Annotated in this window: 57 protein-coding genes (2 of these 57 cut by a window edge); 15 read left to right on the top strand and 42 right to left on the bottom strand. The window is 37.8% G+C overall.

The genetic code is table 11. The features are described 5' to 3' along the window. The 13 genes from rplV to rpsL form a co-directional block, all read right to left on the bottom strand. Positions 1 to 86 carry the beginning of a 50S ribosomal protein L22 gene (rplV, locus tag IGL80_RS00760; RefSeq protein WP_002356206.1) on the bottom strand. Its footprint begins 262 nt before the window's first position, so only the first 86 of its 348 coding nucleotides appear in the window; its start codon is at positions 84 to 86; its stop codon lies off the left edge, out of view. 21 nt (positions 87 to 107) lie between these two features. After that, positions 108 to 386, bottom strand: coding sequence for a 30S ribosomal protein S19 (gene rpsS, locus IGL80_RS00755; RefSeq protein ID WP_002356205.1), 279 nt, complete (start codon positions 384 to 386; stop codon positions 108 to 110). Between the two features lie 42 nt (positions 387 to 428). Continuing rightward, positions 429 to 1259: a 50S ribosomal protein L2 gene (gene rplB / locus IGL80_RS00750; protein ID WP_002356204.1), complete on the bottom strand. Its 831-nt coding sequence runs from the start codon at positions 1257 to 1259 to the stop codon at positions 429 to 431. Positions 1260 to 1298: 39 nt separating this feature from the next. After that, positions 1299 to 1589, bottom strand: a complete 291-nt coding sequence (locus IGL80_RS00745) for a 50S ribosomal protein L23 (RefSeq protein ID WP_002356203.1) — start codon at positions 1587 to 1589, stop codon at positions 1299 to 1301. Next, the gene (gene rplD / locus IGL80_RS00740) at positions 1589 to 2212 is read right to left on the bottom strand and encodes a 50S ribosomal protein L4 (protein ID WP_002356200.1); all 624 of its coding nucleotides are present in this window, start codon (positions 2210 to 2212) and stop codon (positions 1589 to 1591) included. Before rplD ends, IGL80_RS00745 begins: the two co-directional genes overlap by 1 nt. Positions 2213 to 2237: 25 nt before the next feature. Beyond that, positions 2238 to 2867 (bottom strand): 50S ribosomal protein L3, encoded by a 630-nt coding sequence (rplC, locus tag IGL80_RS00735; RefSeq protein WP_002356199.1) that lies wholly within the window; start codon positions 2865 to 2867, stop codon positions 2238 to 2240. 21 nt (positions 2868 to 2888) lie between these two features. Continuing rightward, a complete protein-coding gene (gene rpsJ, locus IGL80_RS00730) occupies positions 2889 to 3197 on the bottom strand; it encodes a 30S ribosomal protein S10 (protein WP_002389727.1) in 309 nt (102 codons plus the stop codon). 348 nt (positions 3198 to 3545) lie between these two features. Continuing rightward, a complete protein-coding gene (locus IGL80_RS00725; RefSeq protein WP_002389616.1) occupies positions 3546 to 4712 on the bottom strand; it encodes an SAM-dependent methyltransferase in 1167 nt (388 codons plus the stop codon). Between the two features lie 271 nt (positions 4713 to 4983). Further along, positions 4984 to 5808, bottom strand: coding sequence for a bifunctional hydroxymethylpyrimidine kinase/phosphomethylpyrimidine kinase (gene thiD, locus IGL80_RS00720; protein WP_002404409.1), 825 nt, complete (start codon positions 5806 to 5808; stop codon positions 4984 to 4986). A 180-nt stretch (positions 5809 to 5988) separates the two neighbouring features. Next, positions 5989 to 7176 (bottom strand): elongation factor Tu, encoded by a 1188-nt coding sequence (gene tuf, locus IGL80_RS00715; RefSeq protein ID WP_002356194.1) that lies wholly within the window; start codon positions 7174 to 7176, stop codon positions 5989 to 5991. A 150-nt stretch (positions 7177 to 7326) separates the two neighbouring features. Then, on the bottom strand, positions 7327 to 9408 hold the full coding sequence (gene fusA / locus IGL80_RS00710) for an elongation factor G (RefSeq protein ID WP_002356192.1): 2082 nt from the start codon (positions 9406 to 9408) through the stop codon (positions 7327 to 7329). A gap of 83 nt (positions 9409 to 9491) precedes the next feature. After that, positions 9492 to 9962: a 30S ribosomal protein S7 gene (rpsG, locus tag IGL80_RS00705; RefSeq protein WP_002356191.1), complete on the bottom strand. Its 471-nt coding sequence runs from the start codon at positions 9960 to 9962 to the stop codon at positions 9492 to 9494. A 55-nt stretch (positions 9963 to 10017) separates the two neighbouring features. Beyond that, positions 10018 to 10431, bottom strand: a complete 414-nt coding sequence (gene rpsL / locus IGL80_RS00700) for a 30S ribosomal protein S12 (RefSeq protein ID WP_002356190.1) — start codon at positions 10429 to 10431, stop codon at positions 10018 to 10020. Positions 10432 to 10774: 343 nt separating this feature from the next. On the opposite strand from rpsL, the gene rpiA reads away from it, so the two are divergent. The 3 genes from rpiA (at position 10775) to gpmA (ending at position 12933) form a co-directional block, all read left to right on the top strand. Further along, complete coding sequence (rpiA, locus tag IGL80_RS00695) at positions 10775 to 11455, top strand: ribose-5-phosphate isomerase RpiA (RefSeq protein ID WP_002404408.1); 681 nt, start codon at positions 10775 to 10777, stop codon at positions 11453 to 11455. Between the two features lie 41 nt (positions 11456 to 11496). After that, positions 11497 to 12072, top strand: coding sequence for a recombinase family protein (locus IGL80_RS00690; protein WP_002356188.1), 576 nt, complete (start codon positions 11497 to 11499; stop codon positions 12070 to 12072). A 174-nt stretch (positions 12073 to 12246) separates the two neighbouring features. After that, positions 12247 to 12933: a 2,3-diphosphoglycerate-dependent phosphoglycerate mutase gene (gene gpmA / locus IGL80_RS00685; protein WP_002359343.1), complete on the top strand. Its 687-nt coding sequence runs from the start codon at positions 12247 to 12249 to the stop codon at positions 12931 to 12933. Positions 12934 to 12989: 56 nt separating this feature from the next. Here gpmA and IGL80_RS00680 read toward each other — a convergent pair whose 3' ends face one another. The 4 genes from IGL80_RS00680 to IGL80_RS00665 form a co-directional block, all read right to left on the bottom strand. Next, positions 12990 to 14192 (bottom strand): iron-containing alcohol dehydrogenase, encoded by a 1203-nt coding sequence (locus IGL80_RS00680; RefSeq protein ID WP_002404407.1) that lies wholly within the window; start codon positions 14190 to 14192, stop codon positions 12990 to 12992. A 113-nt stretch (positions 14193 to 14305) separates the two neighbouring features. Beyond that, complete coding sequence (locus IGL80_RS00675) at positions 14306 to 15310, bottom strand: FecCD family ABC transporter permease (protein WP_002359341.1); 1005 nt, start codon at positions 15308 to 15310, stop codon at positions 14306 to 14308. Continuing rightward, complete coding sequence (locus tag IGL80_RS00670) at positions 15307 to 16317, bottom strand: FecCD family ABC transporter permease (RefSeq protein WP_085366533.1); 1011 nt, start codon at positions 16315 to 16317, stop codon at positions 15307 to 15309. The genes IGL80_RS00675 and IGL80_RS00670 overlap by 4 nt, the downstream gene beginning before the upstream one ends. Continuing rightward, complete coding sequence (locus tag IGL80_RS00665; protein WP_002356183.1) at positions 16314 to 17120, bottom strand: ABC transporter ATP-binding protein; 807 nt, start codon at positions 17118 to 17120, stop codon at positions 16314 to 16316. Before IGL80_RS00665 ends, IGL80_RS00670 begins: the two co-directional genes overlap by 4 nt. A gap of 230 nt (positions 17121 to 17350) precedes the next feature. On the opposite strand from IGL80_RS00665, the gene IGL80_RS00660 reads away from it, so the two are divergent. Then, a complete protein-coding gene (locus IGL80_RS00660; RefSeq protein ID WP_002404406.1) occupies positions 17351 to 18289 on the top strand; it encodes an iron-hydroxamate ABC transporter substrate-binding protein in 939 nt (312 codons plus the stop codon). 39 nt (positions 18290 to 18328) lie between these two features. Here the strand turns inward: IGL80_RS00660 and deoD are convergent, their stop codons facing one another. From deoD to IGL80_RS00595, 13 genes are all read right to left on the bottom strand, one after another. Further along, positions 18329 to 19036, bottom strand: coding sequence for a purine-nucleoside phosphorylase (gene deoD / locus IGL80_RS00655; RefSeq protein WP_002359338.1), 708 nt, complete (start codon positions 19034 to 19036; stop codon positions 18329 to 18331). Positions 19037 to 19053: 17 nt separating this feature from the next. After that, the gene (locus tag IGL80_RS00650; protein ID WP_002356180.1) at positions 19054 to 19872 is read right to left on the bottom strand and encodes a purine-nucleoside phosphorylase; all 819 of its coding nucleotides are present in this window, start codon (positions 19870 to 19872) and stop codon (positions 19054 to 19056) included. 16 nt (positions 19873 to 19888) lie between these two features. Then, the gene (gene deoB, locus IGL80_RS00645) at positions 19889 to 21055 is read right to left on the bottom strand and encodes a phosphopentomutase (RefSeq protein ID WP_002359337.1); all 1167 of its coding nucleotides are present in this window, start codon (positions 21053 to 21055) and stop codon (positions 19889 to 19891) included. 301 nt (positions 21056 to 21356) lie between these two features. Further along, complete coding sequence (locus IGL80_RS00640; RefSeq protein WP_002359336.1) at positions 21357 to 21950, bottom strand: TMEM175 family protein; 594 nt, start codon at positions 21948 to 21950, stop codon at positions 21357 to 21359. Positions 21951 to 22223: 273 nt separating this feature from the next. Next, positions 22224 to 23177 carry an ABC transporter permease gene (locus tag IGL80_RS00635; protein ID WP_002356172.1) on the bottom strand — a complete coding sequence of 318 codons (954 nt, stop codon included), beginning with the start codon at positions 23175 to 23177 and terminating at the stop codon, positions 22224 to 22226. Further along, positions 23177 to 24310, bottom strand: a complete 1134-nt coding sequence (locus tag IGL80_RS00630; protein WP_002356171.1) for an ABC transporter permease — start codon at positions 24308 to 24310, stop codon at positions 23177 to 23179. The genes IGL80_RS00635 and IGL80_RS00630 overlap by 1 nt, the downstream gene beginning before the upstream one ends. Then, a complete protein-coding gene (locus IGL80_RS00625) occupies positions 24303 to 25871 on the bottom strand; it encodes an ABC transporter ATP-binding protein (protein ID WP_002381361.1) in 1569 nt (522 codons plus the stop codon). Before IGL80_RS00625 ends, IGL80_RS00630 begins: the two co-directional genes overlap by 8 nt. 205 nt (positions 25872 to 26076) lie before the next feature. Continuing rightward, positions 26077 to 27162: a BMP family lipoprotein gene (locus IGL80_RS00620; protein ID WP_002356169.1), complete on the bottom strand. Its 1086-nt coding sequence runs from the start codon at positions 27160 to 27162 to the stop codon at positions 26077 to 26079. Between the two features lie 53 nt (positions 27163 to 27215). Then, positions 27216 to 28289: a BMP family lipoprotein gene (locus IGL80_RS00615; RefSeq protein ID WP_002356168.1), complete on the bottom strand. Its 1074-nt coding sequence runs from the start codon at positions 28287 to 28289 to the stop codon at positions 27216 to 27218. Positions 28290 to 28384: 95 nt separating this feature from the next. Beyond that, positions 28385 to 28849, bottom strand: a complete 465-nt coding sequence (locus IGL80_RS00610; protein WP_002404403.1) for a cytidine deaminase — start codon at positions 28847 to 28849, stop codon at positions 28385 to 28387. Beyond that, positions 28818 to 29480 (bottom strand): deoxyribose-phosphate aldolase, encoded by a 663-nt coding sequence (gene deoC / locus IGL80_RS00605; RefSeq protein ID WP_002359333.1) that lies wholly within the window; start codon positions 29478 to 29480, stop codon positions 28818 to 28820. The genes IGL80_RS00610 and deoC overlap by 32 nt, the downstream gene beginning before the upstream one ends. A gap of 27 nt (positions 29481 to 29507) precedes the next feature. Next, positions 29508 to 30809: a pyrimidine-nucleoside phosphorylase gene (locus tag IGL80_RS00600; protein ID WP_002356165.1), complete on the bottom strand. Its 1302-nt coding sequence runs from the start codon at positions 30807 to 30809 to the stop codon at positions 29508 to 29510. Between the two features lie 140 nt (positions 30810 to 30949). Beyond that, entirely contained in the window at positions 30950 to 31957 is a 1008-nt protein-coding gene (locus IGL80_RS00595) for a substrate-binding domain-containing protein (RefSeq protein ID WP_002356164.1), read from the bottom strand. Positions 31958 to 32098: 141 nt separating this feature from the next. Here IGL80_RS00595 and add point away from each other — a divergent pair, with 141 nt between their 5' ends. Then, positions 32099 to 33130, top strand: coding sequence for an adenosine deaminase (add, locus tag IGL80_RS00590; protein WP_002359332.1), 1032 nt, complete (start codon positions 32099 to 32101; stop codon positions 33128 to 33130). A 32-nt stretch (positions 33131 to 33162) separates the two neighbouring features. Here the strand turns inward: add and IGL80_RS00585 are convergent, their stop codons facing one another. Both IGL80_RS00585 and IGL80_RS00580 read right to left on the bottom strand, forming a co-directional pair. Beyond that, the gene (locus tag IGL80_RS00585) at positions 33163 to 33771 is read right to left on the bottom strand and encodes a class I SAM-dependent methyltransferase (RefSeq protein WP_002359331.1); all 609 of its coding nucleotides are present in this window, start codon (positions 33769 to 33771) and stop codon (positions 33163 to 33165) included. Positions 33772 to 33785: 14 nt separating this feature from the next. After that, positions 33786 to 34373, bottom strand: a complete 588-nt coding sequence (locus IGL80_RS00580; RefSeq protein ID WP_002356161.1) for an SGNH/GDSL hydrolase family protein — start codon at positions 34371 to 34373, stop codon at positions 33786 to 33788. A 154-nt stretch (positions 34374 to 34527) separates the two neighbouring features. On the opposite strand from IGL80_RS00580, the gene coaA reads away from it, so the two are divergent. Both coaA and guaA read left to right on the top strand, forming a co-directional pair. Then, entirely contained in the window at positions 34528 to 35451 is a 924-nt protein-coding gene (gene coaA, locus IGL80_RS00575) for a type I pantothenate kinase (protein ID WP_002356160.1), read from the top strand. Between the two features lie 311 nt (positions 35452 to 35762). Next, complete coding sequence (guaA, locus tag IGL80_RS00570; RefSeq protein WP_002356158.1) at positions 35763 to 37325, top strand: glutamine-hydrolyzing GMP synthase; 1563 nt, start codon at positions 35763 to 35765, stop codon at positions 37323 to 37325. A gap of 171 nt (positions 37326 to 37496) precedes the next feature. Here the strand turns inward: guaA and IGL80_RS00565 are convergent, their stop codons facing one another. Together IGL80_RS00565 and IGL80_RS00560 are read right to left on the bottom strand one after the other, a co-directional pair. Continuing rightward, the gene (locus IGL80_RS00565) at positions 37497 to 38594 is read right to left on the bottom strand and encodes a hypothetical protein (protein ID WP_002359281.1); all 1098 of its coding nucleotides are present in this window, start codon (positions 38592 to 38594) and stop codon (positions 37497 to 37499) included. Between the two features lie 634 nt (positions 38595 to 39228). Then, entirely contained in the window at positions 39229 to 40410 is a 1182-nt protein-coding gene (locus IGL80_RS00560) for a GmrSD restriction endonuclease domain-containing protein (RefSeq protein WP_002404398.1), read from the bottom strand. A gap of 181 nt (positions 40411 to 40591) precedes the next feature. Here IGL80_RS00560 and IGL80_RS00555 point away from each other — a divergent pair, with 181 nt between their 5' ends. After that, positions 40592 to 42034: an IS1182-like element ISEnfa2 family transposase gene (locus tag IGL80_RS00555; protein ID WP_002404397.1), complete on the top strand. Its 1443-nt coding sequence runs from the start codon at positions 40592 to 40594 to the stop codon at positions 42032 to 42034. A gap of 197 nt (positions 42035 to 42231) precedes the next feature. On the opposite strand, the gene IGL80_RS00550 is transcribed toward IGL80_RS00555, so the two are convergent. The 3 genes from IGL80_RS00550 to IGL80_RS00540 form a co-directional block, all read right to left on the bottom strand. Continuing rightward, positions 42232 to 42387 carry a hypothetical protein gene (locus IGL80_RS00550; protein ID WP_002404395.1) on the bottom strand — a complete coding sequence of 52 codons (156 nt, stop codon included), beginning with the start codon at positions 42385 to 42387 and terminating at the stop codon, positions 42232 to 42234. 627 nt (positions 42388 to 43014) lie between these two features. Then, positions 43015 to 43224, bottom strand: coding sequence for a JAB domain-containing protein (locus IGL80_RS00545; protein WP_079996726.1), 210 nt, complete (start codon positions 43222 to 43224; stop codon positions 43015 to 43017). 2 nt (positions 43225 to 43226) lie between these two features. Further along, positions 43227 to 43610, bottom strand: coding sequence for a hypothetical protein (locus IGL80_RS00540; protein WP_002359277.1), 384 nt, complete (start codon positions 43608 to 43610; stop codon positions 43227 to 43229). 324 nt (positions 43611 to 43934) lie between these two features. On the opposite strand from IGL80_RS00540, the gene IGL80_RS00535 reads away from it, so the two are divergent. The 4 genes from IGL80_RS00535 to IGL80_RS00520 all read left to right on the top strand — a co-directional run bounded on the left by IGL80_RS00535 (position 43935) and on the right by IGL80_RS00520 (position 48839). Then, a complete protein-coding gene (locus IGL80_RS00535; protein ID WP_002359276.1) occupies positions 43935 to 44897 on the top strand; it encodes a HamA C-terminal domain-containing protein in 963 nt (320 codons plus the stop codon). 4 nt (positions 44898 to 44901) lie between these two features. Then, positions 44902 to 47064, top strand: a complete 2163-nt coding sequence (locus tag IGL80_RS00530) for a DEAD/DEAH box helicase (protein WP_002359274.1) — start codon at positions 44902 to 44904, stop codon at positions 47062 to 47064. 38 nt (positions 47065 to 47102) lie between these two features. Continuing rightward, positions 47103 to 47582 carry a hypothetical protein gene (locus IGL80_RS00525; RefSeq protein WP_002404523.1) on the top strand — a complete coding sequence of 160 codons (480 nt, stop codon included), beginning with the start codon at positions 47103 to 47105 and terminating at the stop codon, positions 47580 to 47582. A gap of 426 nt (positions 47583 to 48008) precedes the next feature. Continuing rightward, a complete protein-coding gene (locus IGL80_RS00520; protein ID WP_002404521.1) occupies positions 48009 to 48839 on the top strand; it encodes a DUF2971 domain-containing protein in 831 nt (276 codons plus the stop codon). A gap of 73 nt (positions 48840 to 48912) precedes the next feature. On the opposite strand, the gene IGL80_RS00515 is transcribed toward IGL80_RS00520, so the two are convergent. After that, positions 48913 to 49212: a hypothetical protein gene (locus IGL80_RS00515; RefSeq protein WP_002359270.1), complete on the bottom strand. Its 300-nt coding sequence runs from the start codon at positions 49210 to 49212 to the stop codon at positions 48913 to 48915. A gap of 1167 nt (positions 49213 to 50379) precedes the next feature. On the opposite strand from IGL80_RS00515, the gene IGL80_RS00510 reads away from it, so the two are divergent. After that, positions 50380 to 50925: an ATP:cob(I)alamin adenosyltransferase gene (locus tag IGL80_RS00510; RefSeq protein ID WP_002385445.1), complete on the top strand. Its 546-nt coding sequence runs from the start codon at positions 50380 to 50382 to the stop codon at positions 50923 to 50925. A 47-nt stretch (positions 50926 to 50972) separates the two neighbouring features. Here the strand turns inward: IGL80_RS00510 and IGL80_RS00505 are convergent, their stop codons facing one another. Continuing rightward, positions 50973 to 51761 carry a PhzF family phenazine biosynthesis protein gene (locus tag IGL80_RS00505; protein WP_002359268.1) on the bottom strand — a complete coding sequence of 263 codons (789 nt, stop codon included), beginning with the start codon at positions 51759 to 51761 and terminating at the stop codon, positions 50973 to 50975. Between the two features lies 1 nt (position 51762). Further along, entirely contained in the window at positions 51763 to 52728 is a 966-nt protein-coding gene (locus tag IGL80_RS00500; RefSeq protein WP_002359267.1) for an ornithine cyclodeaminase family protein, read from the bottom strand. Positions 52729 to 52825: 97 nt separating this feature from the next. Here IGL80_RS00500 and IGL80_RS00495 point away from each other — a divergent pair, with 97 nt between their 5' ends. Together IGL80_RS00495 and IGL80_RS00490 are read left to right on the top strand one after the other, a co-directional pair. Then, positions 52826 to 54238, top strand: a complete 1413-nt coding sequence (locus IGL80_RS00495) for a PLP-dependent aminotransferase family protein (protein ID WP_002359266.1) — start codon at positions 52826 to 52828, stop codon at positions 54236 to 54238. Then, a complete protein-coding gene (locus tag IGL80_RS00490; protein ID WP_002359265.1) occupies positions 54235 to 54678 on the top strand; it encodes a MepB family protein in 444 nt (147 codons plus the stop codon). Before IGL80_RS00495 ends, IGL80_RS00490 begins: the two co-directional genes overlap by 4 nt. Positions 54679 to 54727: 49 nt before the next feature. Here the strand turns inward: IGL80_RS00490 and IGL80_RS00485 are convergent, their stop codons facing one another. Further along, on the bottom strand, positions 54728 to 55996 hold the full coding sequence (locus IGL80_RS00485; RefSeq protein WP_002359264.1) for a RidA family protein: 1269 nt from the start codon (positions 55994 to 55996) through the stop codon (positions 54728 to 54730). A 284-nt stretch (positions 55997 to 56280) separates the two neighbouring features. Continuing rightward, positions 56281 to 57671 carry the 3' portion of an EndoS/ChiA family endoglycosidase gene (locus IGL80_RS00480; protein ID WP_010708465.1) on the bottom strand. 1117 nt of this gene lie beyond the right edge of the window, so the window shows 1391 of its 2508 coding nt (coding positions 1118-2508); its start codon lies off the right edge, out of view — the gene reads right to left on this strand; the stop codon is at positions 56281 to 56283.

The following is a 57671-nucleotide window of genomic DNA, read 5'->3' as shown; positions in this document are numbered from 1 at the left end:
ATAAGATCGATTACTAAACGTGCTTTACGAGGTGAAGTGCGAACTGTTTTTGCAGTTGCTTTAGCTGATGTAATTTGTTCTGACATTTGCATATCCTCCCCTCAAAATTAGCGTTTAGTTTTTTTATCGTCAGCAACGTGGCCACGATAAGTTCTAGTTGGTGCAAATTCACCTAATTTATGTCCTACCATGTCTTCTTGAATGTAAACAGGGACATGTTTCCGTCCATCATATACAGCGATTGTGAAACCTACGAATGATGGAAAAATTGTAGAGCGGCGAGACCAAGTTTTAATTACTTTTTTCTTTTCGGCACCTTGTTGTGCTTCGACCTTTTTCATCAAATGATCATCGACGAAAGGTCCTTTTTTTAAACTACGACCCATGGTGAACCTCCTCTCAAAATGTACGACACATGGTCAAAAAAATTATTTAGTACGACGACGAACGATAAGTTTGTCTGATTTAGCTTTTTTATTACGTGTTTTGTATCCAATTGCTGGTTGACCCCATGGAGATACTGGCGCTTTACGTCCAATTGGTGTTTTACCTTCACCACCACCGTGTGGGTGATCGTTAGGGTTCATTACGCTACCACGAACAGTTGGGCGTTTACGCATCCAACGAGAGCGGCCAGCTTTACCAATGTTGATTAATTCGTGTTGTTCGTTACCAACTGAACCGATTGTTGCACGGCAAGTTGCTAAGATCATACGAACTTCGCCAGAGTTTAAGCGGATTAATACGTATTTGCCTTCTTTACCAAGTACTTGCGCGCTTGTTCCAGCTGAACGGATTAATTGTCCACCTTTACCAGGTTTCATTTCAATGTTGTGGATAACTGTACCAACTGGAATGTTTTCCAATGGTAATGCGTTACCTACTTTAATATCTGCTTCTGGACCAGATACTAGGCGCATGCCTACTTCTAATCCTTTTGGTGCTAAGATGTATGCCTTAACCCCGTCTTCGTAATGAACTAACGCGATGTTAGCAGAACGGTTTGGATCGTACTCGATCGTTTTAACAACCGCTGCGACGTTATCTTTATTACGTTTAAAGTCAATCACACGGTATTGACGTTTGTGACCGCCACCTTGGTGACGAACCGTAATGCGACCGTTGTTGTTACGACCGGCATTGTTTTTTAATGGCTGTAACAATGATTTTTCTGGTGTTGAAGTTGTGATTTCAGCGAAATCAGAACTTGTCATGTTACGACGGCCATTTGTGGTAGGTTTGTACTTTTTAATCGCCACGTCTTATTTCCCTCCTACGTTGATATTGTTCAGGACTGCTTATTCAGCAGCTTCGAATAATTGAATTTCTTTTGAATCTTCAGTTAATGTAACGATCGCTTTGCGACGTTTTTTTGTATAACCTGCATATTTACCCATGCGTTTGAATTTTGGACGCACGTTTAAGATGTTTACGTTTGCTACTTTAACATCGAATGCTGATTCAACAGCTTGTTTTACTAAAGTTTTGTTTGCGCGAGTGTCCACTTCGAAAGTATATTTCTTTTCGTCCATAGCTAACATGGATTTTTCAGTGATCACTGGGCGTTTGATTACGTCTAGTAATTCCATTATGCAAGCACCTCCTCAATTTGAGTAAGAGCTGTTTGTGTTGCCAAGACTTTGTTAGCTGACACAACATCTAACACACTAACGTTATCAGAAGTTACTACAGAAACGTTTGGTAAGTTACGAGCTGATAAAGCTGCAAAGTCGTTACCATTTTCTAAAACAACTAATACTTTAGTATCGATAGACAAGTTAGCAAGAACTTGTTTGAATTCTTTTGTTTTTGGTGCATCGAAGCTTAAACCTTCTACTGCTACCAAGTTATTTTCAGCAACTTTATCTGATAATACAGATTTCATTGCTAAGCGACGAACTTTTTTAGGAAGTTTGTAGCTGTATGAACGCGGTGTTGGTCCAAAGACTACGCCACCTCCACGCCATTGTGGTGAACGGATTGAACCTTGACGAGCACGACCAGTTCCTTTTTGACGCCATGGTTTGCGGCCACCGCCACGAACAGCGCTACGGTTTTTAACTGCGTGTGTTCCTTGTCTTAATGAAGCACGTTGCATGATGATTGCATCATAGACAACACTTTCATTAGGTTCGATTCCGAAGATTTCTTCATTTAAAGTGATTTCACCGTTTTGAGTTCCATCTTGTTTGAATAATGCTACATTCGGCATTCCTTAGTTCCTCCTTTCCCTACACTTATTTAGCTTTCACAGCTGATTTGATTGTGATTAAAGATTTTTTCGCTCCAGGAATGTTTCCTTTGATTAAGATAACATTTCTTTCTACGTCCACTTTAACAACTTCAAGGTTTTGAATTGTTACGCGGTCGCCACCCATACGGCCGGCTAGTCGTTTATTTTTAAATACACGGTTAGGCGCTACTGGACCCATTGACCCAGGACGACGGTGATAACGAGAACCATGAGACATAGGTCCGCGGCTTTGGCCGTGACGTTTGATTGCCCCTTGGAATCCTTTACCTTTCGTAGTACCTGTAACATCAACAACGTCTCCTGCTTGGAAAACATCTACTTTGATTTCTTTACCTACTTCATATTCTCCTAGCTCAACATTCTTGAATTCTTTAATGAAGCGCTTAGGAGCCGTGTTTGCTTTTGCAACATGACCTTTCGCAGGTTTGTTTGATAAAACTTCACGTTTGTCTTGGTAACCAACTTGGATAGCTTCGTATCCGTCAGTTTCAACAGTTTTTACTTGTAAAACTACGTTTGGCGTAGCTTCAACTACTGTTACTGGAATTAATTCACCAGACTCAGTAAAGATTTGTGTCATTCCCACTTTTTTCCCTAAGATTCCTTTGGTCATGAGTACACCTCCATCTTAATTTTATAGTTTGATTTCAATATTAACACCAGACGGTAAGTCAAGCTTCATTAAAGCGTCAACTGTTTTTGGTGTTGGGTTCACAATGTCAATTAGACGTTTGTGAGTACGCATTTCGAATTGTTCGCGAGAATCTTTGTATTTATGAGTCGCACGAATAACTGTGTAAAGTGAGCGTTCTGTTGGTAATGGAATCGGACCTGATACGTCAGCTCCAGTTCTTTTTGCTGTTTCCACAATTTTATCCGCTGATTGATCTAAAATACGGTGTTCATACGCTTTTAAACGGATACGAATTTTTTGTTTTGCCATCTTGTTCCCTCCTTCGCCTATTTTAAAAGTAGACATAGCTCCACGAAAATTTATCCGGCATGCTCGTTCATGGCAAAGCGTCCGAGCGTGTCGCAACCTCTCGCTTCACAGCCGGCAAATCAAATCGTTGATCTACCAATGCTTTTTACACTCCTGTAAACAGCACCTTTTTGATTATACTATGAAAGGATAGTGTTAGCAAGGATTTTCTGCGTTTTTTTGAAAGAATTTTTTCTTGTTTTGAAAAGCATTTGTTTTGTTTTTCAATTCTTTTCATTCTATTTTTATAAAAAAAGAATTTGAGATTCTTTTTTTACCAGAATCTCAAATTCTTTCTTTTTTATTCTATTAACCAATCCGGCGCATTGGAATATCATTGTTATCTGGATGAACCAATAAATATTGAATAACATCAATATTGCTTGCTTGGAATGAGGCTGCACATGCTTGCAAATATAAGTCCCACATTCGATAGAAGCGCTCGCCTTTTTCGTCAACAATTTCTGTTTCTATATTATGGAAGTTTTTTGTCCAATGTTCCAACGTCAATTGATAATCTCTGCGCAAACTTTCCAAGTCAATCACTTGCAAGTCGTTTTCTGTCATATGGCCGACTAGCTCAGTGACACCAGGAATATAGCCACCTGGGAAAATATAACGATTAATCCAAGCATTTTTAGCCCCACCTTGTTGGCGACTGATCCCATGAATCAACGCCGTACCTTTAGGCGCTAAATTTCGCTGAACGACATCAAAATATTCATGTAGATTTTCCGCACCGACATGTTCAAACATCCCAACACTCGTAATATGGTCAAAAGACTCTCCTTTTAAATCACGATAATCCATCAATTTGACAGTCATTCGATCTTGTAGACCTTCTTTTTCTATAATATGGCGAATATGATGAAATTGCTCTTCACTTAATGTAATCCCAGTTGCTTTGGCTCCATATTCTTTCACCGCAGTTAAAATTAACGTGCCCCAGCCGCAGCCAATATCCAGTAAAGTGTCGCCCTCTTTGATAAACAATTTATCTAAAATATGATGAACTTTATTCACTTGCGCTTGTTCTAATGTATCTTCAGGCGTTTTAAAATAAGCACATGAATACGTCATTGTTTGGTCAAGCCATTTTTTGTAAAAATCATTTCCTAGATCGTAATGGCTGTGAATATCCTCTTGCGAACGTTTTTTTGAATGACTTTCTTTAGGAAGCCATTTAATAAATTTAGCATTGTGTAAAAAGCTATCCTTTTGGTTATACACATCATAAATCAGCGCTTGGATATCGCCTTCGATTTCAATTTTGCGATCCATGTAGGCTTCCCCTAAAGTTAACGAAGCGTTATTCAGTAAATCCTTCACAGGAATTTTTTCATTGAATACAATTTTAAAAACCGGATCCCCCGACCCTTGCCCATACTCTTTGACGGTACCATCCCAGTATGTGACTTGTGTCTTTTTTGAAAAAGACCATTTAAACAGTTGACTGTACGTTTCTTTTTCTAACATTGCATTCCCTCCATTAAATACCATTTGAAGCCAAAACAAAAAGAAGTCGCTTTCCGGTAGTTCGTCAAAACAAACACCACAGTCCGTTCTAAACTGAAGCACAGAAAAGTTATCACCCCTTCTATGTTCCGCTTCTTTTTTTGCAATTACAGTTCTATTCTACTCCTCTTTTAAAAATTTGAACATTCTTTTAACGTAATACCTACTATTGTTATTCTTTATCACAAAAAAACTAGAGCCAGTCCTTGACAGACTCCTCTAGTTCTAAATATTATGCTTTCTTACGCATCCGTTGTTCCGCATGAGTGTAAGCGCCATGCCATACGTGCCCCACATAAGGATTAACTTGAATACCGTGTTTAATCGCCGCTGCTACAAATTTTTTTGCTAAAGTTACTGCTTCTAACACCGAATAACCTTTCGCCAAGCCAGCTGTGATTGCCGCTGAAAAAGTACAACCTGCACCATGATTATAATCAGTAGGATATAATTCATTTTCCAAAAGATGCGCGGTGTGACCATCGTAAAACAAGTCCAGTGCTTTTTCACCAGCTAAGCGATGTCCCCCTTTAACCACGACATGCTTGGCTCCCATTTGTACAATTCGTTTTGCCGCTTCTTCCATCTCCGCCACGGAAGAAATTTCGCCTAAACTAGATAAGATGCCCGCTTCAATTAAATTAGGCGTGGCAACTAATGCTAATGGCAGTAAATCGTTTTTTAGGCCTTCCACACTTTTGGGTTGCAGAATTTGTGCCGTTCCCTTACAAGCAATGACTGGGTCAATCACGACTTTTTGAATTTTTTCTTGTTTAATGTACTTACTAGCCATTTTAATATTTTGTTCATTACCCATCATCCCTGTTTTCAAAGCCGCTACTGGACCGCCTGCAAAAACCGAAATCAATTGTTTTTCTAAGAGCGTTTCTGGCAATTCAGTTACTTCATGTGACCAACCTGTCGTAGGATCCATCGTCACAATCGAGGTTAAACTTGAAAATCCAAAAACTCCATACTCTTCAAATGTTTTTAAATCTGCTTGAATCCCTGCCCCTCCAGTTGAATCGGAGCCTGCAATCGTCAATACTTTTTCCATTAAATCACCTAACCTTTTTCTCCAAGTATACGGAAGAAACAAGTCTGCTAAAACAGCCAATTGGCTTATTTTTTAGCCAGCCAATTTCTAAACAAAAAAAGACCAGAGAATAAATTCTCTGGTCTTACGTCCGAATACCCCAGTTTTTCACGCTGGTTAAAACTATAGTTAAAAAGTTAATTATTTAACGATTTCAGTAACAACGCCTGAACCTACAGTACGTCCGCCTTCACGAATAGAGAAACGAGTTCCGTCTTCGATAGCGATTGGGTGAATTAATTCAACGTCCATAGCAACGTTATCACCAGGCATTACCATTTCAGTACCTTCTGGCAATTCTACAACACCAGTAACGTCTGTTGTACGGAAGTAGAATTGAGGACGGTAGTTAGTGAAGAATGGAGTGTGACGTCCGCCTTCTTCTTTTGATAATACGTATACTTCAGCTTTGAATTTTGTGTGTGGAGTGATTGTAGCTGGTTTAGCTAATACTTGTCCACGTTCGATATCTTCACGTGCTACACCACGTAATAAAGCACCGATGTTGTCGCCTGCTTCAGCGTAGTCTAATAATTTACGGAACATTTCAACACCTGTAACAGTTGTTTTAGATGTTTCGTCTTTAATACCAACGATTTCAACTTCGTCACCAACGCGAACTTCACCACGTTCAACACGGCCTGTAGCAACAGTACCACGTCCAGTGATTGAGAATACGTCTTCGACTGGCATCATGAATGGTTTGTCAGTATCACGTTCTGGAGTTGGGATATATTCGTCAACTGCAGCCATTAATTCTAAGATTTTTTCTTCATAAGACTCGTCGCCTTCTAAAGCTTTCAAAGCAGAACCTGCGATAACTGGAACATCATCGCCTGGGAAATCGTATTCTGATAATAAGTCACGAACTTCCATTTCTACTAATTCTAATAATTCTTCGTCATCAACCATATCCATTTTGTTTAAGAATACAACGATGTATGGTACACCAACGTTACGTGATAATAAGATATGTTCACGTGTTTGAGGCATAGGACCATCAGCAGCAGAAACTACTAAGATAGCTCCGTCCATTTGAGCAGCACCAGTGATCATGTTTTTAACGTAGTCCGCGTGTCCTGGGCAGTCAACGTGTGCATAGTGACGAGTTTCAGTTTCATATTCGATATGAGAAGTGTTGATTGTGATTCCACGTTCTTTTTCTTCTGGAGCGTTATCGATAGAATCGTAGCTTTGTGCTTCCCCGCCACCGTGTTTTGATAATACAGTAGCAATTGCAGCTGTTAATGTAGTTTTACCATGGTCAACGTGTCCGATAGTACCAATGTTAACATGGGATTTAGAACGGTCAAATTTTTCTTTTGCCATTTTGAATGTTCCTCCTAAAAATATAAATTTTATTGTTTGTTTTATATGTGATAGACGTTACTAAAAATCGTCTGATCATCATAAGCTATTTTACACGAAATCTTGAAAAAAGGATAGTTCTAAAAACAAACCTTTTATTCTCAAGGAAAATTATGCGTTGCCGCCGTTTTTCTTGATGATTTCTTCTTGAACAGACTTAGGTACGTCTTCATAGTGGTCAAATACCATCATAAATGTACCGCGTCCTTGTGTTGCTGAACGTAATGTTGTAGCATAACCAAACATTTCAGCTAAAGGTACCATCGCATTAACGATTTGAGAGTTACCGTGTGCTTCCATACCTTCAACACGTCCACGACGACTTGTTACGTGTCCCATGATATCACCTAAGTAATCTTCAGGAACAGTAATTGTAACTTTCATCATTGGTTCTAAAATAACTGGGTTTGCATTTTTAGCCGCAGCTTTCAATGCCATAGAAGCAGCTACACGGAAGGCCGTTTCATTTGAATCGACATCGTGGTATGAACCATCGTAAAGTTTTGCTTTGATATCAACTAATGGATAACCAGCAAGAACACCGTTGTTCATAGAGTCTTCTAACCCTTTTTCAACTGCTGGGATGTATTCACGAGGAACCACACCACCGACAATTGCGTTTTCAAACTCGAAGCCTTTACCTTCTTCATTTGGTGTAAATTCAACCCATACGTGACCGTATTGTCCTTTACCACCAGACTGACGAACGAATTTACCTTCTGCTTTAGTCGCAGCACGGAATGTTTCGCGGTAAGATACTTGAGGAGCACCTACGTTAGCTTCAACTTTGAATTCACGTTTCATACGGTCTACTAAAACGTCTAAGTGCAATTCACCCATACCAGAGATAACTGTTTCACCAGTTTCAACGTTTGTTTCAACGCGGAATGATGGATCTTCTTCAGCAAGTTTTTGTAGAGCCACGCCCATTTTATCTTGGTCAGCTTTTGATTTAGGTTCAACAGCGACTTGGATAACTGGGTCAGGGAATTCAATAGATTCAAGAATAACTGGTGCATCTAATGCACATAATGTATCACCAGTTGTTGTGTCTTTTAGACCAACAGCAGCAGCGATATCACCAGAGTACACTTTGTCAATTTCTTGACGAGTGTTGGCGTGCATTTGTAGGATACGACCGATACGTTCTTTTTTGCCTTTTGAAGCGTTCAATACGTATGAACCACTTTCAAGGACACCAGAATAAACACGGAAGAAAGTTAAACGACCTACGAATGGGTCAGTCATAACTTTAAATGCTAATGAAGCGAAAGGTGCTTCGTCATCAGCTGGACGAGTTGTTTCTTCGTCTGTTTTAGTATCGATCCCTTTGATAGCATCGATATCTAATGGAGATGGTAAGTAATCAAGAACAGCGTCCAACATTAATTGAACCCCTTTATTCTTGAATGCTGAACCAGCTAATACAGGGAAGAACTCAACGTTGATTGTTGCTTGACGGATACCAGCGACTAATTCTTCTTCAGTGATTTCTTCACCTTCAAGATATTTCATCATTAAGTCTTCGTCAGTTTCAGCAACAGCTTCAACTAATTTTTCGCGCCATTCTTGCGCTTTTTCTAAATAATCTTCAGGAATATCAGTTTCTTGAATATCTGTTCCCAAATCATTTGTGTAGATTTCAGCTTTCATTTTAATCAAGTCAATGATTCCAGTGAAGTCTTCTTCAGCTCCGATTGGAATTTGAATTGGATGAGCGTTTGCTTGTAAACGATCATGTAATGATTCTACTGAATAGAAGAAGTCCGCACCGATTTTATCCATTTTGTTACAGAATACAATACGAGGAACTTTATATTCAGTCGCTTGACGCCAAACAGTTTCTGTTTGAGGTTCTACACCTGATTGAGAGTCAAGAACTGTTACCGCACCATCTAATACGCGTAGAGAACGTTGTACTTCAATTGTGAAGTCCACGTGTCCTGGAGTATCGATGATATTTACACGGTAGCCTTTCCACTGTGCAGTTGTCGCAGCGGATGTAATCGTGATACCACGTTCTTGTTCTTGTTCCATCCAGTCCATTTGTGAAGCACCTTCATGGGTTTCACCGATTTTATGGATTTTACCAGTGTAGTACAAGATACGCTCAGTTGTTGTTGTTTTACCAGCATCAACGTGGGCCATGATACCAATGTTACGAGTTTTTTCAAGTGAAAATTCTCTTGCCATTTTGTATGTTTACTCCTCTCTTTATTTAAATCGATTGTAAATTGACTTTCTGCTGCCACTTTACGCGACAGACAGAGAGGATCTTACCAACGATAATGAGCAAATGCGCGGTTTGCGTCTGCCATTTTGTGTGTGTCTTCGCGTTTTTTAACAGAAGCGCCAGTGTTGTTAGCAGCATCCATGATTTCTTTCGCTAGACGTTCTTCCATTGTGTGTTCACCACGTAGACGTGCGTAGTTAACTACCCAACGTAAACCTAAAGTTGTACGACGTTCTGGACGAACTTCAACTGGTACTTGGTAGTTAGAACCCCCAACACGACGTGCTTTAACTTCAAGAACAGGCATAACGTTTTTCATTGCTTGTTCAAAAACTTCCAATGGATCGTTACCTGTAGATTCTTTGATGATATCAAATGAATTATAGATAATGTTAGCAGCAATCCCGCGTTTACCGTCAACCATTACACGGTTGATTAAGCGAGTTACTAATTTTGAGTTATAAATTGGATCTGGTAAAACATCACGTTTTGCAACAGGACCTTTACGAGGCATCCGTAACTCCTCCTTCCGAAATATGATTTTTCAAGTTGTTATTGTCTTATTATAATTAAGCTTTAGGACGTTTTGTACCGTATTTAGAGCGGCTTTGTTTACGGTCGTTAACACCGGCAGTATCAAGCGCACCACGAACGATATGGTAACGTACCCCTGGTAAGTCTTTTACACGTCCACCACGTAATAATACCACGCTGTGTTCTTGTAAGTTGTGACCGATACCTGGGATATAAGCTGTAACTTCGATTAAGTTTGACAAACGAACACGGGCATATTTACGTAAAGCTGAGTTCGGTTTTTTAGGTGTCATCGTACCCACACGTGTACAAACTCCACGTTTTTGCGGAGAGTTAACGTTTGTTTGAGTTTTCTTAAAACTGTTATATCCTTTGTTTAAGGCTGGTGAATCAGATTTTTCTACTTTAGATTTACGAGGTTTACGTACTAATTGGTTAATTGTAGGCATTCCTTGTTCTCCTCCTTCCTTACTTCGCTTCTAGTTCCACACATCCAGGTGGTTCTTTTTTCGCGATAAAAAATAATGCAATCTCTGCACTCTTTATCAAATATGCTTTGATAGACAGTCAGCACGTCCCTATAAGGAACCTGTAGATAAAGCACCTTTGTTAGGATACCACGATAAGTATCAGCTGTCAACCCTCTTCTTTCGCCTTTCGAAAAAAAGATTTTCCTTCTACTAAACGGACTTTTCCTTTAAAAATTTTTATGACTTTTTCAAAAACTTTCTATCTTTTTTAGTTAAATAACGGTACAATATCTTTGACTATTGAAGGGGGCGGAAAACAGCGATGAATCTGAAACAAATGGTAGGAATCGAAGCTGCAAAATATGTAGAAGACGGTATGATTGTCGGTTTGGGTACTGGCTCAACAGCAAAATTTATGGTAGACGAAATTGGTCGTCGCGTAAAAGAAGAAGGATTGTCAATCGTAGGGGTTACTACTTCAAAAGAAACAGAGAACCAAGCCTTGGCCTTGGGCATTCCTTTAAAAAGTATTGATGAGGTTCCGTATGTGGATCTTACGATTGATGGCGCCGATGAAATCAGCGCTGATTTTCAAGGAATCAAAGGCGGTGGCGCTGCCTTACTTTTTGAAAAAATTGTGGCCACTTATTCAAAGAAATGTATTTGGATTGTGGATAAATCAAAAATGGTGGACGATTTAGGGGCTTTCCCACTTCCAGTTGAGGTTGTTCCTTATGGCAGCCGCCAACTAGTGCATTTATTTGAAGAAAAAGGCTATCACCCAACACTTCGTTTAAACGCTGCTGGCGAAACATTGATAACAGATGGAGGCCACCATATCATCGATTTACATTTAGAAAAAATTACAGATCCAGAAGCTTTAGGTTCTTATTTAGACAACTTGGTTGGCGTCGTTGAACACGGCTTATTTTTAAATATGGTTTCTATGGTAATCGTCGGTTATGAAGATGGACCGAAAACCTTACATGTTCCCGCACGTTAAGAATGTGTGAAAAAAGATTATTTATATAGGAAGGATAATATATGAAACGAATTGGTTATGCACGCACAACTATTATTGAAGACGATTTAAAAAATCAACTAACCACTCTCCAATCGTTTGGTTGTGATGATATTTTCCAAGAGACATTTGATCCTCAAGCGGAGATCAGTGTCTTAGACGAAGTCGAAAAACTTCTTTCTGCTGGGGATACACTTATTGTTTGTAAATTGCACCATTTAGGTAAAACAACCCGCCAATTAACAGACTTTATGAAAATGCTAAAGGAAAAACAAGTTGATTTTGTCAGCATTTCAGAAGGAATTGATACTCACCTTCCAACAGGTGAAGCCTATTTCCAATTAATGGAGAGCTTATCTGCGATGGAATGTGCACTAATTAAAGAACGAACACTCGTCGGGCTCCACAAAGCTCGTGAAAACGGAAAAGTAGGTGGACGTCCAAAAATCGATGGACGCACCGTCCGCAAAATCCGTGCATTATATTATGAAAACAAAGAAACAATCCAATTTATTTCTAATAAATGCGGCGTTTCGGTGGGCACTTGTTATAAGTACATCAATTTACCTGAGACAGATGTCGAGCGGCTGTATTCCTAAGAATAAAAAAGAAGTCCTTCAGATGGGGCTTCTTTTTTGATTCGATTTCACTCTAATTTTTCAGCAACTTTCACGTTTTTTTACTATTTTCCATTGGAAATCTTGCGCAAAACGGTGTACAATAAACGTGGAAATCTTATTTTCAGAAAACTAAACTCAAAGGAGAGCTTATACATGCCAAAATTAGTTTTTTCTCGTCATGGACTTAGCGAATGGAATGCCTTAAACCAATTTACTGGATGGGCTGACGTAGATTTAGCACCTGAAGGTGTTGAAGAAGCAAAAGAAGGCGGCCGTAAAATTAAAGAAGCAGGCATCGAATTCGACGTTGCTTATACTTCTGTTTTAACTCGTGCCATCAAAACTTGTAACTATTTACTAGAATACTCAGATCAATTATGGGTACCTCAAATCAAATCTTGGCGCTTAAACGAACGTCACTATGGTAAATTACAAGGACTAAACAAAAAAGAAACTGCTGAAAAATACGGAGACGAACAAGTCCACATCTGGCGTCGTTCTTACGATACTCTTCCTCCATTAATGGAAGCAACAGATGAAGGTTCTGCAGCAAACGACCGTCGTTATGCAATGTTAGACCAACGAGATATTCCTGGTGGCGAAAACTTGAAAGTTACTTTGGAACGTGCATTACCATTCTGGCAAGATGAAATTGCGCCAGCTTTAAAAGACAACAAAACTGTCTTAGTAGCGGCTCATGGTAATTCATTACGTGCTTTAGCTAAACACATCGAAGGCATTTCTGATGAAGATATTATGGATCTTGAAATCCCAACAGGTAAACCATTAGTTTATGAATTAAACGATGATTTAACTGTGAAAGAAAAATACTACTTATAAGAACTTGTTTCTTATTAACAAAAGCGGTTTGCCAAGGCAAACCGCTTTTTTATGGATTAAATAAATTGACTTTCGGTTAAACAATCTTTATAAATCGCTACTATGTCCGCTACATCCAATGGTACATAAGCCTTTTCAGCAATTGCACTATGGGCCACAGCTTGTTGTGCCATTTCTTCAAATTTATCTGCTTCGATGCCAACTTCTGGTAATGTCATTGGAATGCCACAAGCCACAAAGTAATCATACAATGCTTGAATACCTTTTTTCGCTGCTACTTCCTCTTCTTGTTCGACTATTCCCCAAACATTTCGAGCAAACTGTGCAAACTTGCCTACGGTTTGTTCAGACAAAACGTAATTCATCCAACGAGGCGTTAAAATTGCTAAGCCAATCCCATGCGTAATGTCATAAAACGCACTTAATTCATGTTCCATTGGGTGACAAGACCAAACACCTTGTTTGCCGCGCCCTGTTAACCCATTTAAGGCTAAACTACTTGCCCACATTAAATTAGCACGTGCATCATAATCTTCTGGATTTTCTAAAGCAATAGGACAATTTTTGATAACCGTTCGCATTAAGCCTTCTGACACAAAATCTTGAACGTCCGTGCCTATCGAAATACTAAAATAGTTTTCAATCAAATGACTGAAAATATCCGCTGAGCCAGCTGCTGTTTGATTTTGAGGAACCGTAAAAGTATTCGTTGGATCCAAGAACGAAACTTTTGGAATCATATTCGGACCACCAAAGCCTAATTTTTGATTGGTTTCTAAGTTAGAAATGACAGCACCTGCGTTCATTTCACTACCTGTCGCTGCTAAAGTCAAGATGGTCACGATTGGTAAAGCAGGACCAGTATACCCTTTTCTGGCTGCAATGACTGTCCAGATATCTTCTTCCGAATAAAAGCCCGCAGCTATTGCTTTGGAACAGTCAATGGTTGAACCACCGCCAACTGCTAAAATAACATCGACTTGGTTTTCTTTACACAACTCAATTCCTTTTCTAACGGTTTCAATGCGCGGGTTTGGTTCGACACCGCTCAACTCAATCAGTGTATACCCGTTTTTTTGGGCCAAATCAGTAATTTGTTGGTACAAGCCATTACGTTTGATACTACCGCCACCATAAACAAGTAAGACATTTTTGCCAAATTGATCTAACACAGCAGGTAATTCGTCTAAACGATCTTTCCCAAAACGGATGTCTGTTGGTACATAAAAATTAAAGTTTTCCATTCTTTCATCCTCCATTCAATGCTCTTACGCATTTATCATACTATTTTTTCAAAAATCCGCCAATAAAAAAGCCGAGCAAATGACAGTTGCTTTCACAACGACCGATTGACCCAGCTTTTGATTCTTTTTTATAACGAATCGCTTGTTTTGATTAACAAATAAAGAAAATAAGGCGCACCGATGATCGCAACAATAATCCCTGCAGGCATTTCTCCATTGCCAGGCAATAGCCGACCAATCATATCACTAACCAATAAAAGTAAACTCCCAAACAACGCCGCCAATGGCAATACCTGTTTTTGTTGCGTAAAACCACATTTGCGAGCAATATGTGGCGCAAGTAAACCTAAAAAATTAATTCCCCCTGTAACGGAAATCGCTGAAGCCGCCAACATCACCGCTAACAGCAACGAAACGATTCGTTCTTTTTTCACAGCAATACCTACAGAAATAGCTGTTTCGTCCCCCAATTGTAAAATATCCAACAGACGATGACGCTTCATCGCAAAAAAGAACCCGATGACTAGCCAAGGCAACAAAGCGCCCACAAAGAACCAATTACTGCCCCAGATACTGCCTGCTTGCCACATTGTAACAAAACGGTACTTTTCAGTGTCAATTTTTGATGTAATTAATAAGGTGAGTGCTGAAATACCCGTACTCAAAATGACACCCGCTAAGACCATTCGAACTGGCGTCAATCCTAAACGATGATGATACGCGATTACCAAAATCCCAACAGCCGCTAGCAAGCCGCCAACTAAGGCCACGAGTGGAAGTGCAAACGTTGTGATACTTGTCGTCTCAACAAAACTAATAAACAAAATCACTGCCAAACCCGCACCCGCATTAATGCCTAAAATCCCAGTATCTGCCAACGGATTCCGAGTAATCCCTTGAAGAATAGCGCCGCTTAAGCCTAAAGCTGCGCCCGCCAGGACCGCAAGCACAATCCGTGGTAACCGAAAATCCCAAACTAACAGTTGTTTGGCCTGACTTCCCTGTCCCAAAAGAAGGGCTTTTAAATCCATGAAGGAAACAGATAATTCCCCTTGCGTTAAACTGATACAAGCAGTTAGGATAATCCCAATTATTAAGATAGCCACCCAACGGGACACTTTTTTCTGTGTCATCCTAGTTGCCCTCCTTTACGAAATAAATAAAGAAAGAATGGGATGCCAATTAAGGCCGTGATAATCCCAAATGGTGTTTCAAAAGGCGGATTCACCATTCGAGCGATTAAATCTGCCACCAAAACGAGGAGCGCACCGCCTAACGCCGAGAACGGAATCAAGCGACGGTAATTTTCTCCAGAAACTGTTCGCATCACATGAGGCACCACCAAACCAACAAAACTGACCGAGCCAACCAGCGCCACAGACAATCCTGATAAAAGCAAAATCGTTATACTGGCGAACAACCGAATACGCTGCGGATGTCGCCCCAAACCAATTGTTGCATCATCGCCAAACCGTAAAATAGTCACCGACGGACTAATCAGAATTGCTAATGCAAATGCGTCCAGAAAGATCGGGACGACTATTTTTAATTGTGCCCAAGAAATAACGCTGACACCGCCAAGAAACCAAAACGTTAACTCTTGACTCAAATTGAACTGAATGGCTAAGAATTGACTAAATGATAAAAAAAGGGCACTAATACCAGCTCCCACTAAGGTCAGACGCATGGGGCTTGCTCCTCGAATTGAATGATTAGAAAGATAATAAATCAGTGCCACACTCACGCCAGCACCAAGAAAAGAAACAACTAAAAGCCACCAATAACTTGCCTGAGGGAGGAAAGCAAAAACAAGCGCTAAGCCCAAGCCAGCCCCAGCATTGATACCCAGCAAGCCAGAATCTGCCAATGGGTTTTGCGTAATCCCTTGCGCTAACGCCCCACTCACCGCTAAACTTGCCCCCACAAAAGCGGCCCCTAAAATCCGCGGCAACCGAACCGTTTGGATGACTTGATGCGCTTGATTGGTCGCATCGAAGTGCGTAAATGATTCAATAATCGTTTGAATCGAAACCGACGTCGCACCAAACATCAATGACAGAAGCATTGTCCCCAGTAGCAAAAAAAGACAGACAAGCAACACTTGCCATTGGTGTCTACAAAATCCGCTTATGCCTTTCATCCATCCAGCTCCATTTCCATCAACTCATAAGAAAGCACTAGTGGCCGCTGTGTCTGACTATGATAACTAATTTCTGCTTGAATAGCGAAAACATCTGCTAAGCCAGTAACAGTAATCACTTCTTGCGGTGTTCCCTCATTGATAATCTTTCCCTCTTTCATCGCAATCACGCGATCAGAAAAACGAGAAGCTAAATTAATATCATGAATCGTCATCACGATAGTTTTCTGATGTTCTTGATTGATTCGTTTTAACACATTTAAAATTTCTAGCTGATGCGCAGGATCCAAATAGGTGGTCGGTTCATCTAAAATTAAAATATCTGTATCCTGTACTAGCGCCATAGCAATCCAAACCCGTTGGCGTTGTCCACCTGATAAAATTGCCACAGACTCTCTAGCTAACTCAGTTAAGCCTGTTAATTCTAATGCCCATTGTATGTACTCTTGATCTTCTGTGGTGACGCTTTTCCAGCCCGATTGATAAGGATATCGCCCGAAAGAGACGAGGTCAAAAACAGATAAATCGATTGTATTTTCTGGCGTTTGTGATAAGATCGCTAGTTCTTGCGCCACTTCTTTTGAAGAAAAATGTTGAAGTTCTTGGTTCTTAATGAACACCTTGCCTTTCTCGGCTGGCAAAATACGCGCAAGTGTTTTTAACAAGGTCGATTTGCCACAACCATTTGGTCCAATAATACTTGTAATAGTTCCCGCTTCAAATGAACAGTTCAGCGCTTCACTAATCACTTGACGACCATATCCTGTAGTTAAGTCCTCTGCCTCTAAATAATTCATAACCATTCCTCTTTAATTTTTCTGTCGTTATTTTACATTTATTGAGAATCGTTCTCACTCATTGTTCCTTGATTATAAAAGACCCTTCCTTAAAAAGCAATGTTTCTTCCAATCAAAAAAACGAATTATCTAAAAAATGCAACTTATTTGCTCAAAAAAGCAAGCGATGATTGACAAACGGTCGTTTTTAACTGATAATGAGAATCGTTATCAACTAAAAATAAAGGAGTTACACAATGAAACTTTTAAAAAAGACGGTCCTAATTGGTACAACCCTTCTTCTTGGTTCATTCTTACTCGCAGCTTGTGGTAATACGAATAAAGAAGCCAACAACGCTGACAAAACACATGAAGTAACAGATACCTTAGGCAATAAAGTAACCGTCCCCGCGAAACCCAAACGGATTATTGCGAGTTATTTAGAAGATTATCTAGTTGCATTAGGAGAAAAACCAGTGGCACAATGGACAGTTGGACAAGGCAGCATTCAAGATTATTTAGCGAAAGAATTGAAAGATGTCCCCACTATTTCCTATGACTTGCCATATGAAGCGGTTCTAAAATTTGAACCTGACTTATTATTAATCAGTTCATCTGCTCTAGTTGAAGGCGGTAAATACAAAGAATACAGTAAAATTGCGCCAACTTATGTAGTCAAAAACGGCGAAAATGTCACCTGGCGTGATCAATTGGAAGATATTGCCACTGTTTTAGATAAAAAAGAACAAGCGAAAAAAGTGTTAGAAGATTATGATACCTTAACCAAAGGCGTCCAAGAAGACCTCGGCAAAAAGGATGCTGGCAAATCTGCGGCAGTCTTATGGGTAACCAACAACCAAGTCTTTATGGTTAGCGATAATCGCTCAAGCGGAACCGTGCTCTATCAGGACTTAGGCCTCCAAGTTCCAAAATTAGTGGAAGAAATTTCTAAAAACGCTACTGCGGATTGGAATCAAGTTTCTTTAGAAAAATTAGCTGAGCTTGACGCAGACCACATTTTCCTTGTAAACAGCGATGAATCAGCACCTCTTTTCCAAGAAGCAATTTGGAAGAACTTACCTGCTGTGAAAAATAACCAAGTTCATACCTATCATAAAAAAAGTAGTTGGTTATACAACGGACCTATTGCGAATACTCAAATTGTTGAAGATGTAAAAAAAGCGCTCTTAAATTAAAAAAAATGCTTGGATGAAAATAATCATCCAAGCATTTTTTTAATTAGCAATTGCCGTTTCTAAACCAACTTCAATCATTTCATTAAACGTCGTTTGGCGTTCTTCTGCCGTTGTTTCTTCGCCTGTCACCAAGCTATCACTCACCGTCATAATCGCCAATGCTTCTACATCAAATTTTGCTGCTAAATAATATAACATTGCCGCTTCCATTTCAATCGCTAATACCCCGTATCGACCTAAACGAAAGACATCATCTAAGCTATCTTTGTAAAAAACATCATCTGACAATACGTTACCAACATGGGTAGTAAAGCCTTTTGCTTTAGCAATTTCGTAAGATTTGAGTAAAAGATCAAAGCTCGCAATTTGTGGAAAATCATATTTAGGAAAATCATTGCGAATCGCGGAAGAAGGTGTCGCTGCTGCTTGTGCGATAACTAATTCACGAACGTTGACTTTTTCTGAAATAGAACCACACGTACCAACACGAATTAACTTCTTCACATCGTAAGAGTTAATTAACTCATGGGCATAAATACCTGCTGAAGGCATCCCCATCCCTGTTCCTTGGACCGAAACACGCTGTCCCTTATACGTTCCTGTGTAACCTAACATCCCACGAACTTGATTATAGCAGACAGGATTCTCTAAAAAAGTTTCCGCAATATATTTTGCTCGGAGGGGATCCCCTGGTAGTAAAATTTTATCGGCAATTTCACCTGGTTTTGCTTCGATATGCACACTCATTCTGGTTTACTCCTTTTTTATAAAGCTGCTAGTGTTGCTTTCACTAACTCTTTGAATTGTCCTTTAACGCGTTCAGTTGTTTCAACTACTTCTGCATGATTTAAACTACTTTGCATACCAGCTGCTAAATTCGTAATACAAGAGATGCCTAGTACTTTCATGCCACTATGCACAGCTACAATGACCTCCGAAACAGTTGACATGCCAACTGCATCTGCACCCATCGTCCGTGACATCCGAATTTCTGCAGGCGTTTCATATGTCGGGCCAGAAAAGCCCATATAGACGCCTTCTTTTAAATCAATATTTTGTTCCGCAGCCACTTTTTTTGCCACTTCCCGATATTCTTGCGTGTAAGCATGACTCATATCTGGAAAACGCGGCCCGATTTCTTCATCATTTTCACCAATTAACGGATTATCGCCTGTAAAATTAATGTGGTCATTGATTAACATCAAATTCCCCGGTGTATATGTTTCATTTACGCCACCAGCTGCGTTGGTTACAATCATTGAATGAATGCCTAAAGCAGCCATCACACGAACGGGATAAGTGACCGTTTGCATCGAATGTCCTTCATAATAATGAAAACGTCCTTGCATCGCCAAAACTTTTTTTCCAGAAAGCGTTCCGTAAACTAATTGTCCAGCATGTCCAACGACTGTTGAAACAGAAAAATGGGGAATTTCAGAGAAAGGAATAGCAATCGCATCGGTTATTTCATTAGCTAATTCACCTAACCCTGAACCTAAGATTAGACCGAAGTCTGCTTGTTGCACCCCTTTTTCTTTCAAAAACTCAGTTGTTTCGTTTAAATGGTTCGTTAACGTTGTCATGTGTTGCCTCCTCGAATTATTGTAATTGATTTAAAAAGCTTTGACCGTTTTCCGTTGCAGGAACTTCAAAGTTTTCAGCAATCGTTGCTGAAATATCTGAATAAAATCCTTGTGGCAAGCTGCCTTGTTTTGTCATTTTTTTACTATAAGCCAATAAAGGCACATATTCACGTGTGTGGTCTGTTCCTGGGAAAGTTGGGTCATTCCCGTGATCTGCTGTAATTAAAAGCAAATCATCTTCGGCCATAGCTGCCATAATCTCTGGCAAACGACCATCAAAATCTTCGATGGCTTTTGCATAACCCTTCACATCACGACGGTGGCCATACAGCGCATCGAAATCCACTAAGTTAGTAAAACTTAAACCTGTGAAATCTTTGTTCATGACCGTTAATAATTGATCCACCCCATCCATATTGCTCTTCGTGCGGATAGCTTCAGTAATTCCTTGTCCATTAAAGATGTCGTTAATTTTCCCAACAGCGATCACATCATTGCCGTTTTCTTTCAACGAATCTAAAACAGTATGGCCAAAAGGATCTAAAGCATAGTCATGACGGTTACTGGTTCGAGTGAAATTACCTGGTTCACCAACATACGGGCGAGCGATAATCCGACCAATCATATAAGGTTCGTCTTTCGTAATGTCACGAACATATTGACAAATTTTATACAATTCTTCTAATGGAATAATGTCTTCATGCGCCGCAATTTGTAAAACAGGGTCTGCTGAAGTATAAACAATTAAATCCCCTGTTTTCATTTGATGTTCGCCGTAATCATCAATGACTGCTGTCCCGCTATATGGTTTGTTACAAACAACTTTTCGCCCAGAAAAATCTTCAATTTTTTTCAGTAATTCTTCAGGAAAGCCGTTTGGGAATACCCGAAAAGGTTTTTTGATGTTCAAGCCCATAATTTCCCAGTGACCGGTCATAGTATCTTTTCCAACAGAAATTTCTTCTAATTTGGTGGCATAGCCATCGTGGTCTGCCACTGCTTTGACACCTGTTAAAGGAGCAATAGTTCCCAATCCAAGTTTTTCTAAATGAGGAATGGTTAGTCCCGCTTCTTTGGCAATATGACCTAGTGTATCACTGCCGACATCTCCAAATTTTTCAGCATCTGGTGCTTCACCAATACCGACTGAATCTAGTACGATTAAATGAATACGTTTAAACACACTTGCTTCCTCCTCTAAGGTCGTAAATACGTCAAGAATGACAATTATTTTACGCTAGCCTTTTAAATAGTCTCGAGAATCAAACAGAACAATCTATTTATTCTCAGCTCTTCAATTATACCATGAATCCGCTATTATTGCCTGAAAGAGCATTAAAATTTTCACTGATTCCTTCGATTTTAGCAGGGCTTAAAAACTGAAAGAAAAAAAGTCTCCCACCGTAATTAGGAAACTTTTTTATTGTTTTTTTCGAATAGCCTGCTCCTTAAAAAGAACACTACTCTTTATGCCATCGAAACTTTTAACACTCCAAGCGGTCTCCCTCTTTTGGCACATTTAAATACCAGATAACCGCTTCTGATAAAATCACACCAATGCCAATGGGCGGATAAAAATAAATGCCGATATATCCGATTGCGAAAAGACAAAGATGAATGATTTTTGTTGCCTTACTATAAGATTTCGATTTTCTTAACTTAGCTGCACCCTGTGGATCTTTCACTGCATTGTCTTCATAAATGATCCTTGTTAACAAGAAGTAGGCAAAATCCCAAACCGTATACACAACAAGATAAAAATAAACAGGTGCCCGCATCCACCAAAATTCACTCACCCAAGCAGTTGCTACCGGAATGAAGGCCATGGAGAATAACCAAAAATTATTTGCCCAAAACGCTTTTTTAGAAAACCAATGAGTTACGGACATTATGTAATGATGATTGTACCATGCGATACAGATAAAAATAAAACTGACAATAAACGATAAAAAATATGGGATATTTTCTATCAAACCTGCCAAAACACCCACTTGAGGGGTTTTAATTTCTAAAATCATGATGGTCATGATGATGGCAATGACTGCATCACTAAATGCTTCTACACGTGTTTTATTCATTGAACGTCCTCCACTTTTCCTATGCTTACTACAAACAAAAGTATAGCAGAAAAACCAACTATTTTTGAAAAAAAGCTGCTAGACCTGTTGGTTTTTTTCAAAATTTCGACACTTCCTTCGAATTGTAAAAAACAGCCAAAAGAAAAAAGAAAAGTTACCTTTATCAACTCGCTTTTTTGCAGTGAAGCAGTGCCTAATGTCGCTGTGTTCAACTGATTATCCTAAGAAAAGAAATGGCCCCCCGTCGCTTTGACGGAGGGCCTATTTCTTTTCTTATTTCGTTTTGACGTAATTTTTCCCGTTCGCTTTTGGTCCCGATGATTTTCCGAAGAACACAACTAGGACTAAAATGGTCAATACGTATGGTGCTGCTTGTAGATAAACTTTTGGAATTTCTGAAATAATTGGTAAGTTTTCCCCAGCAATACTTAAGTTTTGTGCAAAACCAAAGAATAAGGCTGCGCCCATTGCCCCAAGTGGATTCCATTTACCAAAGATCATTGCGGCCATTGAAATAAACCCTTGTCCTGCAATTGTGGTAATCCCGAAACGACCCGCAATACTTTGAGCAAAGACAGCTCCGCCCATACCGCCTAAGAAGCCGGATAACAAGACGCCAGAATAACGCATTAAGTAGACATTAATTCCCAATGTATCTGCCGCTTGTGGATGTTCCCCCACAGAACGTAACCGTAAGCCAAAACGTGTTTTATAAATGACAAACCAAGCTAAAATCGCAATCAAAATTGCTACGAAAGCTGGTAAAGAGGTTTTTGCAAAGAATAGTTCACCAATCACTGGAATTTTTGACAATCCTGGGAAAGAAAAATAGCCAAATGATTGTGTAATCATATCTGTTTGTCCTTTTTGATAAATAACTTTTACTAGGAAAACCCCTAGCGCCGGTGCCATCAAGTTAATGACAGTACCACTGATAATATGATCTGCTCGTAAGTTAATAGTTGCAACGGCATGTAAGAGAGAAAAGACAATCCCGACAACGCCTCCTACTAAACAAGCAATCCATGGTGTCGCCGCGCCAAATGTATCAGCAAACGTCAAGTTAAAAACGACCGAACTGAAAGCGCCCATTACCATAATACCTTCCAAACCAACGTTAACCACACCACTTCGTTCTGAGAACGTTCCGCCTAATGCTGTCAAGATGAGCGGAGTTGCATACACTAATGTTTGCGTGATGATTGAGGAAATTGTTGCTAAATCCATTAGATGTCTCCCCCCTCTTGATTGTTTTTGTCTGGCGCCGCTTCAATTGTTTCTACAATCGCTACTTCTTTTTTACTACCAGACGCTTTTGCTAACAAGAAACGAATTAAATAACTAATTCCCACAAAGAAAATAATTGCTGCAATAACAACATCAACTAATTCGGTTGGTACACCAGCTATCAACGGCATTCCTTGTCCACCAAGTTTTAACATTCCAAACAGTAATGCGGAAAGTAAAATCCCAATTGAGCTACCTGCTCCTAATAGAGACACGGCCATACCATCGAACCCAATGCTCAACGATGTGTTTTGAATAAAGAAGTTTTGGAAAGTCCCCAATCCTTGGACCGCACCACCTAAACCAGCCAGCGTTCCTGAAATCATCATGGATAAAATAATCGTTCGCTTGCTGCTCATTCCAGCATATTCAGAAGCAAATGGGTTTAACCCCACCGACCGAATTTCAAAACCAAGCGTTGTTTTTTTCATCAAGAACCACACAAGAATAAGGAAAATGAAGGCCAAGAAAATGCCGATGTTCAAACGAGAGCCATCACTGATACTTGTTAAAAACGGTGAGCGTAATGATGCATTCGCACCAATCATTTTGGTGATCCCTTTGTTCGCCATAATACTTGGTTTCATGACATTATTAGCAATATGATTTCCTGTGTATAATAAAATATAATTCAACATAATCGTAACAATAACTTCACTCGTCCCAAAATAGGCACGCAAGAAACCTGGAATGGCTGCTGCTAAAGCCCCTGCAACCGCGCCAACAATAATCGCCACCGGCAACGCAATCATCCGGGGTGCATCAGGCATGGATAAAGCGACCCAAATACTAGCCACCCAACCACATAAGGCTTGTCCTGAAAGCCCGATATTAAAGAATCCAGCCGAATTTGCCACCGAGAATCCTAAAGCGGTAAAAATCAACGGTGCTGCGGTGACAAAAATCTCACCAATACTTTTCTTTCCTTGGAAAGCTGTTTCAAACATCGCTTGATACCCAGCCACTGGGTCATAGCCAAAGATAACCATAATAATTGCCCCTAAGAGGAAACCCATAATAACAGATAACACAGGGACTAAAATATTTCTTATTTTTTCAGAACGATTATTCAACAGTTTCACCTGCCTCTACTTTTGATAACTCAGCACGGGCTTCTTCCAATGAGTAGCCAGCCATTAACAAGCCCAATTCATTTTCTGTCGTTTCTTTCGGATCAACAATTCCGACAATTTCCCCCGCATGAATAACAGCGATACGATCAGAAACGTTCAAAATTTCGTCTAATTCAAAACTTACTAATAAAACAGCTTTATTTTTATCTCTTTGTTCAATTAGTCGACGATGAATGTATTCAATGGCTCCGACATCTAAACCGCGTGTTGGTTGAGAAACAATCAACAAATCTGGATCGCGGTCAACTTCTCGGGCAATAATTGCTTTTTGCTGATTCCCACCTGAAAGCGCCCGAGCTGGTACTAATTCATTAGGAGTCCGTACATCATATTCTTCAATTAATTCACGGGCGTGTTTGTTAATCATTCGATAGTTTAAAATACCTGTTGAACTGTATGGTTTTTGGTAATACGTTTGTAGGCCAATATTTTCAGCCAATGTCATCTCTAATACCAAGCCATATTTATGTCGGTCTTCAGGAACGTGGGCGACACCCATTTCCGTAATTTCCCGAGGTTTGCGATTAGTAATCTCCTTTTCATTCAAATGAATGGACCCGTTTTCGACTTTGGTTAATCCTGCTAAGGCTTGGATTAATTCTGTTTGTCCATTGCCATCAATCCCCGCAATCCCAACAACTTCCCCTGCTCGGACATCTAAGCTAAGATTTTTCACTGCATCTAAGCCGCGGCTTTCTTTCACTACTAAATCTTTAATTGATAAAATTGTTTCTTTCGGTTGCGCTGGTTTTTTCTCTGTTTTGAAGGAAACAGAACGACCCACCATCATATCGGCTAACTGTTGCGAAGAAACGTCTTTCACATTGACGGTGCCAATACTTTGCCCCCGGCGAATAACCGTACAACGGTCCGCCACTTTTTTAATTTCATCTAACTTATGTGTAATTAAAATGATCGATTTGCCTTCATCGGTTAGTTCTTTCAAAATAATCATTAATTCATCAATTTCTTGTGGCGTTAATACTGCGGTTGGTTCGTCAAAAATTAAAACGTTCGCACCACGATATAAGGTCTTTAAAATTTCAACCCGTTGTTGCATACCCACAGAAATATCGCGAATATAGGCATTGGGATTTACATCCAACCCGTATTGCTTAGACACTTCTTCAATCTCTTTTTTCGCTTTTTTCCGGTCTAAAATACCGCCATGGGTAGGTTCACTACCTAAGATAATATTTTCAGTCACAGTAAAGGCTTCAACTAACATAAAATGCTGATGGACCATTCCGATTCCTAAACGATTGGCTGCAGTAGGACTTGTAATGTTGACTTTTTCGCCATTCATATAAATCTCACCTGAGGTCGGTTCCAATAGCCCTGATAAGATATTCATCAAGGTCGACTTGCCTGCACCATTTTCACCTAGCAGTGCGTGGATTTCACCAGGTTTTACTTGTAAATCAATTTGGTCGTTGGCTTTGAACGTCCCAAATTCTTTGGTGATTTTACGCATCTCAATTACGTTTTCTTCTTGAGACAAGGTCTATTCACTTCCTAACAAAATTATATTGGCAATACTTTAGAGGGTAATTTTGACCCTTAACTAAGTAGTTGAAGAACCTCAACTATTTAGTTAAAAATCCAAACATCATAAAGGGTTTCCTTGGCAGCCGTCGCTGCCAAGGACCACTTTATTTTTAGAAGGAACAATAATGAGCCCTTCTTTTTTCATTTAGGAGCTTAAATTATTCTGGTTTTTCTGGGACTTTTACGTCACCTGAGATTACTTTATCTTTTGCTGTTTTAACAGCTTCTTTTGTTTTGTCGTTTAAATAGCCGTCTGTTAAGTCAACGCCACCATCTTTTAATCCATAAACTAAATGTTCGCCACCAGGGAATTTGTCTTCTAACGCACGGTTGGCAATATCTTGAACCGCTGTGCCGACACCTTTAAGGGTTGAAGTTAACGTGAAGTTGTCTTCTTTGCCGTCTTTTGTTTTGTACTTGCCATCAGCATCTTGATCGCGGTCAACACCGATTACCCAAACTTTGTCGCCAGAACCTGATTCATTCAAGTCTTTTGCTTCTTGGAAGACCCCTTGTCCAGTCGCACCAGAAGCGTGGAAGATGATATCAACGCCATTTTGGTACATTGCAGCAGCTAAAGCTTTCCCTTTGGCAGGATCAGCAAATGAAGCCGCATATTTTGTATCAACAGTAATTTCTTTACCTAATTCTTTCGCAGCATCAGCCACACCTTTTTCAAAACCAGCTTGGAAACGGTCAATTACGACCCCTTCTTCACCACCAACAAAACCGACTTTGTTCGTTTTTGTTTCGTTTGCAGCAGCAACACCGGCTAAGTAAGCTGCTTCATTATCTCTAAATGTTGCAGAAACGACATTCTTTTTGCCATCGATTTGATCATCGATTAAAACAAAGTTTGTATCAGGGTTGGCATCTGCTGCAGAAGAAATTGCATCTTTTAGCAAGTAGCCAATACCAAAGATTGTGTTGAATTTACTTGATACCGCTTGGTCAATATTTGTTGTATAGTCAGCTGCATCATTCGATTGAATATATGCATACCCTTTTGAACCTTCTGGTAAATCATGTTCTTTACCCCAAGCTTGCAATCCTTCCCAAGAAGATTGGTTGAACGACTTGTCATCCACGCCGCCTGTATCTGTAATGATTACAGCACTATGCGCTGCATCCCCTTTGCCACCGCCGCTTTCAGCGGTTTTGCCTTTGCCACCACCACATGCTGCAAGTGAAACTGATAAACCTAATGCAATCAAACTAAAACCGAATAATTTTGCTTTTTTCATTTCTGTAAAGCCTCCTAAAAATAGTTTAATGTATTTAAACAACTAAGTTGTTTCTAAGGTTGGTCTGGGACTTTTACGTCACCAGAGATGATTTGTTCTTTGGCTTCTTTAACTGCCGTTTTGGCTTGATCGCTTAAGGCTTCTGTTGTTAAATCAACACCGCCATCTTTCAATCCATAAGTTAAATGTTCGCCGCCAGGGAATTTATCTTCTAATGCAAGATCAGAGATTTTTTTCACAGCAATATTTACACCTTTAATGGTTGAAGCTAACGTTAAGTTATCATCCTTGCCATCTTTGGTTGTATATTTACCGTCTTCGTTTTGGTCACGGTCAACACCAATCACCCAAACTTTATCTTTTGAACCTGTTTCATTTAGCGCTTTGGCTTCTTGGAAGATTCCTTGTCCTGTAGTCGCCGCTGCGTGATAAATAATGTCGGCACCTGCTTGATACATAGAAGAAGCTAAGGCCCGTCCTTTTGAAGCGTCTGCAAATGTCCCTGCATAAGTAGACGTAATTTGAATATCTTTGCCTAATTTTTTGCCAGCGTCTGCTACACCTTTTTCAAAACCAGCTTGGAAACGGCCAATAACAGGTCCTTCAACCCCGCCGATAAATCCTACTTTGTTGGTTTTCGTAGTGTTAGCTGCTGCCACACCTGCTAAATACGCAGATTCATTATCTCTAAATGTTGCAGAAGCGACGTTGTTTTTCCCATTAACTGTATCGTCGATTAGAACGAAATTCGTTTCTGGGTTGGCGTCCGCTGCATCTACTACTGCATTTTTTAGTAAATAGCCAATGCCAAAAATCGTTTTAAATTGACTTGAAATGGCTTGGTCAATGTTTGATGTATAATCAGATGCTTCATTTGATTGAATATACGCATACCCTTGAGGTCCTTCTGGAAGTTTGTGCTCTTTGCCCCACTCTTGCATTCCTTCCCACGCAGATTGGTTAAAAGATTTGTCATCAATGCCGGCTGTATCTGTGACCATTACGACACTATGTTGTGGATCACCTTTTGTGTTGGCGTTCTTTTTGCTATTGCCACCACATGCAGCTAACCCAATGGTTAAGGCAACTGCTGCCAATCCTAGACCTAAAAATTTTGCTTGTTTCACTTTCCGAAAAGCCCCCTACTATTTTATCTATTATTTCATTCGCATTTATGCTATTGAAATCTACTTTGAGCCCAACGAAACCTTATGTCCTTTTTTTAAAAATCTTTATCTGTAAATGAATAGGGCAATAATGCCTCAACTGTCATTGTTTTAGTCGCGCCATCTTTACCAACTAGCGTGACCGGCATTTGTGGATCAAAGAATTCAGCCATTACTTGACGACAAGCGCCACATGGAGAAATGGGTGCCTCTGTATTACCTGCTACAACTAAATGTTGGAAGGTCCGTTCATCTTCTGAAATGGCTTTAAAAATCGCCGTTCTTTCTGCACAATTTGTTAAACCAAAGGAGGCATTTTCAATGTTGACTCCTTGATACATTTTCCCGTCTGAAGTCACTAAGCAAGCGCCCACAGGAAAGTTAGAATACGGTACATAGGCGTGTGCCAATGCTTCTACGGCACAATCAAGCCATTCTTGTTTTACTGTCATCTTTTTCGCCACACCTTCGTTTAATTTGAAATACGAATTAATACCCTTCGCCAGTTGCGCCAGAAACAATTGCTACACCCGTACTTGCACCGATGCGTGTTGCCCCAGCTTCAATCATTGCTAACGCTTCTTCTGCATTATGCACGCCACCAGAAGCCTTAACGCCCATGTCAGGACCAACTGTCTCACGCATTAAACGAATGTCTGCTACTTTAGCGCCGCCTGTTGAGAAGCCAGTAGATGTTTTAACGAAATCGGCACCTGCTTCTTTGGCTAATTCACAAGCTTTAACTTTTTCTTCGTCTGTTAATAATGCTGTTTCAATAATCACTTTGACTAACGCTTTTCCTTTGGCTGCATCTACTACGCCTTGAATGTCTTGACGTACGTGATCGTATTGTTGTGATTTTAATGCACCAATATTAATCACCATATCCACTTCATTCGCACCATTTTTAATTGCATCAGCTGCTTCGTATGCTTTAACTTCTGGTGTATTTGCCCCCAAAGGAAAGCCAATAACGGTACAGACAGCGACGTCGGTATCTGCTAATTGCTCGCTAGCAAAAGCGACCCAACAAGGATTGATACATACAGAGAAAAAGTTGTACTCCTTAGCTTCGTCAATAATTTTTTGGACAGCGGCTTCTGTCGCTTCTGGTTTCAAAATAGTGTGGTCAATCATGCGGTTTAATTCCATGATGAGAATTCCTCTTTTCTTTTTGTTTTATTCCGTAATAATATCGTGAATCAAAATAGGCTCTTCGCCGGTTGGTCCAATTTCAATATTTTTATAAAGCAATTGTTCGACTTCTGTCACGTCTTCACGATTGGCATAAATGGTTAATAATGATTCGCCTTTTTCAACTGGGCTCCCTACTTTTTTGTGAAGTTTCAAGCCAACTGCAAAATCAATCGTATCTTCTTTCGTAGCCCGACCAGCGCCCAGCAACATTGCGGCAACGCCAATTTCATTGGCAACGATTTTTTGTACCACGCCTGTTTCTTTGGCAGGTAAATCAAATTGATAAGTTGCGGTTAATAATTTTTCTGGCTGGTCAACAACGGAACTGTCGCCGCCTTGATTTTCAATCATTTCTTTAAATTTTGCGAGCGCTCGACCGCTTGTTAATGCTTCTTCTAATAAAGCCCGTGCTTCGTCTAACGTCTCGGCTTTTTTAGCTAAAACGACCATCTGACTTCCTAAGACATAGCACATCTCCACTAAATCTTCTGGCCCATTTCCTTGCAAGGTCTCGATTGCTTCAACGATTTCTAAACTATTTCCGATAGCCTCCCCTAAAGGTTGTGACATGTCTGAAATTACTGCCATCGTTTGGCGATTTGCCAGTTTCCCAATACGAACCATTGTTTCCGCTAATCGACGAGCACTTGCTAGGTCTTTCATAAAGGCCCCTTCACCAGTAGTCACGTCTAAGACAATCGCATCTGCCCCTGCGGCAATTTTTTTACTCATAATGGAACTTGCAATTAATGGAATTGAGTCAACAGTGGCGGTCACATCGCGTAACGCATAAAGTTTTTTGTCTGCTGGTGCTAGATCACCTGACTGACCAATCACTGCCACTTTTGTATCGTTCACCAATTGAATAAAACGTTCTTCTGTCAATTCAACTTTAAAACCAGGAATCGCTTCTAATTTATCCAACGTACCGCCCGTGTAGCCTAAGCCACGACCAGACATTTTTGCTACATTGACCCCGACACTAGCAACTAATGGCGCTAAAATAAGCGTCGTAGTGTCGCCTACGCCACCTGTAGAATGCTTGTCGACTTTGATTCCTTCTATAGAAGAAAGATCCACAATTTCGCCTGAATGGACCATTGCTAACGTCATTTGTGTAATTTCTTCGTCTGTCATATCTTGGTAAAAAACAGCCATTAAAAAGGCACTTACCTGATAATCTGGAATTGAACCATCTGTGTATCCGTTGATAATAAATTGAATTTCTTCGCTTGTTAGTTGATGCCCGTCACGTTTCTTTTCAATAATGTCTACCATTCTCATGAATTCGTTCCCTCCGATTTCCCGATAATGTATTATACAACAAAATCGTTCAGCTTTAAACCATTTAGTAAACCAGTTTACTATTATTTTTTTCTTGTGAAAACGCAAACAACACGAACGTTCCATTTCTAAGCTGTTTTTTAAATCGGTTTTGTGCTTTTTCTAGCAATAAACGTCGCATCAAAAACTTTATTCGGAACTTTCCCTGTTGGATCTGCAATAGCTTCCACCAAAAATTTTGCTGCATAATAGCCAATATCAAAACTCGGCTGATAGACGGTTGTTAAACTCGGCACCAAATATTCGGAAATTTCCAAGCCATCAAAGCCAACCACCGAAATATCGTCAGGAATTTTCTTACCTGCTTCTTCAATGGCTTGATAAGCTCCCATCGCCATTTCATCATTGCCACAAAAAATTGCTGTGATTTCTTCATTTTTCAAAACTTCTTTCGCCGCAGCATAGCCGCCATGCAAGTTCAATTCCCCAGCACAAACATAATGCGGACGAAAAGGTAAATTGTTGTCCTGTAACGCATGCTGATACGCCGTCACTCGTTCCGTTAAACGATAATAGCCGGCACTTTCACGCAACATGCCAATATGCTGATGCCCTTGTTGAATCAAATGATGGACCGCTTGATAAGCACCTTCGTACTCTTTAACGATTAATCGTCCACTATCTCGTGGATTAATCCCACGATCGACAAGAATGACAGGAATCGGATGTTCTCGTCGGTCTTTTAAAATATGATTTTCTGGCAAAACATTCGGCGTGGCAAAAATAATGCCATCCACCGACCGATGAATCAACTCGCTAACATATTGCATCGCTTGCTCGGAATCATGCTTTGAATTGCATAACAAAATCATGTAGCCTAACGAATTTAAATATGTTTCCACACCTTCAATCACTTTTGAGAAAAAGAAATCCGTCACATCTGGCACAATCATACCAATGGTTTTGGAATGACGGTTGATTACATTCGAAGCAAAGTAATCTGGTTTGTAATGATTTTCAGCAACTACCGCCAACACCTTGTTGCGGGTTTTTTCACTGAAACGACTCCCTTTATTATTCAGAATTTGTGAGACGGTTGTGACAGAAACACCAGCCATATCAGCAATTTCTTTAATCGTTAGTTTCATCGCGCCCCTCCCAACGTCTCCTTTTGCATTGACAGACATTTGTAGACGTGTTACAGTCTTCAAAATACTTATCGAATCTTTTACATTTTAACAAAAAAAAGACAAAAGAAATAGACTAAAAAGATTAAAAAACAAAAGAAAATGGAGGCTATTTTTTTCATGGAAGAATCCCGTGTCCGTCAATTACCAAAAATCGAGCTGCACTGTCACTTAGATGGGTCGATTCGACCAACCACTTTACGCACCATTGCTGAAAAACAAAACATTCCATTACCCCAAGACGAACAAGCCTTGAAAGAGTTAGTGGTTGCCCCTGAAAAATGCACCGATTTGAATGATTATTTAACTCGGTTCGACTTCGTGCTAACCTGTCTACAAACAGCTGAAGCTTTGCAAGCAGCGGCGTATGACGTGATTAGCCAAGCTGCCGAAGATGGCGTGGCATACATAGAGGTGCGTTTTGCGCCTTCGCAACATACAGAAAAAGGCTTACGGTTACCTGAAATCGTGACCGCTGTTTTAACTGGCTTAAAACAAGGCGAAGAAGATTTTGGTGTAAAAAGCAATGCACTGTTATGCGGCATGCGGCATGACCAACAACAAGCCATAGAAAAAATCGTTCACTTAGCGCATGATTTCAGAGAGACAGGCGTTGTCGGCTTTGATTTAGCTGGCAATGAAGTCGATTTCCCTCCATACACATTTGAAGACGTATTAGCTTTAGCCAACCAATTGTCAATTCCATTAACACTCCACGCTGGGGAATGCGGCTGTGGCAAAAACGTCGCTGATGCTGTCACTTTAGGTGCTACTCGGATTGGTCACGGTATTGCTTTGAAAGATACACCCGAATACTTGGCGCTCTTAAAAGAAAAAAAGGTTCTTTTAGAAATGTGTCCAACTAGCAACTTCCAAACAGGCACCGTCAAAACATTGGCTGAATACCCTTTTCAACAATTTATAGAGGCTGGCTTAGCCGTCTGCATCAATACCGATAATCGCACTGTTTCAGATACTACGTTAACGAAGGAATTCATGAAATTGGCCACTTGGTATCAATTAAGTTATAACGAAATGAAGCAACTCACTAAAAATGCGCTTGCAGGTGCTTTTTTATCGCCAGACGAAAAAAAACTGTTGAACCAAAAAATTGATCAAGCATATCTATTCTAAAAAAGAACCTCCACTAAAGTGGCGGTTCTTTTTTACTCTGCTTCTTTAACACTTCGTAAAATATAATAGCCTTTGTCTTTTGTCACAATTTCAACATTGCCAAATACTTCAGCCATTTTCTTTTCTGCACTAGGTGCACCTTGTTTCTTTTGAATAACTACCGTTAGTGTGCCACCAACTTTCAACAACGGAAAAGCCCCTGTTAAAATGCCATGGACAACTTTTTTACCTGCACGAATGGGCGGGTTGCTAACAATCGCCGCGTAGGTCTTTTCGTTTAAGGTTTCATACACATTGGAAGAATGAATATCCACAGTAGTAATTTGGTTACGTTGGGCGTTCATTTGAGCTAGCCCAACTGCCCGTTGGTTGACATCCACCATTTCCACCAGTCGACCAGTCGCCGCTGCTAAGGACAACCCAATTGGTCCATAGCCACAACCAACATCTAACAAACGGCCTGCTGGTAAATTTTCCCATTCAAAGGCATCAATCAACACACGAGAACCATAATCCACTGTTCCTCTTGAGAAGACCCCGCTATCGGTCGTAAACTGAAAGGTCCGACCACGTAATGGAAAAGACCAGCTTTCTAAATCATGTGCTAATTCTGGATTTTCTGTATAATAATGATTCGCCATTTTGTTCTTCCTATCTATGCTTGTTTTGGTTTTAGTCTACCTTTTATTTCTCGAACAATCAAGGCACCTAATAATTCATAGCCCACTTGTGAAAAATGCAAACCATCCGCTTGTAAAAATTCATCCGTTCCAGGATAAACAGTCATCGCTTTATACAAATCAATAACTGGCAAGTTATGTGCCGCTCCGACTTCTTGTGCAACCTTGACCAATTCCTTGATACGCGTTTGTGGACGTTCTGGACGTCTGCCACTATCCGCATATGGTGGCGTAATTAAAATCACCTTTTCTGAACCAATTTCGTGAATCATTGTTTCAAGGTTTTCTCTAAACGTGGCTACTGTTATATTTCGATCCAGTGACGCATCATTGGCGCCAAAGAAAATCACCACCTCATCAGGTTTCTCAATTAGCACTTCTTTATTTAATCGTTTTAAACCATCTTCTGTTGTATCGCCAGGCATTCCAGCATTAATGACAGCCACTTCTTCTAGACCCATCGCAGCAATATCCCGTTTCACTAAGTCAACAAGAACAGGTGAGACGGCTTCGTCTAAATAACCAGCAGTAATGCTATCACCAAATAATACAATTTTTCTCATGGCTTTTCCCCTCTTTTCTAACAGTTTTCTCTTTTCATGATACCATTTTCATCATAAATTGGCGAAGAAGGGAATTCTTTTGTAAAATCCTGTGTTTCCCTTGTGAAATTATGGTAAAATGTACAAAGATTGAACAGGGTTTGGTGGAGGAACAATGGACGATAAAATGAATTACTACCCAATTTCCAGAGAAGAATGGCATGGGTTTTATCATGACGGCAAAGCACCGTTAACCGAAGCAGAATTGGATAACATTAAAAGTGTGAACGACCAAATTTCACTAAAAGATGTACAAGAAATTTATGTACCCTTAACGCATCTTATTCATTTGTACATGAAAGAATTTGAATCGCTAACACTTAGCAAAGGATTATTCCTACATGAATATGTCTCTGTACCACCATTCATCATTGGAATTGCCGGCAGTGTCGCCGTTGGTAAAAGCACCACCGCTCGTCTTTTGCAAAGAATTCTGGCCCGAACGTTTAAACGAAGAAACGTTCAACTCATTACAACGGATGGATTTTTGTATCCCAATAAAGTGTTAGAAGAACAGGGAATTATGGACCGAAAAGGGTTTCCTGAAAGTTATGACATGGAGAAGCTAATTAATTTCTTAAACGAAGTCAAAAGCGGCAAAGACGAAATTAAAGCACCCGTCTATTCTCACAGTGTCTACGATGTTATCGAAGGCGAATATGAGTTGATTCAACAACCAGATATTCTGATTGTTGAAGGCATTAACACCTTACAGTTACCCGCCAATCAACAAATTTATGTGAGTGATTTTTTTGATTTTTCTATTTTTGTGGATGCCGATCCAGCCTTAATTGAAAAATGGTACCTAGAACGTTTTGGGGCCTTATTAGATACGGCTTTCTTAGATCCTAATAATTATTATTACCAATATGCAATTGGCAAACGAGAAGATGCTTTCGCCATGGCACGGAATGTTTGGAAAACCGTGAACTTACCGAACTTGGAGGAATATATCTTGCCAACGCGCGGACGTGCGGACATTATTTTGCATAAAACGGAAAATCATTTGATTGACCAAATCTATCTACGTAAATATTAAGGGTTGACGAGCTAAGAAATATCCTGTATCTTTTGTAGAAATATCCTTGAAAATTTTCAGCAGAATGCATGACTTTCAAGGAGTAAAATGTTTTAATAAGTATAGCTAGACAAAGAAGAGTACGGAACAAAAGTGAACCACTTTTTAACCGCCTGATTCTCGGCTGTTTAAAAGTAGCCCCTGCGGAATTAAGCCAAAATTTTCTAAAAATCGTAAAACAATTTTTGAAAATCCTTTCTTAATTCTTGGTGCTGACCACTTTTTAACCGCCTTTTCTTTAGATAAATTTAAATGGATAAGGGGTAATAGACGTGACTAACGTTGCCGATTTGACATCTGTCGAAAAAATTATTGTTTTAGACTTTGGTAGTCAGTTTAACCAATTGATTACTCGTCGTATTCGTGAATTTGGCGTATTCTCTGAGTTATTAAGCCACCGAACTACGGCAGAAGAAATTCGCAAAATCGCGCCTAAAGGAATCATCTTCTCAGGTGGACCAAACAGCGTGTATGACAAAGATGCTTTTAGCATTGATCCAGAAATTTATGAGTTAGGAATTCCCATTCTTGGCATCTGCTACGGTATGCAATTAATGACTCATAACTTAGGTGGAAAAGTAGAACCTGCCGCAAACCGTGAATACGGAAAAGCAGAATTAGAAATCCTTGGTGATGCGACATTATTCCAAGGAACACCTGCGAAACAAACCGTTTGGATGAGCCACGGTGATTTAGTAACAGAAATCGCTCCTGGATTCGAAAAAGTTGGGACAAGCAATGATTGTCCAATCGCTTCTATCGAAGATGCCAACCGCAAATTCTACGGCGTACAATTTCACCCAGAAGTTCGTCATTCAGAATATGGTAACGACTTATTACGTCACTTTGCTTTTGATGTGTGTGGCTGTACTGGTGACTGGAGCATGGAAAACTTCATCGATATGGAAGTCGCTAAAATCCGTGAACAAGTAGGCGATAAAAAAGTCTTACTTGGTTTATCAGGTGGCGTTGACTCAAGTGTTGTCGGCGTGCTTTTACAAAAAGCCATTGGCGACCAATTAACTTGTATCTTCGTTGACCATGGATTATTACGTAAAGGTGAAGCGGAACAAGTAATGGAAAGTTTAGGCGGTAAATTTGGCTTAAACATTATTAAAGTAGATGCGAAAGAACGCTTCTTAAGTAAATTAGCAGGCGTTTCTGACCCTGAACAAAAACGTAAAATCATCGGTAACGAATTTGTGTATGTTTTTGATGACGAAGCAACTAAACTTGCTGGGGAAGAAGGTGTTTCATTCCTAGCACAAGGAACTCTTTACACAGACGTCATCGAATCTGGTACAGAAACTGCGCAAACAATTAAATCACATCACAACGTTGGTGGTCTTCCTGAAGACATGCAATTTGAATTAATTGAACCTTTAAATACATTATTCAAAGACGAAGTTCGTGCCTTAGGAACTGAACTTGGCATGCCTGATGCAATCGTTTGGCGCCAACCATTCCCAGGACCAGGATTAGGTATTCGTGTGCTTGGTGAAATTACAGAAGATAAATTACAAATCGTTCGTGATTCAGATGCTATCCTACGTGAAGAAATCGCAGCAGCTGGCTTAGATCGTGACATTTGGCAGTACTTTACTGTCTTACCTGGCATCCGTTCAGTAGGCGTTATGGGCGATGGCCGTACCTACGATTACACAGTCGGTATCCGTGCTGTGACTTCTATCGACGGCATGACCGCTGACTTTGCCCGTATCCCTTGGGATGTTTTACAAAAAATCTCTGTGCGCATCGTGAACGAAGTTGCACATGTAAACCGTATCGTGTACGATATTACTTCAAAACCACCTGCAACTGTGGAGTGGGAATAAAGAGCCAATATAATATGGATGGGGAATGCCGATAAATCAACGTTTTTCAACTTATGAAATGCTTGATTTTCATTGAAAATGATATAGTTCCCTGCCAAAAGAGCCCCTGCTAAGATGATACTTGGCAGGGGGTTTTTGTGTATTGTATTTTTAACGGCATAATCCTCTATACTATGTTCGGGTTAATTTTATACCTTCCAATAATTCAACAGTGCCTCCTCGTTCAGTTTCATCAACTCTATATTTAGGGTCTACAAAGTTATCTTGCCAGAATACACACAATTCGTTATTCGCATTTTTAATTTCAACTACATTAGGATATTTCTCTCTTTTATTATTTATTTTAGTAAACTTATTTCTTCCTAAAATTGCATCACTAGCAATAGCTATTAATATTTCATTTGATAATTCTTTTTTATTCAGCTTAATATATATTCTATTCCCTCCAATTGCTGAGAGCTCTTTTGCTTCTTGAATATAGTTTGATATATCATGATCTAGATGTGCATACTTACGAAATTTAATTTTTCTTGCTAATAGCTTTGCACAATATTTAACATAAGGATATACTCGATTTTTATATTCACTAAATATTATTTTCTTTTCAATGAAAATCATTTCTCTAATTAAGTAAATAACTGGTATATTGATTATCCAAACTAATGGTTCTAAACCGAATGATAACCAGAAATTCAACGTAAAAACATCATTAATATTCTTAATAAACTGAGAAAAAGAACTAAAGATCATAAACAAAGAGATTGTTATTAAGAAAAAATTGAAGAATGTAGCCACTATTTTTGTATCTTCTTTTTGATTTCCAATTGCTACTAAGATAGAAAGTATTGTCAAAACAAACACTAATATCATTTCCCAAACAACAGAAAAAGTATAAGACGAGTTTATAAACAATGGAATTGCAGCAAAACTAAATAATTCTGCTTTCTTTTCATGAAATAGTTGTTTGAAATTTAATTTTTTTAAATAAGCAACTATAGGATATACAGAGAAAAACAGTATGATTAGATAATCTTTTATATACCAGAGTGAAATTTCTAAATTTTCTTTATATGCAAAATAGTAGACTATACATAAATAAAGGAAATTGAAGCCTATAATCACAATAGAAATGGGATTTAGAAGAAATTTAAATGTATATTTAACAACATCCATTAAAGAATCTAAAATACCATTTTTTCTCGCAAATACAATACTTAAAAAAATCAAGATTAATATCCAGTATAAAATCGCTTGTTCTCTTGTACTCAATTTGAACTCTCCCTAAAACATAGTCTACACAATTCTATCACAAATTTTATCTATCATTACTTACACACTAAAATTATATATTCATTTTCCAAATCAGAATAACATTTTTTGCGTAATAATACGTCAAGCAACTAATCTAATCAATTCCAATGAGAATCAAAACAAGTGACGAGTAGTCCTACTTTTAATAGTATCGTGGCTGTGAATATCTTTTTATCTTGTTCTAATGTTTTCAATACACAAGAGGTATCCAGAAAAATCGCCCCATCGCTTCCTGTCTTCTGATGACCCTAGTTTTCCCTTCCAACTAGTATCTAATTCTAGTTGTTCACCTAACTTATGAAATGCCTTTAAATTAATCATAAAGGTATTGTGATAGCTAGTTCTTAAAGTATCTTTTTCATGTTTTTCCTCACGAGAAAAGTAATTCCATTTAATTCTCATATTCGAATAAACTAAAGCAGAATCTATGATTTCTTTCTATAATTCGTGTAAATAGTCATCCTTACATTCCAGCATTTTAAAAATCAAATTGTATATTTCCAATGATTCTTCAAAAGATATAGAGTTTTTTTGTAAATAGCTATCATAATCTAACACGAAATCTTCTCCTTAGTAAATAAAAACTAACGTTTTAATCTTCATCAAAGATGTTATTAATTAATTTGTCAAAAATATTCCGTCTTTCCCCATTTGATTTATTGCTAAAATCAATTGTTTCAATCCACATAACTAGATTCTCTTCAGTCTTTATATCTAAGTTATCATTAAAAATAAAATATCCAACTAAATATAAAATATAATCCATTCTGTCAACAAATTCTTCCAAGTCATTGTTTTGTATAAAAGATAACGCTCTATCTAAACCGCCTAAAGATAATTCAATAACTTTTTTTAAATCGTCAACAGTTAGTTTAGTTATCTGAGATTCCTTAGTATCTGACGGAATGGGTGCGTAGTTATTACTATGTTGCCCATTTTTTTTAACTTTTTCAAATGCAGGATTTAAAGAAGCAACTGGATAAGAGACATTTGTTGTAAACGGTGAAAATAATTCATCATATCCAAATTTTTGAATTTTTTCCTTAAAGGGAGCAACATAGTCCGAGTAAATATCAAAATCGTGGAGTTTTAACTTTGAAAAACTCATTTGTAAAGCCGAAACTCTACTTCCAGCGTTGTTTAGCACTTCAAACCACTCAATTTGTTCATCCTCTGTCAAATTATCAGCAATATTAATTGTATAATTATAACTCATCATTTTGCTTCTAACTTGCGTTAAAATAGGGAAAAGCTCTTGTACAAGATCTTTTTCTTGGAGATGACGCAGTAAAACTCCATCATCTTCATTTAAAACTACTCCAACAGGAACATGGTAATCTTTTATACTACCGTCTACTATCTTGAATTTCGCAGCCGATACATCTAGAAATATATTTCTAAAATCTTCATGATTTGTATATGCTTTATAATTTGTAGACAAACGCTGTTGTCCGTCAACTACAGATTGATGATCTGCTTCAATTTGATTTGAATCAATAAGCTCCCTATTAATAAAAGAGACTTGAGGAACCGCATTTATCCCCGTACTCATCTGATTAATAGATATTGGTGCAACTGGTGCTTTTCCGAATAATTGATAATTTAATAATGCCATTGATTTTTGTACATTCCAACTCAAATCTCTTTGATATAAAGGTAATGTAATTTTATTTCTTTTAATATATTTACACATGTCTAAAATACTCAACTGATGGCTTTTTTTTGTCGGGTTAAATCCAACAGCAGCTACTATCTTTTTATTAATCCTAACCATGACGAAAAACCTCTTTTCTTTTTTTCTTTACAAATCCCATAATAACAAATATAAACGGATTTGCATATATAAAAAAGTAGCTGCTAAAGATAGCAGCTACTTTCAGAACGTAGACAAAGTATCAGATTTTTGATACTTCGTCTTTTTTTCTTGGTAAAATAGAAAAAAGGAGTTGATTTCAATGTTGAAAAAACAAGATATGAGTAAACGTGATCAAATTGGCTTTTATTCTCTAGAAGATTTAGTTCCCAAGGAACATCTATTGAGAGATATTGATAAATATGTAGATTTTGATTTTATCTATAAATTAGTTGAAGATAAATATGATGAGGCAAACGGTCGTCCTAGTATAGATCCTGTTCTGTTAATTAAACTTCCATTGATTCAGTATCTTTATGGCATAAAAAGTATGAGGCAAACTATTAAAGATGTTGAGGTTAATATGGCTTACCGTTGGTTTTTAGGTTTAGATATCCAAGATACTGTTCCTCATTTCTCAACCTTCGGCAAAAATTATTCTAGAAGATTTCGTGGTACAGATATCTTTGAACAAATATTTTACGGCATATTAGAACAGTGCATTGAAGCTAAATTAGTGGATAACTCTGAAATATTTATTGATGGTACTCATATAAAGGCTCATGCCAATAATAAAAAATATGAAAGTAAAGAAGTTACTGAAGAAACTCTTTTTTATGTAGAATCATTACAAAAAGAAGTTGAAATAGATAGAGAAACAAGATTAAAAAAGCCCTTAAAAAGAAGAAAGGAAAGTGAAATTCAAGTAAAAAATAAAAAGATTAGTAAAACAGATGATGAGAGTGGTTGGTTCCATAAAGGAGAACATAAGCAGGTTTTTGCTTATGCCACACAAGTGGCATGTGACAAGAATGGTTGGATTTTAGGATACACAACTCATCCTGGTAATCAGCACGATAGTCGAACATTCATTGATATCTATAATAAATTACAAAGCCTCTTTACCTTAGATAAATTAGTAATGGACGCTGGATACAAAACACCAGGTATAGCTCATTTATTATTTCAAAATAATTTAACACCTATTTTTCCATATAAAAGACCTATGACCAAAAAAGAATTTTATCAAAAATATGATTATGTTTATGATGAATATTACGATCAATATATCTGTCCTAATATGAAAATTTTAAGCTATACAACAACTAATAGAGATGGATATCGTGAATATAAAAGTGATACTGTTGACTGTAGTCGATGCCCTTTGATTGCTTACTGTACTGAGTCAAAAGAAAAGAGAAAATTAATTCAACGACATTTATGGGAAAACGATATGGAACGTTGCGAAGATATACGTCATTCTCTTGGAATGAAAGTTATATACAATAATCGGAAACAAACAATTGAGCGATTATTTGGAACGGCAAAAGAATTTCATGGATTGCGCTATACTAATTTAATTGGGAAAGAAAAAATGCACATGAAAATTGGGCTCACTTTCGCATGCCTCAACATTAAAAAATTAACAAAAATGCTTAAATTAAGAGACCTAGAGGGCTCTATTTTTTTATCTATTTTTAGATTTTTATCAAAAATAGTAACGAGATACAAAAAAACAAACCAATCACTCTTTATGAGTAATTAGTTTGTCTTCAATCTGAAAGTAGCTGCTAAAGATAGCAGCTACTTTTTAGCGTTAATATCTAAACTATTCTTTTTTTCGTTGCATTCTAGTTTACCAATCCTCGTTGTTGTCTTTTTAAGATAATAGTTCATCACTTGTGAAAACCGTATCTGGTATCCAAATTTTGAATCCTTGTTCAGCATAGCTTTTTTCAGCGCTTAGAAAAAGACATGCTGCAATTGATGAATGAATATATTACCAGAATAGATCACTGCAAATAAGGCATTCTCTTTTGCAACTACATGAACAGTGTTATCACCATTATTAATCCAAAAGATGTCATTAACTTGGGGTTTGTTCGTATCTAGAATCATTGAATTACCTCCTTAAATTTTTGTTCTACTTTAAGTGTAAGTAGTCCTATTTTCCAACGTGATGTGATTACTAGAAAATTCCATTGAGCTCTTTTTACACCTCGTAATGGTCTAATTGCAAGGAACCAAGTAAGAATGAAAATGAGAAGTACAAAATGAATAGCTTGAATAGAATTTGAAGGGTATTGGTTGAATTCGTGGTGAGCAAAATAGAAAATTAATAAATTGAATTAGCGTTATAGTTAGACAAGTGTTAAGGACTGATAAAAATCTTTTTTGAGATTTACGTCCACCATAAGAATCATTTAATAAAGAAATAAGTTGTTTCATTTTTATCACTACTTTCTTTTTGTTTGTGTATTCACTTTTTTAACTATGATTTATCACAGCATTAGCAACAGTAAGCAGTTGCTAATCAACTTATGCTTCACATTATTTTATATCTAATATCTTTCTTGTATTCTACAAATTAAACATAGATTTTACAATCGTTTTCAATCATTCTTTTGTGTGTAATTACGTTGTATTTGTTCCATGAAAATGTAATCAATTCTATTTTATTGTTATCTAAAAATTCAATTTCTTTTGCAGAACAGCATATATGCTGTTCCGCTTTTTGTTAGTATTTCACTTGTCGATAGACAATGAAATACAACACAAGAGCACCCGAAATGGAGTGAAGGGCAAGACCGAAGAAAACCTCATAGAGGTTTTTGTGGGGTGGTTATGTGCAATGATAATTTGTGCAACATTATCCCTTATTGCTTCCCGAAAAATATCCCCAAGGTATGCAATACTTTGATTTAAAGTTCCAATAAATAATGTCCGTTTCCTGATATTTAATTCTTAGTATTCAACGTTAGGAGAATGAAATGCTCTTGTTCTAAATCACGTATTTCTTGAATTAAGTGTTGAACAGGTCCATATGAACTTGTTATCTTCTCCTTTTTCACATCAAATTGCAACATGCGTTTTGATAATTCAAAGTTTGCTTTGAATTGGAATTCCATATTTGGTGAAAACTTAGTAAGAACACTTTTTAAATCTGTCAAAGTATCTATACTTTCTAATAATTCAGCTGCTTTTGAAGGTTTTAAATTGAATAAAAGTTCAATTAGCTCTTGGGTTCTTAATTCATTAAAGTTTGTTGTTCTTACTCGATCGTTAAACATATTAGGAGCTGTTAGCTGCTTTTTTAGAGTTTCTTCTGTTATTACTGCCATTACTCATCATTCCTTTTCTTTTTTATTCGCTTCCTCTTTTGGCAAGCCCAGCTTGCACCTATATCTTATAGGATATAGACTCACATTATTTTTAATATCTAATAAAAATACGACAATTTATCTGATTTTTCTGTTAAAATGATATTGTATGTATTATTGGAATGAATAAATATGAAAAATAGTGGTCTTTGGTCCATAAAGTTCGATCCTATTATCAAATCAATCACCAAATCCCTGTTTTTATAGAAATATTCATAACATTAAGAAAAAAACACCGATTTAATCAAAGCAATTAAAAATACACAAATATAGTGAGGTTAGATAATGTCTAGATCAATTGAAATAAAAAAAGTATTAAAGTGTAAAATATCTGAATCTAATTTATATTCTTATTTTATAGATTTTGATTTAGATTCTGAAGGAAATCTAGGTCAAAGACTTGCAGAATTTGTACATTTACTCACTCAAGAAATACCAAATTTCGCATTGGGATTCTATGAGGGAGACAGTATTCCTCAAGAAAAACTTTTAGATACTTTAATTGATGCTGCTAACTCTATCTATAAAATTGATTGCTATCAAAAAGTTTCACAGATTTATGAAACTGGTGAATGTCTAGAAGATAATATATCTGATAAGTATCTTAGACGTGGAGAATTTGGAGAACTAATTTTACATTCGGTATTAAAATACTATTTTGAAACATTTCCATTAATAGCAAAAATATATTTTAAAGATTCCTACGGACATGCTGTACACGGCTTTGATTCTATTCATATTCAGCCAAAAACTAATACGCTCTGGTTAGGTGAATCAAAATTGTATACGAATGGAAAAAGCGGTGTAGATGCATTAGTAGAAGATTTATATGAACATTTTAATATAGATTACTTTCATAGTGAATTTAATGTAATATCAAAAAGATTGAAAGACTCAAAAACTATTATAGATAACCACGGTCATGATACAGAATACTGGGTCTCACTATTAAATCAGTATACAAGCATATCGGAAAAACTGGATAATATAACTATTCCACTATTTTGTGCATATGAAACAGATTTTTTTGATAGCTTTGAGAATGATTTTGATACCTTTGAAACAAAGTACATGGAAGAAATTAGTATGTTACATGAGCGATTTCTAAATAAAAGCTCCCACCACCCTTGGAGCAAAAAAATGAATATTATAGTAATACTAATGCCATTGGAGAGCAAAAAAAAATTAGTATCAATGTTACACAAAAAACTCAAAACCATACAAAGCTTAGGTGTAGGAAGGATTTGATTATATGGATTGGAATAAAGTAGACATTTACTCTGTAAAAGAATTAAGTTTTGAAGATAGTTTTTCTCTAGCTAAATTTACATCTAACTTGTCTTTAAGTAACAAAAAGGACATTGCAAGAAAAATTATAATTCATATATTAGAGATTTGGGAAAACATCGATTCTTCCACCAAAGAAATATGGATGGACATTGTAGAGTCAGCCGGATTTTATCCATATCTAATTAGTAACTCAACTATGGATACGACTTCTGAAATTAGAAAAGCTTTCCATTCTTCAAATTATTTAGATAATGTAGTATTTCATAAGGAACAAAAATATCTTTCTACTTTAATTGAGAAAAAAGAAAATATTGTAGTAAGCGCTCCCACCAGTTTTGGAAAAAGTTTATTAATACAAGAAATTGTGGCTAGCAGAAAATTTAAAAATATCCTCATTATTCAACCCACTCTGGCATTAATTAATGAAACAAGAATAAAACTTAAACCTTATCAGGAGTACAATTACAATATAGTCGTGAATACTTCACAGAAAATGGAAGAAAAAAATATATTTATTTTGACAGCCGAACGTATTTTAGAATATCCTAACTTCCCTATTGTGGATTACTGCATTTTAGACGAATTTTACAAAGTTAGTTCCTCGCGAGATGATGAACGATCTGATGTTTTAAATATAGCGCTTAAAAAAATACTGGATAACAATAAAACTATTTTCTATTTTTTAGGTCCAAATATAGATGAAATATCTCAAGGCTTCGAAAATCACTACAATGCCAAATTTATAAAAACTGATTACACTCTAGTTGATACTAAAGTGGAAATGATAAATATAGATTTTCAAACTGATAAACCAAGATCTATGGAAAAAGAAAGGAAACTCAAACTTTTCAAAATGCTTTCAGAAAAAGAAAAGGAACAATCTATAGTATATCTTTCATCTCCAGATAGAGCGCTAAAAGTGGCTAAAGAATACTTAGAGTATTTAAGCACTAATAATCTTTTAGCAAAAGAACAGCAATTACCCATTAATGAATGGATACAAGAAAACATAAACTCTAATTGGAGTTTTAATAAACTAATCCAACAAAAAATTGGTGTTCATTCTGGAACAATACCAAAACATTTGACTCATTCAATAATAGATTACTTTAATAAAGGTTTATTACAAGTACTATTTTGTACATCTACAATTATTGAAGGAGTAAATACAAGTGCAAAAAATGTCTTTATTTTTGATGAAAAGAAGGGGCCAAATAGAATAGACTACTTTGATTTCTCAAATATTCGTGGAAGAGCCGGTAGACTATTAGAGCACTTTACAGGCTATGTATATGTCTTCCATCCAATTCCGGAAAAAGAGAAAATGGAGTTAGATATTCCTTTCTTTGATCAAGAAAAAATTTCTGATGAAATATTAATCAACTTTGAAAAAAAAGAAGTTAAAAGTGAACATATTTCTAGATTTGAAGAATTGATGAATTATGATGATGATTTACTCAAAGTGATCAAAAAGAATGCTGTGTCTGTATCTGGTCAAAAGAAGATAATCGAGAATATTAAAATAACTTTGAAAGAAAAACCAGAATTAGTATTATGGAGTGGCATTCCAAAATACGAAGCACTAGCTTATATTCTTAACATTTGTTGGGACAATTTGTTAAAAGACACTGAAACTACAAGACCTATGACTAGAAATAAACTTCCTGTAGTAGCTTATAATAGCCTAATAAGTAAATCCACATCAGAATCTTTAAATAATGAGTTCAAATATTTAAAAGATAATAATCCCAAATGGACTAATCAAAGAGTTTTAGATCAGGCTGTCACTAATTATTTTCGTGAACAAAGACACTGGATTTCTTATAAAGTACCGAAATGGATAGGTGTTGTAGACAGTCTACAAAAAGAAGTGTGCAAACAAATGGGAGTAATTAACGTTGGTGATTATACTTATGCTGCTTCTCAACTAGAAAACGAAGGAATGAATAGTACTTTATCTATCTTACTAGACATGGGAATACCTTCTAGTGCTATTAACAAATTGAAGTATGCAGTGGATGGAATTACGGACTTCAGGGATTTAGTAAAGCACGTAAAGAGAATAGCTGATTCTAATCAATATTCTTTAATAGAATATGAAAAAAACAAAATATATGACCTTTAAAAGATATGTATGTAATGAGCTAAAAAGGAGGATAATTTATGAAAAAGCTATTAGATATCTATTCGATGAAAATGAATGAATCTACAGGAAAAATTGATGTTCAATTCTCAAAAGGCAAAAAAATCTATTCTTATAACAAATTTTCTCTAGATTTCATTGATAATAATACACAAGAGAAAGTAGAATTATACAGTTTTTTACTAAATGAATCCACAGGTAACATAAATTTAAAATTTTCTAAAGATGGAGACATAATTTCCTACAGCAAATCTTCTATTTCTATTTTCAAAAATGGTTCAACTAATACTGAATCTAAAAATAATTTTGGAAACACTAATGATAGTAATAATATAATTCAGAATCTCAGTTCTAATAAAAACATTCCCGTTTACACTTATGAAAAAAGTGTTACAGATGCAAAAAACAAACCCCTATTTTCACATATTGTTTATTTGAATCTGGAGATAGTTTACTTTTTCCTTGGGATAAGAGTAGATTATTCAAAGAACAGAGTTTAGAACTTTTAAAATATCATATGCAAGATTCTACAATAGAATTCTACCCCATTAATTTATTAGGGGATATCAAACACTTGGATAAAAAAATGATGAATCTGTTTTCCACTGTAAAAAATGAATATAGTAACACAAGAAAAGAAGTATATTGTATGAATGTGTGTCAGCATTGTGGGGCCAAACAAGGAGAATACTTTGTGTACAGAGATATGAATGAATTTATTTCACATATGACTGAGTTAGAGATAGAACGTTATATTTAATTCAAACTACTTATTCAATAACAACTATTAAAAAAAGGAGATTAAATATGATCTTAAAAGAACGAAGTTCAGAATTACTATTACGACTTCAAAATGAGTATCTAGCAAGAGGTATTGAAGCTAATATGACTAAAAACATCCCGAAAAACTATATAGATACTCAAGAGTGACACCATATTTGCTGGAGAATTTAGAAAAAAATCAGGTCACAGCAGTTTCTCCAATCCATTTTAATGATAGTTTTGATTCACTAATGATTACTAACACAAAAGACACTATTATAGAACAGTATAATGAGAGAGTTTTATTAGCTCAAAAAGTTAATCAAGTATGGCCGATTTCGAAAAACAATTTTATTGAATCTATGGAAAATCAAATAGTAGTAAGCAAAACTTTTGCGCAAAAAGAATTGATGATTTGTTGTTTTACTGAAAATGCTGATAGTAGCTATATGTGGGGTCATTATGGAAATAATGCTGGTGTTTGCCTCGAATATTCTACTAAAATGAGGTCTTTCGATTTTATTTATCCTGTTGCCTACGGTACAACTCCAATTAGTGTAACAGAACTAGTAGACCCTGTAACCGATGAAAATATTGAAATTGCAGTTTTATTGTCTGCTCTTTATAAGGATATTGAATGGTCTCCAGAAAAAGAATGGCGTATTATTCTACCTAATTTGAAACCGAATTCATATGAAAAAGAAGATGGTTTTATGCCAGTTATAGTTAACACTCCAAATGAAATCACTTTAGGAACAAAATTTTTTAACGATATATTTGACGGTCAAACTATAAATGAATATAAATATAAATTGTTGCGTATAACTAAAAAACATGAAATACGAGTTTCAATATTGAGATACATAAATATACGAGAACCAAACAAAACAATAATTAATACATCTGATTTAATTAGTACGTTTGATAAATTTAGAAATAAACAATTATCCTCATATCAACTTGAAGAAATTCTCGAACGAATTATTAGAAATTAATATCTTGAAAAGTAACAACACGATATCTTGAAATCTTTATGTTGGATTTCAAGATATCATAACTAATATTTTTTCACAAAATTACCAACTGCTCAAAATAAGCAGCTGTCCGATTGATTAGCAATTTATCTATACTTTTGCTATGCTGCTTAATAAAATCTGCCATCTGCTGCAGCTCGCCTGCTCTCGCTTCTATCGCACTTGATTCCGCAATGAGTCTTTCTTTAGTCCGCTCTAACTTCTGGTTTCTATGAACTAACAATTTATTTTGGCCTGCTAAACTATAATAGTTTCTAATCACAACTCTATTTACAAGTTCATTTACATATTCAGTAATATCAGCGATCCCCACACCATTATTTCTTTCTTCCATTCATCATTCACAAAAAAATCAACAGGTTCTTCTTGAATCTTTTTATGCGTATCAGAAAGTACTAAAGTTCGTACTGCTTCAACTGCTGCATGATTATATAAAGTTAACGGTCTTCCTCTACCGCCTGTCTTTTATCTTTTAGTTTTAGCTTTGCCGACAAATCCAATCTCTTTATCAAAATCCACTTCTGACATTGCACGTAAAAAAGAGGTCTCTGATATTTTTTTGACAATTTCAGTCAATTCTTCTATTGCCTCGTTTGTCCTATATCACATTTGTTTTAGCTCTTCAATTATCTTTCTTTGTTGTTCATCCATTAAACTTCACCTCTGAAATTAAATAAGCTTGTTGTACCAGTTGTTGTATTAATTTTTTCAAATATAATAAGAAAAAATCAATCATAAATAAAATTAAGTTAAGCAGCAAATACGCACCTATTTCTAGGATAGTAACCGCTAGCTACAAAAAGCAATCTTAAAAGTCAACTAACTATTTTTAACCTAAAAAGAACATGGTGTAGAGCAATTTATTCTTAGTTATACCGACTTACCACTCTTTCGCTCAACCGTTTAACGAATTATTGAACGTTATGCCAAACTAGCTAAAGTACAAGTCATTAAGGGAAAAGGATTACAACATTCAAATGTCAATTATCTTGTTAATGAATTTAATGCAGATATTTTAGTTGTTTCCCAACGATTAGGACACTCTATCTCGGAGATTACTTTGAAATATTACGCTCATTTATGGAGTCGAAACGACGAAACCCTTGCACAACAAATGACAGAAAATATCCAATTTTTCTACGCAACTAAATCAAACATTGCATAATTTAATGGAAATCAAATAGTTAAAAACTAACCCTACCATTTCCCTACCAATTTGGTATGTAAGTTGGAAAATTGTTTATTTAACAACGTTTCTACGAAGCAACATATATTGAACGGGAACAATCAAACATACATTGAAAAACCACCCATGTGAACGGGTGGTTTGTTCTGCACTGTAAACCTTCATTCCCCCCTTGACTCTCCCTTCACTCTTGGCTATGATTACCTTAGCAAGTACAATGGTGTACTGTGAACAGTCGAGCAACGGCGCTCAAAAAGATTGGCTTTCGTGCATTCTTTTTGAGCGCTTTTTATTTTTAGAAAGTAGGGAAATTGAATGGAAAAAATGTACCGCAGTCCGTATGAAGCGTACCCGTATCTATCTTCTAAACCAGAAGATTTACGATGTGATTTTGAATTAATGACTGATGAATTGGCCTCGATGACAGGTCTTCTACGAGGATATGTGCAACAATTAGACGTCCCTGAACAGCCTGCACTAACAGAAGAACTAGCCAAAATTTGCGAGTTAATCTACCATGTCAATCCAACGACCCGAACAAAATTAACAGTCACAGAGGAAGAAATAGCCTGGCTTTTGGAACGTGTCAATGCTATGAATGAACTGACATACGAAGAAAATCGTCCTTTTGTTTTACCGATGGGCACAATCTGTTCCTCTTATGCACACATTTTAAGAGCCAAAGCCAAAGATATTGTTCGTTTACTTTATCGCATGGACTATGGTGGTAAAAAAATTGATCCGCAGCTGTATGATGTAGTCAACTTACTCTCAGGTTACTTTTTCATGTTAGCTTTGTATCTAAATCAGCTCGAAAATGGTGAAGAAGTTCCCTTTGTTTCTCGCAACTATTCTATTTAAAAAGTACACCGACCGCTAACGACGAATTGCTAGCGGTCGGTGTACTTTTATACAGGTAAGTAAGCTTCCCCTTTTGCAAATAGTTTAGCAGTACCACCAATAATGACTCGATCTTCTTTCACTTCACAAGTTAAAAAGCCGCCTCTTGAGGACACTTGATAGGCCGAAAGGGTCGTTTGATTGAGCCGTTTTCCCCAATAAGGAATTAAACTGGCGTGCGCAGAACCACAAACTGGATCTTCGTTAATTCTTAGTTTCGGGAAAAAAGTCCGTGAAACAAAATCCACCGAGTCTCCTGATGCCGTTACAATGACTCCTACTCCTAAATCCAATGCTTTTAATGCAGAAAAATCTGGTGTGATTTTTGCCACTGTCTCTTCATCTTTTAAGACAAAAAATAAATCGCGACCCAAATAAGCTTCATAAATTTTCGTGCCTAAAGCGTCTTCATACTCTGGCAAAATTGGAATCCTTTCCGGTAGGATATAAGGAAAATCTAGATAATAGTATTCCTCTTTTTTGGTCACTGCGAGCGGTCCACTTTGACTAGTAAAATGAAGCGTTTCTTCCGCAACGGAATAATAGTTAAATAACACAAAAGCCGTCGCTAATGTAGCATGCCCGCAGAGATCGATTTCTCGTTCCGGCGTAAACCAGCGCAGGGCGTAACTTTGTCCCTCTTTGACTGTAAAAGCAGTCTCTGACAAATTATTTTCAATCGCAATGTTTTGCATCACCGCTTCTGGCAACCATTTTTCCAAAACATAAACAGCGGCGGGATTGCCTTTAAAAACTTCCTCCGCGAAAGCATCGACAATATAATAGGGATAACTCATTTTAATTCTCTCCTTGTATTTTTTGATAAATGTATTCCGCGCAACACAAATCCTCAACTGCTAAGCCAACCGCATCAAAAATCGTGCGGCCTTTCTGCTCCGCCTTTAGTTTAACTTTGCCAGTCACTAATTCGCCGAGAGAACCTACAATTTTTTCAGCTGAAAAGGCACCTTCTGAAATCGGAATTAGAAGATCCCCGCTTTCTTTTAATGCAGCCGCGTACTCATCTACAAACACTTGACTGTTTTTAACAAGGTCGCTTGTTAATTCTCTGGAAGTCGGCGTGAATGTGCCAATCGCATTGATATGGGCATTCGGCAAAACGTCTTTTTCTTCTAAAAATGCGTCCTGACTGGAAGTTAGTGTACAGATAATTTCCGCTTCCTGGACGGCTTCTTGGACAGAAGAACAACCAATAAAGGTACATTCGGGGTAATTGTGCTGTTGCTTAGCGATTAATTTTCGTGCGCGTTCTGCTGTGCGGTCATATATAAAAACCTTTTCAATCGCCCGAACGCTTTGTAGCGCTGCGAGATGAGACGAAGCTTGTTGACCTGCACCAATCAAAGCGATACTTTTTGCCTTTGGAGCTGCTAAATAATCGGTTGCCAAAGCAGAAACAGCTGCTGTGCGAAGCCACGTAATCGCATTGGCGTCCATCATCGCAACTGGTCTTCCAGTAGAACTATCAAACAATAAAATTTGACCAAGATGTGAGGCCAAATTTTTTTGTGGATTTTCTGGAAAAGCTGTAATGATTTTTGCCCCAAAAAAGCGATTTTTTCCTAAGTAAGCAGGCATTAATGCAAAAAGATTCTGATTTTCCCCATCTGGTAAAACCTCTACATGGCGCTCACTTTGCGAAATTTTTCCTTTTTGCAACTCTGCAAAGCAACGTTTCATCACTTGAATTGCTTCGGAAAACGACAATTGTTGAATGACCCTCTCATAAGAAATAATGTCCATCTGAATTCCTCCCTTTGCGCTATCATAAACCAGACAAACAATACACTCAATGTTATAATTGTATGGAATACAATTTTATAGAAAGGAAGTTCCCCTCATGCCGATTAATTCCTATGAGAACTATGCGTTGTCATGGCGCCCTGTTAAAGAACGTTTAACAAGACCTTATTACCAATCATTGGTTCAACAATTAGAAGCGGATATCTTATCTGGTGCACTTCAAAAAAATGTGAAATTGCCTTCGCAAAGAGAATTAGCTGATTACTTGGATCTGAATTTCACGACGATTGGTCAAGCCTATAAACACGCTATGGAAAAAGGCTTACTTTATACCAACATCGGTAGCGGCACTTTCGTTTCTCCCAACGCGTTTCACTCAATTACAATCTCTACCAACCAAGTAGCGGACCATCTAATTGATTTAGGGCTGGTTAGTTCCTTTGATATGTGTAATCAGCGGATTTTACCTTTTATTGAATCCGTTAGTAAAAATGCGGCCCTTAACAGTTTGCTAAATTATCGCGATCCTTTAGGTACGCACTTTCAACGAGCAACCGCTGCCGAATGGCTTCAGACACAAGGCGTTCGGACCAATGCCGAAGAAGTTGCCATTGTATCTGGTGTCCAGAATGGACTGGCCGTGACGTTAGCCGCCGCTTTTTCTCCAGGTCAGCGGATTGCCGTAGATCGATACACGTATTCAAATTTTATTGAACTCGCCCAGCTTTATCATTTAGAAATCGTCCCGATTGGCTATGATTCCGAGGGGATGGACCCAGAGCATTTACTGCAAGAATGCAAAAAGAAAAAAATACATGGTATTTTCTTAATGCCCGCATGTAATAACCCGATTGGTTTCCAAATGTCTAGCGCCCGCCGAATGACTTTAGCTGAAATCATTCAGCAAGAACACTTATGGGTAATTGAAGATGACATTCATTCTTTTTTAACAACTTATGCACAGCAAGCAGTTTTACCAACGTTTCAAGAACTCTTACCTCAACAAACGATTTACTTAGCGGGGATGACAAAATTTGTCTGTACAGGCTTACGCATTGCGTACCTTGTTTTCCCTCCGCTTCTTCGCCAAGAAATAGAGCGTGCGATTTTTAATATTAACGTTAAAACTTCTGGCTTTGATGCTGAAATTGTCACCCAAGTCTTACGCTCACCAGTTGCAAAAGAATTAGTGATAGAAAAATTGGCTTTAACAAAACAAGCCAATGACTTATTTGATACCATTTTTGGGTTAGCTAGACCTAGCAATCCCTTGCCGTACTACCGAACTATTCCCCTTTCTACCGAAAAAACGGCGCCACAAATTGAACAAGAATTTCTCCAAAATGGGGTACGTCTTTTTCACTCGAGCCGCTTTACTGTGCAAAATCAGCCAGATGCTTTTTTACGAATTTCCTTGGCCTCCAATCAGCTTGAGGTATTGGCGAAAGGATTAACCATTATCCAAGAACTCTTACCGACATTAAACGAAAAGAAAGGACATTCCCTATGAATTCATTGCCAATACTTGAAAAAGCAGTGGGCACGATTACCCTGCTTTCCGAAGAAAAACAAAATGCCGAATATGAAGGCTTTTTATGCCAAGTTAATGAATCGCAACAGCTTATCCGCAGTCGCTTAGCCAAAAAAACGCCGAAAAAAGAAGGCTATTTTGCAGCCTTCTGGGAAAAAAATCAACAAAATCAGAACGAAGCCTTTGATGCAACGGAAGCCCCTGAAATGTTAGCAATTGTCATTGCTGATCAAGAAAAGCAAGGTCTCTTTCTTCTGCCGAAAGAATGTTTAATCCAACAAAAAATTCTCAAAACGAATCAACAAAAAGGCAAAATGGCGGCCCGTTTTTATCCTTCTTGGTGCCAAAACCTTAATCAAACCGCCAAAAAAACACAAAAATGGCAACTAGCTTACTTTACTGATTTATCTAAATACTAAAAACGTCAGCTGGCTTCAGAAGCCAGCTGACGTTTGTTTCTTCTACTGTTTAACCAATTGGTGGCGTACCTTCTGCGTTCCCAGCAATCGCTTCGATTTGAATCTGAGCACCTTTTGGTAAATCCGTCACACCAATCACTCTTCTTGCAGGCGTGCCTTCAGGGAAGTACGTTTGGTAGACGTCATCTACTGCCGCCAGCTCTTCAATCTCTTTCACAAAAATGTTCACTTTCACCAGATCAGCTAAGCTGTGATCCACACTTTCAATAATCGCTTTAATATTTTCTAAACATTGCGTCGTTTGTTCCTTGATTCCGCCAGCGACTAACGCATTTGTTTTAGGGTCCAATGGTAGCTGAGCTGATAGATGGTTGTAATGAGAAAAAGCAACAGTTTGTGTCGAAAATGGACACTTCGGTGCGTGCTCTGTATTATTTGCTTCAATAATTAATCCATGTCGATCTTCAATCGCTTGTGGTGGCGTACCATCCCCATGAGAAACCACCGCTTCTACTTGCACCGCCGCGCCCATTGGTAAATCAGCAACAGCAATCACTGTTCGTGCTGGCATATAATTGACCGTGCGCGCAATTCCTGAATCTGGGAAAAAAGCGGCATATACTTGATTGACAGCTTCCAGCTTAGATAAATCTTTTAAATAAATGTTGATCTTCACAATATCATCAAAAGGCACATCAATACTGGTTAAAATGGCTTTTATGTTTTTCAAACATTGCTTTGTTTGCGTTTTAACACAGCCAGCCACAACTCTGCCCGTTTGAGGATCTATAGGCAATTGTGCAGACAGATTGTTATAGTGAGAAAACGCGACCGTTTGACTGGCTAGAGCATCAATTGGTGCCTGAACAGTCTGATTTGTTAATTTAATTAAATCCCCAGCTTGAGGCGCATTAGGGATAGTTCCTTCCCCATTTGAAACAAGTGCCTCCATTTGAACGGAAGCGCCTAACGGCAAATCTGTGACGGCGACCACTGTTTTAGCTGGATAATAATGGGTAAAAAAGGCCACATAGACCTCCTCAACTGCGGCAGCATCCCGCATATCTTTGACAAAAATGGTCATTCTGACAATGTCACTCATCACATGGTTGATACTTTCAACAACCGCTTGGATATTTTTCAAGCATTGTGTCGCTTGGGACCGAATGCCACCTTCTACCAATTGTCCAGAGGTTGGCTCAATAGGTAACTGTGCTGACAAATGATTATAGTGGGAAAATGCGACTGTTTGGGCTGCGAGAGGATGCTTTGGTGCACGCTCTGTATTTCTTGCTAAGACGATATTTTCATTACTCATAACTCTACTCCCTTTTTTAGCATTCCAACAAAAATGATTCCGCTTACATTTTTAAGCATTAAACTTCCAACAAGATCCTTTTTATTTTCCTGCTTTTCTATTAATGGTGATAGCTTTCCACCACCACTTCTTTCAGTCTACAATAAGAACAGGAACATTTCAATAAGGCATTCCTAAATTGATTGTTGGCCCGCAAACAAATCTTCTTCAGTTAAAGAAGACTGGCACGAATCAAGCTTGATTCGTGCCAGTCTTTATAGATAACTCGTTAGCTTTAACTAGTTTTATTTAACCACCATATACTCACGATAATTTTCCGAGAACGTATCCATTAGCGTATAAATTCGTTCAAAATCATAGTCACGACGAGGGTCATCATACCAAACACATTGAATACTTCCAATAATTGGAAGATTTGGGCTACCTGCTGGCACATCTGTAAATGCTTTTTTCGACATATTTGCTAAAGCATCATCATATTGATAAATGCCAGAATCAACATTGCCAGCTACCCAATACCACGCATCATTGGTATTAAAAATTTTGTGTCCTTTTTGAACAAAGTACTCAGGTTTGGCTACGTCATATCCGCTCCAACCGGCTGTCCAATAAGAAATAATAATCTCTGGGTCAAATGTACCGAAAGAATCGTCGCTGTTGTAATAAATGCCATCATTGAAGCTCATTGGCTGCATGCCCGCATCTTTAATTATTTTAGCTAAATCATTCGCATAAGCGACAAAATCTTTGTAGCGCCCAGAAGATTGCAGTTTCGCCCAACCGCCTGTATCGACATCATTTGCATACTCATCGCCGCCAAAATTGAAAATTTCACTATGCGCGGAAAAATAAGCCACGTACTTACTGATAATCGCCTTTGTGAAATTCACTGCCTTTTGGTTCCCTAAATCTACTGTTCGTTTTGAGCCATCAAAAGCGGGATTTTTAATCGCTAGTTTTTCCATGGCCACTAACAAGGCATCCATATGTCCTGGACTGTTAATCACGGGAATGATGTTGATGTTGCGCGCTTTCGCAAAAGCCAACAACCGATCCATTTCTTTTTGTGTTAACGCGTTGCCATTAGGATCATTGTAATATGCGTTGTTGCCTCGTTGGATTGCTTTTGAAACCCGGTTGTGGTTGTATTTTTTACCATTCACATTGACCGACATATCATCCAAGATAAACCGTAAGCCATCATTTCCTAAAATTAATTGGACATCTGTGTACCCATTTTGACTGGCTTTGGCCACTAATTCTTCCAGTTGTTCCACGGAAAAATATTTTCTTCCCGCATCAATGGAGAAGACACTTTTTAAAGGTTGTGTTTGTTTCTCTTTTAAATTATCCAAAGCTGTTTGGACCTCCGTTTGCCAAGTAGTCACTTGCGCGGCTGTATACGTTTTTCCCGCAAGTTCTGTTGCGACTGTCTCTTTTGTTGTTTGTAGTGCTTGAATCGTTTCTGGTGTATAGCTTTCTGCCTTTTCAATGGCTGTAACTGCTTGATCCAACGCACGATATAAAGTGGTTAAGTCAATGGCTAACAGGCCGTTTTCTAATTCAGCATCATAGGTATTTGAAATCCCTTGGCCATAATCGCCACCTAAAATAGCTTTATTCACATCATAAAGCGTTGTTGCTTGTGTCACTGCTTCTGCGGCTTTATTTTGTG

Source organism: Enterococcus sp. DIV2467a (genome assembly GCF_050532945.1).
Lineage (GTDB): Bacteria > Bacillota > Bacilli > Lactobacillales > Enterococcaceae > Enterococcus > Enterococcus faecalis.
The sequence above is the reverse complement of the archived record's forward strand: the minus strand, read 5'-3'. Positions and strand labels throughout refer to the sequence as shown.

Bases quoted from the DNA above. Each gene is read 5' to 3' on its own strand.
- rpsS (WP_002356205.1), bottom strand. From the start codon at position 386: ATGGGTCGTAGTTTAAAAAAAGGACCTTTCGTCGATGATCATTTGATG.
- IGL80_RS00745 (WP_002356203.1), bottom strand. From the start codon at position 1,589: ATGGAATTACTAGACGTAATCAAACGCCCAGTGATCACTGAAAAATCC.
- rplD (WP_002356200.1), bottom strand. From the start codon at position 2,212: ATGCCGAATGTAGCATTATTCAAACAAGATGGAACTCAAAACGGTGAA.
- rplC (WP_002356199.1), bottom strand. From the start codon at position 2,867: ATGACCAAAGGAATCTTAGGGAAAAAAGTGGGAATGACACAAATCTTT.
- rpsJ (WP_002389727.1), bottom strand. From the start codon at position 3,197: ATGGCAAAACAAAAAATTCGTATCCGTTTAAAAGCGTATGAACACCGT.
- IGL80_RS00725 (WP_002389616.1), bottom strand. From the start codon at position 4,712: ATGTTAGAAAAAGAAACGTACAGTCAACTGTTTAAATGGTCTTTTTCA.
- thiD (WP_002404409.1), bottom strand. From the start codon at position 5,808: ATGGAAAAAGTATTGACGATTGCAGGCTCCGATTCAACTGGAGGGGCA.
- tuf (WP_002356194.1), bottom strand. From the start codon at position 7,176: ATGGCAAAAGAAAAATTTGACCGTTCTAAATCCCATGTTAACATTGGT.
- fusA (WP_002356192.1), bottom strand. From the start codon at position 9,408: ATGGCAAGAGAATTTTCACTTGAAAAAACTCGTAACATTGGTATCATG.
- rpsG (WP_002356191.1), bottom strand. From the start codon at position 9,962: ATGCCTCGTAAAGGTCCTGTTGCAAAACGTGATGTTTTACCAGATCCA.
- rpsL (WP_002356190.1), bottom strand. From the start codon at position 10,431: ATGCCTACAATTAACCAATTAGTACGTAAACCTCGTAAATCTAAAGTA.
- rpiA (WP_002404408.1), top strand. From the start codon at position 10,775: ATGAATCTGAAACAAATGGTAGGAATCGAAGCTGCAAAATATGTAGAA.
- IGL80_RS00690 (WP_002356188.1), top strand. From the start codon at position 11,497: ATGAAACGAATTGGTTATGCACGCACAACTATTATTGAAGACGATTTA.
- gpmA (WP_002359343.1), top strand. From the start codon at position 12,247: ATGCCAAAATTAGTTTTTTCTCGTCATGGACTTAGCGAATGGAATGCC.
- IGL80_RS00680 (WP_002404407.1), bottom strand. From the start codon at position 14,192: ATGGAGGATGAAAGAATGGAAAACTTTAATTTTTATGTACCAACAGAC.
- IGL80_RS00675 (WP_002359341.1), bottom strand. From the start codon at position 15,310: ATGACACAGAAAAAAGTGTCCCGTTGGGTGGCTATCTTAATAATTGGG.
- IGL80_RS00670 (WP_085366533.1), bottom strand. From the start codon at position 16,317: ATGAAAGGCATAAGCGGATTTTGTAGACACCAATGGCAAGTGTTGCTT.
- IGL80_RS00665 (WP_002356183.1), bottom strand. From the start codon at position 17,120: ATGGTTATGAATTATTTAGAGGCAGAGGACTTAACTACAGGATATGGT.
- IGL80_RS00660 (WP_002404406.1), top strand. From the start codon at position 17,351: ATGAAACTTTTAAAAAAGACGGTCCTAATTGGTACAACCCTTCTTCTT.
- deoD (WP_002359338.1), bottom strand. From the start codon at position 19,036: ATGAGTGTGCATATCGAAGCAAAACCAGGTGAAATTGCCGATAAAATT.
- IGL80_RS00650 (WP_002356180.1), bottom strand. From the start codon at position 19,872: ATGACAACGTTAACGAACCATTTAAACGAAACAACTGAGTTTTTGAAA.
- IGL80_RS00640 (WP_002359336.1), bottom strand. From the start codon at position 21,950: ATGAATAAAACACGTGTAGAAGCATTTAGTGATGCAGTCATTGCCATC.
- IGL80_RS00635 (WP_002356172.1), bottom strand. From the start codon at position 23,177: ATGGATTTAGCAACAATTTCCTCAATCATCACGCAAACATTAGTGTAT.
- IGL80_RS00620 (WP_002356169.1), bottom strand. From the start codon at position 27,162: ATGAAAAAAGCAAAATTATTCGGTTTTAGTTTGATTGCATTAGGTTTA.
- deoC (WP_002359333.1), bottom strand. From the start codon at position 29,480: ATGGAATTAAACCGCATGATTGACCACACTATTTTGAAACCAGAAGCG.
- IGL80_RS00600 (WP_002356165.1), bottom strand. From the start codon at position 30,809: ATGAGAATGGTAGACATTATTGAAAAGAAACGTGACGGGCATCAACTA.
- IGL80_RS00595 (WP_002356164.1), bottom strand. From the start codon at position 31,957: ATGAAACTAACGATTAAAGAAATTGCTGATATGGCTGGTGTTTCTGTC.
- add (WP_002359332.1), top strand. From the start codon at position 32,099: ATGGAGGCTATTTTTTTCATGGAAGAATCCCGTGTCCGTCAATTACCA.
- IGL80_RS00585 (WP_002359331.1), bottom strand. From the start codon at position 33,771: ATGGCGAATCATTATTATACAGAAAATCCAGAATTAGCACATGATTTA.
- IGL80_RS00580 (WP_002356161.1), bottom strand. From the start codon at position 34,373: ATGAGAAAAATTGTATTATTTGGTGATAGCATTACTGCTGGTTATTTA.
- coaA (WP_002356160.1), top strand. From the start codon at position 34,528: ATGGACGATAAAATGAATTACTACCCAATTTCCAGAGAAGAATGGCAT.
- IGL80_RS00560 (WP_002404398.1), bottom strand. From the start codon at position 40,410: ATGGTTAGGATTAATAAAAAGATAGTAGCTGCTGTTGGATTTAACCCG.
- IGL80_RS00555 (WP_002404397.1), top strand. From the start codon at position 40,592: ATGTTGAAAAAACAAGATATGAGTAAACGTGATCAAATTGGCTTTTAT.
- IGL80_RS00550 (WP_002404395.1), bottom strand. From the start codon at position 42,387: ATGATTCTAGATACGAACAAACCCCAAGTTAATGACATCTTTTGGATT.
- IGL80_RS00540 (WP_002359277.1), bottom strand. From the start codon at position 43,610: ATGGCAGTAATAACAGAAGAAACTCTAAAAAAGCAGCTAACAGCTCCT.
- IGL80_RS00535 (WP_002359276.1), top strand. From the start codon at position 43,935: ATGTCTAGATCAATTGAAATAAAAAAAGTATTAAAGTGTAAAATATCT.
- IGL80_RS00530 (WP_002359274.1), top strand. From the start codon at position 44,902: ATGGATTGGAATAAAGTAGACATTTACTCTGTAAAAGAATTAAGTTTT.
- IGL80_RS00525 (WP_002404523.1), top strand. From the start codon at position 47,103: ATGAAAAAGCTATTAGATATCTATTCGATGAAAATGAATGAATCTACA.
- IGL80_RS00515 (WP_002359270.1), bottom strand. From the start codon at position 49,212: ATGGAAGAAAGAAATAATGGTGTGGGGATCGCTGATATTACTGAATAT.
- IGL80_RS00510 (WP_002385445.1), top strand. From the start codon at position 50,380: ATGGAAAAAATGTACCGCAGTCCGTATGAAGCGTACCCGTATCTATCT.
- IGL80_RS00505 (WP_002359268.1), bottom strand. From the start codon at position 51,761: ATGAGTTATCCCTATTATATTGTCGATGCTTTCGCGGAGGAAGTTTTT.
- IGL80_RS00500 (WP_002359267.1), bottom strand. From the start codon at position 52,728: ATGGACATTATTTCTTATGAGAGGGTCATTCAACAATTGTCGTTTTCC.
- IGL80_RS00495 (WP_002359266.1), top strand. From the start codon at position 52,826: ATGCCGATTAATTCCTATGAGAACTATGCGTTGTCATGGCGCCCTGTT.
- IGL80_RS00490 (WP_002359265.1), top strand. From the start codon at position 54,235: ATGAATTCATTGCCAATACTTGAAAAAGCAGTGGGCACGATTACCCTG.
- IGL80_RS00485 (WP_002359264.1), bottom strand. From the start codon at position 55,996: ATGAGTAATGAAAATATCGTCTTAGCAAGAAATACAGAGCGTGCACCA.